Below are 54883 nucleotides of genomic sequence, written 5' to 3'. Positions count from 1 at the left end.
CCAAAGTAACATTATGAGGCCCCTGCGATATCTTCGTCCGCTGTCAGACGGCTTAGGCGGTCACCCTGCCCTCCGAGCGTAATGATTTGACGGATCATCAATTCGAGGTTCACGAGGATCAACAGGTTCACCCCGACCCAAAGCGATGCGTATTGGAACCGGTTCTGGAACTTCTCACCACATTTGCCGACTTCAATCCCGAACGGCCACCGCAACGAAGCAGAACAGCCTTTGCCCGACAAGGTGTCGATGTGGTTGTTCAAACCACGTTCCCACGCGACCATCAGAACCCACATCGTGAGGACCATCAGGACAAGCGATAGGATGCCCGCCAAAACGCGCGGCAACGCCCGTTCGAGCATGTCAATGCCGACAAAACCGCCCATGCGATATGCGAGCGGCGCCATCAGACCCGTCATCCACAACATCCCAAAGCGCGCGGCTTCTTCGGTCCAGTTCGGGGCATCATTCAGAATGTAGCGAAAGAAAACCTGGCCAAGGATCAAGCAAACCATGATGGCAAGAGCCGCAACGGCCACGACTTTACCAATCGCAAGCACGATGGAATTGATACGCTCTAATGGCCACAAAAGGCCAAACAGGACTGCCATGCAGCGTCTCCCCCCGACTTGTGTTTGACGACCCTCCCCGGCCATCGCGAGACACGATGTGTCCCACATTTTCATGGTCAACGCAGCAGGACGCATCTGTCAACTGAATGAATGATGCAACATGCATATGACAGACTTTGAAATTGCCTGCCAGATTGACCATCCAAAATTGGTAGCACGCACCAGATTATGACACAATGGTGTATCAATTTTGATTTTCACGTCGCATTCGGCTTATTTCTATGACGCGAGATCGTCGTCAGGTTTCCGTAGCGTTCCAGTCATTTTTGCCGCATTTGGCGGTGAAATTTGGGAAATGGATGGACGAAACGCGGCGCTGACATAAGACGACATCGCGCTTTTGCCCCGCCCCTATGCTGTATCAATCGCATCTTGCTTCAGCATCGCGGATGGTAATCGCATTGAACTGCGTTGCGCACGACCGCATAATTGCCTGATAACGCGGGGCAACACCCCATTCTCGTAGGAAGCCACCGATCAATGACGAAGCAATGCGATTGGACACAGGCACGATTCTGGATGGGATTAGCACCTTGATCGGCGGGATTGATCTTGGCGGCACAAAGATTGAAGCCCGCGCTTATGACGATGCGATGACGGAAGTGTCCCGTCGCCGTATCCCGACCGACACCACGTCCTATCAGGCGCTACTCGCAAGCATCACTGATCAAGTGTCTTGGCTAAAAGATCAAGGTGTTACGTCAACGATTGGACTTGGCACACCGGGGCTGATCCATCCCGAAACGGGGCGGATGTTAAGCGCAAATCTTCCTGCGACGGGGCATGCTTTGGGCGCTGATCTTGCCGCGCTAACGGGTCACATCATTCCTGTGATCAAAGATTGCAGAGCCTTTGCGCTTGCGGAAGCCACCCATGGCGCGGGCATTGGATATCGCAATGTCATCGGTCTAATTATCGGCACGGGGGTAGCTGGCGGCCATGTGATCGATCGCACGATACCGCCCGATCACAATGGCCAAAGCGGGGAATTCGGGCACCTGCCCCTGCCCGCGCACATTGTGTCGGAGCTGGATTTGCCAGTTTTGGCTTGCGGATGCGGCCTGGTCGGATGTTTCGAAACGCTGCTGTCTGGTCCGGGATTGACGCGCCTTGCCCACCACATGACCGGACAAGATCAAACCGCGCCGGACATTTGGACGACGATCCCGGAAGTGAAATCAACGTGGCTCCGCATTGCGGCGTCTTTGGTGGGCATCATTAGTCGCACCGCCGATCCCGATGCCATCGTGCTTGGCGGTGGTTTGGGCACGGCGCATGGCCTTGCGGACGAGCTAGCCAAAGCACTTGATGGCAACCTCTTGGCCGGCACCGCACCGCCGCGCATCCTGCCTGCGCAATTTGGTGATGCAAGCGGTGCATTTGGCGCAGCGATCTATGCACAACAACACGTGTTGAAAGGCGCCACATGACGCATTGGATTTCCGCCGATCAGGTCTTTGACGGGCGCAACCTGCGTGACAATTGTGCTGTCGGCATCAAGGACGGCGTGGTCACACAGATCAAAGCGACAGACGACCTGCCCGCCGAGCACATTCACCGCCATCATCAAGGCATCATCACCCCGGGTTTCTTTGATATACAAGTCAACGGTGGCGGCGGCGTCATGCTGAATTCGGACCCCAGTGCGGCTGGGATAGCCAAGATTGCGGCCGCACATCGGACATTCGGGATCACTGCCCTTTTCCCAACGGTGATCACCGACCGACCAGAGGTGCTTGATGCCGCGGTTGCTGCGGCGATTGATGCGATCGGGATAGACGGTTTCGCTGGTCTGCATATCGAAGGCCCACACATTGACGCCGCACGGCGCGGCACCCACGCAGAACGCTATATTCGGCCATGCGACGCCCACACCATTAACCTCGTTCGAACGCTGCGGGATCATGACATACCGACACTGATCACGGTCGCGCCCGAAGCGATCAGCGTATCCCAGATCAGCACCCTGCGCGAGATGGGTGTTGTCGTGTCCATCGGGCACAGCGACGCGGATGCTGCGACGACGCAGCAAGTCATTGGCGCAGGAGCCACCTGTTTCACCCATCTTTTCAATGCGATGTCGCCCATGTTATCCCGTGCGCCCGGCGTAACCGGCACGGCAATCGCAAGCGACGCGTGGTGTTCCTTCATCGCAGACGGGCATCACGTTGATCCGACGATGCTGCTGATCGCGATGAACGCTCGACCGACGCAGCGCCGGATGATCGCTGTATCCGATGCGATGGCAACGGTCGGCGGTCCGGATCATTTTAACCTCTACGGGCACGATATCTTTTTGAAAGACGGACGGCTGGTGAATACGGAAGGCGCACTTGCAGGCGCGCACCTTACGCTTCTTGAAGCGCTTCAAAACATGGTCGGCTTCGGCGTGCCGCTTGAGACAGCACTACAGATGTGCGGACCAAATGCGTACGATCTCATGGGATTAGATACGCGCGGAATGCTGATCAACCAACCCGCGCGCGACGTCTTGGCTCTGAATAGCGATCTTGGCCTGATCGCAGTCGGCATCGCGTAAACATGTAAACTGAGGGTAAAGTGGAGGCGAGTACCGGAATCGAACCGGTGTACACGGATTTGCAATTCTTGGAATAATGTTTCCTACAGCTTCCCACAGTTTCAAAATCGTTTGTTTGCATTGACTTATGAATTTTGAGGAATCAGGGTGAAGCTGTGTCCATGAATTGAAACGCCACCAAAGCGCCACCAAAATGCAAGCAAAACTGACTGAGACCTACATTACCAACCTAAAGCACAAGTCTGAACGCTACGACGTACGGGATACGATTGAGCGCGGCTTGGTCCTTCGTGTAGGCAAAAAGTTTGGTTCCAAACAATGGCATACTTTTGTGTATCGCGGCGCTAAACGCCGTATGGTCCGTCTTGGCTTGTTTCCACAGATGACCGTCCGCGATGCACGGATGGCCGCAATCCAAGCCAAAGCCAACTCGAATGCTCCTTGGACGCCAGAACACATCAAAACAGTTGCCGATCTCTTTGCAGAATATAAGACCGCGCGAGAACCGAAGATGCGCTCATGGTGTGATGTTCAATCCGCTTGGGACGTCTGGGCGGAAGAATTTGTCGGTCACCTCAAACTGACAGATATATCCATTCACCATGGCCGCGAGTTGCGTTCTCATGTCTCAAAGAAGTCGAGTGAGCTGAGAGGCAGCGCAGTAATAAGATATATTCGTCCAATGTTTGGCTGGGCTGTCGATGAGAGCTTAATCGACAAAAACCCTTGGATGGGATTGAAAGCCACCGCAATCGCAACCCCGCGTGACCGTGTCTTGAGCCACGGAGAATGGCAAAAAGTCTGGGACGCCACGTTCCAAGATACGCTTGGAGGATACTTTAGATTTCTGATGCTGTCGGCACAGCGCAAAGACAATGTCGCGAGTATGAAGTGGGAAGAGATCGAGGGTGATGTTTGGACGATCCCAGCAGAAAAATTCAAAGCGACAAAGAAAGAACGTGCGAAGGCGCATGAGGTGCCGCTCACGGCCGCGCTTATGGAAATATTGGAAAAGCAACCCAAGCGTGGCCCATTTGTGTTCGGACCAACGGGTCTAAAGCAGTTGCGCATGGGATCTCGAGAGAAGGATCGTTTGGCAAAGACTGCGGAGGTGGACGATTGGCGGATTCATGATTTGCGCCGTACTGCTGCAACGAGATTGACAGAGAATAAGGTGCCAAGATTTATCGTTGAACGAGTGCTGGGCCATGCAGATCGAAGCGTGACGGCAGTCTATGATCGTGCAAATTACAGGGAAGAAAAGAGGCAGGCATTAGACGTCTTATCAAAAAGCTACGACTGAGGGTTGCGCCCGTACAGTATCTAGATGCTGTCAACTACTTCATCGACAACGAACTGGGTAAAGATATCCAAAGTGGTCGAGAGGACTTTGATGACGTTTTCCCACAGTTGAAAAAGAACTGTTCGACTGACGAGGCCAAAGCCCACCTCAATGATATTGTGGCGCACTATGTGGAAGTACTGAACGCAAGTGAAACTCTTCTTTACTACCTCTGTTTCGACATCGGCATTGGATTTGTCCCGTTAAAGAAAGGTTACGCGCTAGACCACCGGTGGGCAAAGGGCGTCTATAGGGCTGCAAGGGAGGATCACAAAGTTTATACGCGTTTGCTTGAAGTCGCTTCAGAGAACTTACTTTACGGGAGAGCTTTGCCCCCACAGCTCAAGATATTTGTTGGTGAAGTGATTTCTGGGAACTTTCCTGTCCCTTCAAAAAAGGGCCCTGCCATAACAAGAGATCAGTTGCGGAACCTATGTATTTCAGAATGCATGATGTTGCTCTGTGACGAACTGGGCTTTCAGATAAAATCCGAAGCGAAAAAACCAGCACTTGAGGCGAGAGTTTTGGTTTGCGAGGCCTTTTCAAATGTTGAATTCAAAGTACCTGGCATGGCCAAGCCGACTTTTAGCGCAGTCGAACGTGTTTGGCTTTCCAAGGAAAGAGAGCAAGCACGATATGACGTGAAAATGCTTAGATGGTTGGAAAACCATGGAAAAAATAACAGATGGTATAAATACGTGCGAAATATGTACTGGATAAATAAATATCTCTGAAAACTAAACGCGTGCCTCTTGGGAGTACTTCGTCAACCTGAATGCAATTCGATGCAAAGAGGGAGACGATCATGCATTCAAAAGAAACCAGAGTAGCCCAACAAGAGATATTCCGAGCGCCTGATGCGGCAGTCTATCTTAAGATTTCAGAAAGTCAGCTCTCAAAGCTGCGCATGAAGGTGAATCGTGCGCGTGGCCCGAAATTCGCCAATGTTGCCGGATGCATTCTGTATCGGCGTATAGATCTTGATGCTTGGATCAGTTCGAAAATAGTTTCGAGTTAGGGCGCCGAGATGGCTGTAAAGTACTATGCACAGATAGACTTCGATCTGTTCTCCGAGCCTGTCTTTCGAAATCTGTCATCGAATGACGTGCGGTTTATCTACTTGACTGCGCATTGTTCGAAGCTGAGCAACTACCTTGGCTTGTTCCGCTATCCCAAAGAAATTTGGAGTTATGACGCCAACGTAAAGCCAGTCGAAATTGATGTAGCAATCGCTGAGTTAGAAGACAGCGGTTTAGTCGAATACGATGCGGCCACACAAACAATCCGTTTGGTAGACTGGTTCAAAACACTGAATGCCCCAGCAAACGGCAATCAAATGAAAGGGCATATCAAGAGTTTTCGTGGGCTCAGCCAAGTCGACGAAGGAATGCTCTGTCGTTCCGTAGCTGATTTCACCGTTTCCAGCTTTATCAAAGCGGTTCAATGGGAACTGACTAGTCCCGAGCATGGTAAGATCAACGAGGCGTTTCGCCCCTTCTTGTCTTCCTTATATTTTAGATTTGGCGATCTGTTTTCGAACACACTTCAGGCCGAGATTGATGCTTCTGGTCGTGAAACTCAGAGAGCAATTGAAGCTGTGTTCCACCTCTTACCCAGTATCGGCACTGGAGAGGTGAAACCCTTTCGAAAGGGTTGCGAAAGGGTTTCCCAACAAGAAAAGAAAGAAGAAGACAGGAAAACAAAAAACCAAAGAACAAACCCTGCCGTAACGAAAGATCAACGAGAAAATTCATCGGTTTCAAAGCAGGCTAAGGAAAGCAAGTTAGCTCTGGAAGCCAGACAGATGCAGTCATGATGTTTGGTGTTAGTTTCAGTCGCCAGCATACTTTTGTGGCCACGCTGCGCGTGAGCTCCCAAAAGGCTGGCGAGGGGGGGCTGCGCCTCCCCTTCGATCCCCTCAATCGGCTTTCAGCCGATGCAGCACCTTCGGCTTCCAAATATATGAAGGTTTGGAAACCGAAGGCGCATGCAAGTGGTTCTTCAATCGCAGGTCGTGCGTTATGTGGGTAAAGCTGCGCACGACACCAGACGAACGTGCTGCGTGGTACGCAAAGGCTGCAGCAAAAGGCGTCAGCTTCTCTGAGTTTGCCCGCAGCGCCATCGACGGTGTGGCCGTCCGCCGTCGCCCACAATTGCGTTGCGTTGACCCCGATTTGTTGCGGCAGTTGGCTCGTGTCGGCAACAACCTCAATCAGCTCGCACGTTGGGCCAATCGCGATCAGCAGTATGCTGACCGCGTCGCAATCATGGTCCAGCTCATGGGGATCGAACGCGAGCTGATGCGGTTGAGACAACACCATGAGGTATCCGATGCTGATTAAGTTCTTCGGTGGCACCGGCGGTGGAGGTGGCATCGCCAGCTACCTTGTCGATCCAGATCGCCAAGGCCGCGAAGATGCGCCCCCCGAAGTGTTGCGCGGCGATATAGCCCAGACCCGCGAGTTGATCGACAGCACCGACCGCAAGTGGACCTATTCGACCGGCGTGTTGAGTTTTGCGCCTGAAGATCGCCCCACTGAGGCGCAGCAAACCGCATTGATGGACGACTTTGAACGGTTGGCCTTCGCCGGTCTCGAGCGCGATCAATATGACATCACGTGGGTCCGCCACAGTCACACGCAAGGCGGTCGCGTCGAGTTGCATTTTTTGACGCCGCGCATGGAGCTTGTAAGCGGCAAGGCGTTCAACATCGCGCCGCCCGGTTGGGAGCGGTCCTATGCGCCGCTGAGAGACACCTACAACTATGAGCATGGCTGGGCGCGGCCCGACGACCCGGCCCGCGCACGTACGCAACAACGTACATCTGAGAGGTCCACACGTGGTGAAACCCGCGACAGCGTAACGGCGTACCTCGAAGGCAAAATTCTAACGGGCGAGATCGAAAATCGCGCCGACATCGTCGCGGCCCTGCATGAGGCCGGGCTCGAGACCCCACGCCAAGGCAAAAATTACATCACAGCGATGGACCCCGACACCGGGGATCGCTGGCGGCTGAAAGGGCGCATCTATGAAAAAGACTGGACCCGCGACGCAGAACTTGACCGAGGCGCTGCAAGAGAAAGCCAAGGTTCAGAGAACGCAGTTGACGGCAAAGATGAGCGAAGAGCTGCACAGTCTCGCGACAGACTTGAGGCGGTCATCATGCGACGCGCTGAGTGGGTTCGAGAACGATTTCCAGCAACAGCTCTCGAGGATTCAGAAAGACATCTACGAGAAGAACCAGCGGATCGAGATCGAGATGCGGCAGATCAGCGACAACCCGAAAAGGGCGGTCGTGATCAGCACGATGATCGGCGCGACCACTGCAGCGCTGATGATGGCGGCCCCCGAGATTTGGACGATTTGGCAGCTTCAAAGCGTGACGGTCGAGCAGACGGAGAACGGGACGTTTCTGATTCTGCCGAAGAGCGCCGAACAGGGCTGGACCTGTGGAACGCGGCCTTGCGTAAAATTGGAGGACTAGATGTCAGAGAACCTGACTCAGATCGAAAAAGCGCTCTTGCAAGAATTCGAGAGCTTGGCAGCAGCATTCGCGACTATGGCGCGGCAGCAATCACGATTGTCAGATCGTTTTTCGACCGAGACGAAGGCGCTAACCGACCGTCAGAACCAGCTCGAGACGCATTTGCAGCAAGTGAGCGCAGCCTTGCAGAGACAGAACAGACTAACGAGCGACTTGATCGAGAAAGCGCAACGCTTGAGCAGCAGGTCGCGCTGACCGAGAAAATGGCCGCGTTAGAGCGCGGCTTTGAGCGCAGCCGTGACCGTGAGTTAATCAAATAAAATAGGGAGAAAGACATGAGCGAAGCTTCAATCGTATTTCGGACCAAAGACATGTTCAGCACGGGGAAGATCTATCTCAACGACATGGAAAAGGCAGCGATATTGGCATCGACCTATCGAAACGCGTCGTACTTTGTCGATGTGATCAATCAACAAGACGAAGTTGCCTACCGTTGGGAAAACGGTGCGCCAGATTGGAAATTGGGAGAAGTTGTACCAGCAGCGCTTCAGTCCACACCATATCGATTTGAACGAAGAGATGATCCGACTTGGGACCCCCAGAACCGATTATGGGCGTTGGTCGAAACCGTGACGTTTGCCTTTGATACAGCCGTCCGACGTGCTGGCGAGCACGATTTTGATGCCATGGTCCTGCGTACCGAGCAGCTGGGAAATGATGACACTTGGAATCTGATCGCCGAAGCAAAGCAGGTGGCGAAAGTAGCCAAGAGGTTAAAATCAGCCACCGCATGGGGGGAGTTGATTGATGATTGGATGAGTGACACCGACCATCTCTTCGCAGCATACGCGCTCGAGCAGACTGCATTGGATATGTACGTCTTCGCACAGGAACCTTTATCGATTCCGAGCGATATGCACGGCACTATCCACGCGCTAAGCGTTGAGCTTGCTGACCTAGTATCCCAAAGGGCAAAACTGCTAAATTGAAATGAATCGAGCGCGAAGGGAACTATCCATTGCGATGTCGCGGACGGCCCATTGCGGTCATTGACCACTGATCTGGGTTTCTGCGGTGCGGCCCGTTAGACCGGATATTCGCTGCACACGCAAAATTCAGGGAAGGTCGAATTCACAGTCTGCGGACAAACCTGCCGTTCAAAGTTCGTTCTCAAATGTCCGATTTTGGACTAACAGCAATAAATTCAAACCATCAACCAAAGCATCACGACGGCCATTCCCACCATCATCAGGTTTTCTGTAAGACTCACAAATCCAAGAGGCACGTTTGAATTTCCTCCAACGCAGGCGCATTTGAGCTCACGTTTATCGATGTAGACAGCTTTGAGAACGCTGATTGCTCCGATACTCGCGATGAAAAGCGCCGCGGGTGCGGACACCCAGGTCAGGATCATCCCTGTCATGAGGATACCCGCGCCTGTTTCCACGAACGGATAAATATATGCGTATGGAACCCACTTCCGCGCAAGAAGGTCGTAGTTGAGGAACATCGTTGAGAAGCCCTCGACATCGCGCAGTTTTTGCATGCCGAGAAGGATCATCGATACCGAAATGAACCAACCGAGTGTCTGCCATGTGATCGTGCCTAGGAACCCAATGGAGAGCGCGATTGCGGTCAGAGCAGCGACAGCGAAGAGATAGAGCACTGGTCGATAGGTGGTTGCCTTCGGGTCCCAGCCGGTCAGCTTTTCGCGCAGGTCCGTGTAGCCGCCAACGCGTTCGCCTTCGATCCACGCTTGGGGCGTTGTCTTTACGTCGTGCTCAGCCTTGAAAGCGTCCACTTCGGAACGGGTTCGGAAAAGCCTGTCATCGACATCATATCCCTGACGTTCCAGCAGCCAGCGCGCCTTTTGACCAGATGGGCACAGATGATCTGGTAGAGCCATCCGGTAAAGCACAGCTGTTTTGCCCACCGCCACTTCGGCCGGGTTTGTATCAGTATCTGCAACGTCGCGTGTGTCTTTGGGCATTGGCTTCTCCGACGATCTATTTGCATGGGCATTCCTCATCTCTATATACCCCCCTAGGGTATATGATCAAGAGCGCGAGCTTTGGTTCCGCACTCACTCGACTTTTTGTCTGCCACCATGCGAAAAGAGACTATGCACGAAAACCGCCAAGCCACTTTGAAACGTCTGAAACGCCTGGAGGGTCAGGTCCGAGGGATCGCCCGGATGGTGGAAGAGGACCGTTATTGTGTTGATGTTCTGACGCAGATTGCGGCGGTGCGCGCCGCTCTCAAAGGCGTCGAAAAGCTCGTGATCGATGATCATGCATCGCATTGTATCGAGGATGCTCTGGCCTCGGGTGATCGGGAGGATCAGCGGGCGAAGTTCACAGAATTGCTTGAACTGCTCGACAAGGCGCGCGGCTAAAAGGTCAAAGATTGAAGGGTGGTGTCGTCACGCTGGTGATGGTTGCAGTTGCCAGTAGGACTAGGCAAACGGCCACCATTTCGATTGAAATAGACCGCCGCAGGGCATGGGCTGCACCGGGTTTCTCAGCACGCAAATCCGGGACCAGCTTCACTTTATTGAAAGCTGCAAAGCCCAGGAGCACTACAACAATCGCGACTTTGACCAAGAGTGCTAAGCCGTAGGCCGTTCCAAATAACGCAGTCACAGAGCCTGAGAGAAGCCACGCGAGCGATGTGCCCGCAAAGATCAGGGCGGCCACACCAAAAGCGGCGACGTTTCCAAAGTGGTGCAACAGATCAGCGCTCGTGGGCGCAAGCGCCGCCCTGCGTAATGGTACAAGCGCACCAACCCAGAAAGCAGCAGCCAGAAGATGCAGCACCAGCAGGACTGCCAGGGCTACTCGGGGCTCCCCAAGAGCGTGGCCAACTTGAGCAAAGGATATCGCCACAGCAAGGCTGCCTGCCAGAGCGATCCATTGTCCAATACGGGGCACCAGAATTGCAACGATAGCAAGTTCGCCTATCCCGCGCCAAATCGCGGCGGTGCCAAGTGGACTGTCCCAAACGAAACCGAGCATCATTGGGTCGGTCGCGCCCTCAAAGCCCATCCCGGAAATCCGTGCCGCGCGGATGCCGAACCGGACGGCGAGCACGACTAAGCCGACAAGCGCAGCACCGACCGCAAGCTGCCGCGCAAGGCGCAGGACAGATGCCTCTGCGTGCTTCGCAAAGATGAAGGAAAACAGCACGCCCCCCATCGCGAGCAAAGCCGCCCCATAGCCAATCGCCTTGGCCAAGATGGCCAAAACGACAAGACCGTCGATCGGTGCGAGTCCGATCACTCAGTGACCGTGAAGGAGAAGCTGCCCTGCATCGGGTGGCCGTCCGACGCCATTCCGCGCCAGTCGAAACGATAGCTTCCAGGCGGAAGCTCTTCCGATGGCAAAGCCCGGAACTCTGTAGCGGGGTCCATACCTGTCTCTCGTTCGATTTCGACGTCCCCATTTGGAGAAGTAAGCGTGACTGAAATGATGCGCATCGGATCATCGAACCGCATTGAAAGCTCCGGCACTTCTGTCACTGTCGCACCGTCGGCGGGTGTTGTGGCCTCAGACTTCGAATGGGCAAAGGCAAAAGTAGGCGCAAGCGCTAGGGCCAAGCCGAGAAGGGTCTGTTTGATCATCTGAATTTTCCTCTATTCGGACTGGGCATTCAGTTCGTTGTGATACTGACGAAGGTCGTCGGGCCAAGTTGATTTGATGAAGGACAGTACCGCAATGATCTCGTCATCAGTGAGCACACCCTCATAGACAGGCATGCCGGATGGTGGCGCGTTCTCCATCAGACCGGCAAGCCCATATTTGGTTAGGGTAAAAAGAGTTTCATCATCATGGTGCCACGTATGGCCTGTTGCGTCATGTGGCGGTGCTGGCAGCAGTCCATCCTCTCCACGTATTCGCCAGTTTGGCTGCCCCGCTAGGCGCGCACCATGGCAAGCGGCACATTGGTCTGCGTAGATGCCTTGGCCCACGGCGATCACTTCGGCGTCGTCAGGCGTCAAAATACCAACCGTTTGGAAAGGTTGCGCCAGAACAAATGCGGCTGCGAAACCGGCGAGCGTGAGCCCACCGGTTATCAAAACGGCTTTCCGACTTACCATCAGGTGTCGAACGGCTGCGCCGTGCCCGCGCGGTAGTATACCGTGCCGGTGCCAGCCTCTCCACCAAATGCAATGACATCGTAGCGGGCGGACGGGTCGTCGCCCATGCCAGGAGAGCCCATCGGCATGTCCGGAACAGCAAGCCCAGTGATGTCTGGGCGATCCTGCAAAACGGCTTCCAATGCTTCGAACGGCACATGCCCTTCGAAGACATAACCATCCGCTTCAATAGTGTGGCAGGAGGCGAGCTCAAGCGGAATGCCGCGCTCGGACTTTTGCGCCTCGGGATCGGTCAGTTCCTCTAAGGTGACGGCGTAGCCGCGTGCGCGAGCTAGGTCGGCCCAGGCGTGACAGCAACCGCAGCCGGGCGACGCGAGAACGCGCATAGGTGTGCCAGCACGAGCAGGCAGGGCAGCCACGACAAGAGCTGTTGCAGATAGAGTAGTGAAGTGACGACGTGTGATCATGTCTGTCGGTCCTTTGAATAAAAAGTTGAATGGACTGCGGGCAAGCGCCCGTTGCCGTTCAGACTTTCGGAGGACCGGTTGGGACAGCCAGCGTCAGGTTTGCAAAGTCGAAATCAGCGCACAGAACACTAACAACCGATCTGCTCGCGGGAATGACCTGCAAAGTAGCAGAAGTGGCCGCGAGATCGCCAAAACAGGGCGTCGAACCCATTCCACTGGTGGCGTCGCAGCAGTCCGCAAGCGCCTTCTCAGCATCAGCCAAGGGATCGCTTTCTGACATTTGGGCGTGGTGGTCGGCGTGATCCGGTCCATAATTCAAGCCATGCATTACCGACGCGGTAGATGCACCGGCGAATGCAACAACAAGAATGATCGACAGCATGAAGCGAAACATAACAAATACCTACTGGGGGTATATGGTTTTGACAAGTCACGAGGATGTGTCGCCGTAATCTAGCCTAATTGCACCCGTTATGGCTACGCCACATCTCCGGGTCATGCCCGTCTGGAACAGAGGCGCATGGATCATCTGAATAGCCGCGCAAGACCGAATACTGGCTGACTTGGGCATCGGTCAGCAGGGGTAAAGTCAACAGATGGGCATTTAGATGGACGAGGCGGAGAGCTGCCCGTGCTTGGCCTGCTTCAACTACCAACCGTTCAAGTGCCTCGTCATCTGGCGCTCCTTGTTGAAAAGCTGCGTCCAGCAATTGTTCTGCCTCGACGAACCGCTCTCCGGCGGCTATGGCGTCTGCTTGCATCTGCGTCCGGATCGCTTCGATTTCGCTGCGCTGCTGTTCGGTCAGACCGATTTCATCGGCAAGCTCAAGAAGGTGAGTTGGCCCTGGAACACCATTAAGCTCGGCGGCGCGGGCGAGTCCCCACCCGCTGCCACGCGCGATTTCCTCTAAGTCTTGCTCCGAAAGAGACTTGATTAAGCGTGTTTCCTCACCCGCGTAAGCTGACGGCGATGTGCTATGGTTTTCATCGTGTGTTTGGGCAAAGACTGTGGTGGGGATGAGAACCATCAACATTGCGACGTGTTTTGTTTCCATGAGTGAAGTCCTTGATTGATCCGGGATTGGCCCGAAGTTGTTGCACAATCTGCGCCTCCAACGCATGATAGAAATCATGTTGGATCATTGGCTCAACTGTTTTGATGGCGCGCCAGAACGCACGCTGGACGAAGGCGAAACGCTTTTTCGTCGGGACGATGAAGTTGAATGGGCCTTCTTGCTCCGTGAAGGGCGACTCTTCTTACGGCGGGCGCTGCAAGATGGGGGGCTTTTGACACTGCACACGGCCAATACAGGTGATCTGGTCGCGGAAGCGTCCCTTTTTGCGGATCAATATCACTGCGATGCTATTACGGATATAGCGACAACGGTCTCCATGATCCCCAAAGCCAAGTTGGTCGAGCATTTGGAGAATACCTCGTCAGATCGTCTTTCGATTAAAGCGTTCGAGCGAACAGCAAGAGAACTACAAACCTTGCGCACCCGCATTGAAATAATGCGCAGGCGAAAAGTGGCAGATCGTCTGGATGCCTATCTCGAACTCCTTGGCCACCCTAAACAGGGTGAGTGGGTCCGCGTCGCTGATTGGATCGGGGTAACGCCACCCGCTCTCTACCGTGAACTGGCAAGGCGTCGACGGCATGGCGCGAATATAACATGAGCGCAGCCATCTGTCGTGCAGAAGGGCTCTTGTCCCAGCACGGAACAGCTGTCGAAAGCACTGTCTGAAAATCAGTGTTCGTTCCCGCAAAGTTTATGGTCGGCCAAAGACGCGAGCACGTAGCAGTCTTCCGAAACGCCTTCACCATCGCAGCCTTTCGATATTCGGCTAAGTTCCTTTTCTAACGTCTTTAGACGTTTGATTTTTGCGCGGACGTCTTCGAGTTGCGATGAAGCAATGTCAGTTGCAGTCTTGCACGACCGGTCCGGGTGCTCTTGCAGTTCGATCAATGACGAAATCGCTTCAATCGAAAACCCTAGGTCACGCGCGTGGCGGATGAAACTCAGCCGCTCCAACCCAGCCTGATCGTATCGCCGTTGGTTACCGGACGTGCGCTCGGCCTCGGGCAAAAGCCCCATTTCTTCATAGTAGCGTATGGTCGGAACTTTGACCTTTGTGCGCTTCGAAAGCTCGCCGATGGAAAACATGAAGAAACCTCTTGAACCTCTAGTCACTAGAGACATTACACTATGAGCAAACAAAGATGAAAGAGGCTTCCCATGGCTGGTTGCTGCGGACATGACGCCAAGTTTGACGGCGTTTCAGATGATTACAAAAGACGGCTGTGGATCGTCATCGCGCTCAACGCGACGATGTTCTTTGTCGAGATGACAGCAGGCCATCTGGCTAAGTCTCAAGCGTTGCAAGCGGACGCGCTCGACTTCGCAGGCGATGCGCTGACCTATGGAATTTCACTTGCGGTCATCGGAGCCTCGCTCCGCGCGCGAACGAATGCGGCGCTGTTCAAAGGCGTCAGCCTTCTTCTGATGGGCCTTTGGGTGTTCGGATCAACGGTCTATCGCGTCTTCTATGTTGGCGTCCCCACCGCTGAGATCATGGGTATCGTCGGCTTTCTTGCGCTGCTCACCAATCTGGCGAGCGTCTTGCTGCTGGTCCGCTACAAAGATGGTGATGCCAATGTCCGGTCGGTCTGGCTGTGTTCGCGCAATGACGCGATTGGGAACGTGGCAGTGATGTTTGCAGCCCTCGGCGTGTGGGGCACGGCAACGGGCTGGCCCGACCTGATCGTGGCAACCATTATGGCTGGATTGTTCTTATCATCTGCCTTCCAGATCGTGCGCCAAGCCTTGGCAGAACGGCGCGAAACGACCGACCATAAGCACGTGGAAGTATGATGCAGGCGGTCTTGATCTTCGTCGGCCTTGTGATAGCGACAGGCACCCTAGCTGCGATACTTTGGTCTATCGCATACCCTGACCGCGGCCTTTGGCCGCCAAAACGATACACCAAGGCCACTCCTGTCTTGGTTTGGGTTCCGACATTCGCGCTATTCGGCATCCTGATCGTCTTAGGAGTGATGAATTGGGGAAGCCTACCAATCCCAACTTGGTTGCGGTTCGGAGTTGGCATTCCGCTGATTGTTGCAGGCAACGTCATCGTGTGGTCAGAGGTCGCGCAGTTCGGAATTGCCCAAACTGGCGGCGCGAAGGGATCGCTTCGAACGGGCGGCATGTATCGCTATTCCCGCAATCCACAGTACGTCGCAGATATAGCAATGATCATCGGCTGGATCTTGCTTTGTGCGTCGTCTGGAGCGGCGCTAGTAGGCTTTGCAGGAATAGCCGTTCTAATTGCCGCGCCTTTCGCTGAGGAACCATGGCTCAAAGAGCAATACTGTTCCCAGTTCGAGAACTACAGGGCAACGGTCCGACGGTTCTTGTAAGCAAATGACCAATTTCAAAAGCAGACCTTCGCCATGGTGCAGCATCTTGGTAGGTCAGGGCTCTCTGCCGCCATTAGATCGGTCGCAGCATATCTGCCGGTGGCTTAAGAAAACCAGACGTGGACGGCCCAAAGCCGCCTTCCACAGGCCATCATGCATGCTGCGGTGCAGCCCACCATTGCTGCCGTTCGCGGTCACGGTCGAACTCACTCTTCTAGGTCGTCATCTTCGTCTTCAGAAATTAGTCCCTCATATTCTTCACGGAGAAAATCAACCAGATCGGTAGTCACCCATTTCCGGCCATATCTTCGTATATTGCAGAAATACCGTTCTCGAAACGCCGCCAACGCTGAAGCAAATTGAACCATAATGAGAACTGCGTCGCTCACTTGTGGCAGGTCATCATCATTAAGTTTTTCCAAGTATTTTGCATCCGGCTGCCCTTCCAGAACGGTCAATAGGTTGCCCAAGACACGGTTTACAATCGTGACTTTCGCCTTGCTCATGGTGGCATCTGGCTTCTTCTTCGAAAGCTCCTTCACCTCACGGAGCAACGATTTGAATACATCGGTGCTAGCGTCATATTCCTCTGTTTTGGCGGAATCCGTGATATCTCGGATCCTGTAATAATCCTCAAAATTCATCTTTTCTTTCCAATTTTAGTTGGAGGGCCTGACTGAATGTCACTCATGCCGCCGTTAACGATGTAGTACCAACGGACCCCTGATTTCATCATCACGTTGTCTGATCTGAACCTTTCGGCCTCTTCCATGTACTGGGCTAGTACCATAGTGATGTCACTCGTCGTCGGTGCGTCATCGGCGTCAAAACTTTCAAAGTCATCGAATGGTTTGTATTTATCGCCAAGAACAGCGTTTCCCATTTCGATAACTTTGTTGATCATTTTCAACTTAAAAGCATTGACGGAATCGTTAGGCTTTTTCGCCAGAGCGCTTATTTCAGCATACATCCCATGCAACTGACCCGTTAGTTTTTCAAGTTGCTCTACATCTTCTTTGGTTTCCATCCGAGGCTCTCCTATGGACATTCACGTCGAAAATCGACATATTTTTTGTTCAGAATATCGATTGGATCTCGTTGCTTGCTATCGAACACTTCGACCATTTGTTCCAAGTCTGAATCAGTCAAAGTTATGACCGCCTTCCGTTGCCCCGCCCACAGATTTACGGCACGAGCTGTTTCGGCTCTCTTTAACGGGTTGCGGGTCACGAATACCCCAAACTTCCCAAGGTCATCAGTGAGGTAGCGGTTTATCTGATCGAAATGGATACGACCAATTTCCGCGACATTCTTCATCTCGAACGTAATTTGGCGCGACGCATAGTCATCCATAAGTTCTTGTAGCAAGGGCGTAGAGCGAGTGTTGTAAAAGATTAGGTCGCGTATGGAAACGCCGTCATCCGTACGTGCTTGTTCTTGGGCAAAATCTAGCTTCGGGTACAGTAGTGACGGCAGCAAACGTCCTACCAAATTCTCATACTTGATGTCCGCTCCGCCCGTCTTGCCTGTTGGCAGCTTCTTAATCTGCCCGAAAACGCGCTTCGCTGAAGTCACTGGAATTTGTGAGAACAAAGGGTCATTCTCGCAATCCTCGAAACTCCGCTCTTTCGCTTGGATGTACTTCTCTACCACCCCGTAGTTGTGGCGATTGTAGCTGAGGACTTTGACCCGCGTCAGGTCTTCCGGCTTGTGCGAAATCTCGTCTTGAGGGCAGTGTTTTTCATAGTAATCGTCGTAGTTAATCCACGGTGCAAAACGCATCCATCGTTTGGGAACAAGAATGATCGGTGCGCCGTTTTCGGGATTCACAGGCAACGCAACACCGTGTTCCTGAACAAACCTGTTCGCGCGGTAGTCGTAAACATGTTCCACGGTACATGGCTGTGTAGGAACACCAAGCTTCTCACATTGATCAATAGTGAAATCTATGAGGAAAGACTTCAAGAAGTTGCAGCTTATGTCTGAAATTCTGTCTTTCGAAATGCCTTCGACAAAGAATTGAATTTCTTCAAAATGACGGAAGCCGTTCTGCTGATATTGAGGTATCGCCTTAAAGAGAGCGATAACTTCCTTGGCCTTTTCAGGTCCAATCCTTTTGCCTTTTCTAGTGAGCGATGAGCCAAGGCCTACTTCATCACATTCTGACGCAATAGTAAGCGTTGCAATAGCTTCGTCTTCTTTGCCTTGCGAAGCAAGGAGGCCCAGATGATTGAATGCGTTTACCAGGCCGGTATGCATCGCCTGATCTTGCTGCGAAGGAGATCGCCAAAGCATGAATGGATCAAGATAAAGCGGAATATCTTCGTCAAGAAATGGAATGGCGAAGTCTAGATCGACTTGAGCCGCATGTATACCGTGATAGTCGGTAAGCCTTGGTCTAATCAACAAACTAGGAATGCCCCTCTTGGGTTGTGCCGACTTACAGCGCGCAAGACAAAAGGTTTGCCTAAATAGCCGAATGATGGGATGTACTCTAACGAGTGTACCAGATGTTGAGAAAGTAGTGCAATACCGCACACCACATACGTGTGTCGTCCAGCAGACCGTTATGTCGGGGCACATGCAGATGGTGTTTTTCCATGTCTGCTATCAGTTTGTTGGCAGTACACCTCGCATCTGCAGCGAACGGCAGCTCTCCGCACCTGTTTTTAGAGAATTTCAGAACTATTGAAGGCCAGTTGCGCTATTTCATACAACAAATAAACCATTGTGATTTTTTATGATGAAGCTGGCGTCGAAAAAACGCCACCAAATTCGCCACCAAAATATCCAGATCACGGTGTGAATATCAGTTAAATCATTGATTTTATTGGAGGCGAGTACCGGAATCGAACCGGTGTACACGGATTTGCAATCCGCTGCATAACCACTCTACCAACTCGCCGTCCTTGCGCTTGATTATGGCGTGTGTGCGGGGGCGTCAAGCGGTTATCCGCCCCCACATGCAATCCGTCGTGGCGCGCAGCTTAGACCGATGCGAGCAGGCTCGCGTTACCACCCGCCGCAGTCGTATCGATGCAGATGTGGCGTTCTAGCCTACATCGTTCGTTCAAATCCTTTTCGGCAAACAACGGGATCAGCTTTCCATCCCTTGCCGCCAAGGCCGCGCGGTACGATTTCAACGTCTCCTCGTCTGCATAAGATACGACCGCATCCAAACCGGTCAAAGCCGTCAGGGCGTCAGGCGTAATGCCGTCAGGCAAGATCGCGGCGGCACAACCAGCGGCCCTTGCGATGTTTGCTTGGTCATCAGCTGCCGCCTGCCCCGGTCCGAGGCAGAGCACTTTTCCGCGGCCGTAAACCGACAGCATGTTCGATTCCCCTGTCGGCCCCGGTAACGCAGTGGCGGTTAAGGCCGTTGTGGGCATGTCGATATCATCCAACGTCTTTTGCGCGCTTTCCTGCGATGCTGCAGCCAGATCACCGTTCAACGCAACGCGTCCCGGATCGGTAAACCGTTTGACGTAATCGGGGCCACCCGCCTTGGGGCCGGTTCCGGAAAGCCCTTCACCGCCAAAGGGTTGCGATCCAACAACCGCACCGATCTGGTTGCGATTCACGTAGATATTCCCGACGTTTACCTTGTTGGTGACCTCGGTCACGCGATCATCGATCCGCGTGTGAATGCCGAATGTTAGCCCAAAACCAGTCGCATTGATGTCCGCAATCACCTGATCAAGGTCGTCGGACTTGTAGCGCACAACATGTAAGATCGGGCCAAAGACTTCTTCCTTTAGATCACGAATGCTGTCGATTTGAATGACACATGTCGGGACAAAATGACCTTCTGCAGGGAAACGCACGTGCTTCAAAACCCGCCCCGTTTGCCCGTAAGGGTTAACATGCGCCTCGATGCCTTTTTTCGCGGTTTGGTTAATCAGTGGCCCAACGTCTGTCTTCAGGTGCCATGGATCACCAATGACCAGTTCATCAATGGCCCCGAAGAGCATTTTGAGAAACGGATCTGCGATGTCTTCTTGTAAATACAGAACGCGAAGCGCCGAACACCTTTGCCCTGCGGACTGAAACGCGGAAGCCACGATATCACGCACAGCCTGTTCTGGCAGCGCAGTGCTGTCCACGATCATCGCGTTCAGCCCACCCGTTTCAGCAATCAGTGGCGCGGTTGGCGACATGTTTTGCGCCATATTACGGTTAATGGCTTGGGCAGTACGCGTTGAACCTGTGAAGCAAACGCCATCGACTTTCGCTGATCCCGTTAACCATGTTCCGACATCATGCCCTTCCCCCGTTAGCAGTTGGACCGCCGCAACCGGAACCCCTGCTTCATGCAGCAATTGGGTTGCGAAGACAGCGGTCAAGGTGGTGGATTCCGCGGGCTTCGCGAGCACGCCGTTCCCAGCCGCCAATGCCGCGCTGATCTGCCCCGTGAAGATCGCGAGCGGGAAATTCCAAGGCGAAATGCACGTGATGATCCCGCGCGGAGGCTGATCCAATTCGACCGCACGGGCCGCATAGTAGCGTAAAAAATCGACCGCTTCGCGTAGCTCCGCAATCGCGTCCATCTGGGTTTTGCCGGCTTCGCGTGCCAATAACGCAAAAAATGCGCCAAAGTTCTGCTCATACAGATCGGCTGCTTTGTTCAAAATCGCGGCCCGTTCTGTGGGCGGCGCATCCCATTTGCGGGCATCGTTGATCGCGGTTTGCACCGTTTCTTCAGAACTGAATTGTATTAATCCGACCAAGTCCGCAGGTCTTGCCGGGTTTTGAACTGCGACTGTTTCACCATTCGAACTTCCGGCTGCAACAATTGGCCCTACCCGCCATTTCGCTGTAGCAAACGCGCCGCGTGCCTTTTCGATTGCGTCCAGATCATCCTGATCATGCAAATCCCAGCCTTTGGAATTAGAACGCTCGGGTGCGTATAGATCGGCAGGCGCCAGAACCGATTGCCGCCCCTTCACAATTGCTGCGAACGGGTCCGCCGCGACTTCAGCGGGCGGCACATCTTCATCCACGATCTGGTTAACAAAAGAACTGTTCGCGCCGTTTTCCAACAATCGGCGCACGAGATAGGCGAGCAAATCTTCGTGGGCCCCAACAGGTGCATAGATGCGGCACCGCGTCTGATTCTGCTTCAGAACAACGTCGTGCAACGCTTCGCCCATACCGTGAAGCCGTTGGAATTCATAGGTTTTCGGGTCTGCCCCGACTTCAAAAATCGCCGCAACAGAATGTGCGTTGTGCGTGGCGAACTGCGGATAAATCCGGTCGGTCAGCCCCAGCAATTGCTTGGCACAGCAAATATACGACACGTCCGTCGCCGCCTTTTGGGTAAACACGGGAAAGCCGCGCAACCCTTCAACTTGGGCCCGCTTGATTTCGGTATCCCAATACGCGCCCTTTACAAGCCGGACCATGATTTTGCGATCCTGATCAGCCGCGATACCGTAAAGGAAGTCGATCACGCCCGACGCCCGTTTCCCGTATGCCTGCACGACAACACCGAAACCGTCCCAGCCCTTTAGCGCTTCATTCGACAAAACCTGTGCGATCACATCAAGAGAAAGATCAAGTCTGTCAGCCTCTTCCGCGTCGATGTTCAACCCCATGCCCGCGTCGCGCGCCATCTTGGCAAGCGCTAGTGTGCGTTCTGTCAGCTCCGTCATCACGCGGTCACGCTGGCCAACCTCATAACGTGGATGAAGCGCGGACAGCTTGATCGAAATACCGGGGTTTTCGCGGATATCTTCAGATGTGCATTCGCTTGCGAGCGCCTTGATCGCATCAGCGTAGGCGTCAAAATAATCCTGCGCGTCGGCTGCCGTCAGCGCCGCTTCGCCCAGCATGTCATACGAAAAAGTGTAGCCCTGTTTTTCGCGCGCCCTGCCCCGTTCCAGCGCTTTCTCGATGGTTTCGCCCAACACAAACTGCGCGCCAAGCTCTTTCATCGCGCGTGATACGGCCACGCGGATCACGGGTTCGCCCAGCCGTTTGACGGCGGATCGTAGAACCCCTGCCATGCCTGTGCCGTCTTGCAAAACCTTGCCTGTCAGCATCAAAGCCCACGTCGACGCGTTCACCAGCGAAGAGCTTGATTTCCCAAGATGTTCGCCCCACGCGGATGGCGCGATCTTGTCTTCGATCAACGCGTCAATCGTGTCCTCGTCAGGGACACGCAACAATGCCTCGGCCAAACACATCAGCGCGATGCCTTCGTCTGTGGAAAGGCCATATTCGGCCAGAAAGACCTCCATCAATCCCGGCTTACTGTCGTTGCGGATGGCTTCGACAAACCGCGTGCCGCGCCGTACGGCGTCAGTACGGAAAGTATCTGAAAAATCAGCACGTTCTTGCAATTCGGCCAGTACGGCATCTTCGTCACGCAGATGGTCCGCACGGATTTTCTGACGCAGGGTTGAGAGGTCATTCATGTCTAAAAACCTTGATAAGAGTAGTCAAAACATAGCATAAGGCAAAAAGTCGTTCAGCCTAGAATATCGAAATGGACGAGACAAAAAACCAAATAATGGAATAATCATGGCCGATGAAACCGAAAATAGAGATAACGGAAGTCAGCTAGACCGTTTCGATATCGCGATTATCAAGATATTGCGCAGCGACGGCCGAATCTCTGTGACCGCACTGGCGGACAAAGTTGGCTTGACGAAAACCCCGTGCCAAGTGCGGCTTAAGCGGTTGATCCACAATGGTTATATTACGGGTTTTCGGGCCGTCGTGAACCCGGCCAAGTTGGGCCGCAGCAATGTAGCCTTTATAGAGGTCAAACTGAACGACACGACCGAAAAGGCGCTGCAGGCCTTCGATGAAGCCGTTCGCGCCACCCCTGAAATTGAAATGTGCCATATGATCGCTGGTGCCTTCGACTATCTTTTGAAGGTGCGCACAGCCGATATTCACGAATACCGCCGTGTTTTAGGCGAAAAGATTTCCGCGCTGCCACATGTCGCAAATACGTCGACGCATGTGTCGATGCAGTCGGTTGTCGACGAAGCGTTTTAGCCGCGCAACCCGCCGATTTCACGCTTTGCGATGCCGTGTGCCACGACCAGCGCGATGATCCAACCTGTCGTGACCGCCGTGCCGATACCGAACCAGACACCCCAAACGTCGAAGCCCATCAAGCCGACGTAGATCCAGATAAACAACGCGATCCCAATGCCTTGGCGATAGACGCTAATCCAAAGGGTCCAGATCGGTTTCTTTAGTCCTTGCAGGAAGGAATTGATCGAAAATAGCATCATGTAGATCGGGAACAGAAAACTATCGACCCGCAGGTAGCTGACGCCGACGTCAATTACATCCAGATCATCTGTGAATAGGCCCATCGCAAATCGCCCCCCGAACCAGAGCGCAGGCGTCGCGATCAGCGTCATGGCAAATCCGATCTTCCAACACAGAAACAACGCTTCGCGCACGCGATCAGGGTTAGATGCGCCAAAGTTCTGCCCGATAATCGGCAGAAGCGCACCGGTCATGCCAAGGACCGGCAGGAGCAGGATTTGTTCGATCCGCAGCGCAACCCCGTAGGCCGCAATCGCGTGTTCGCCAAACCCTTTCAGTGCGTATTGCACAACAAAGCCCGAGACGAACATCACCATCATCGCGGTGCTTGCCGGCAAAAGTTGCGCGGTGATTTCGCGTATTTTGGTGGCGTCGGGGATGAATTCGACACGCTTGATGCCGTCCATAATTTCGAGGTCGAAAACCTGCCACATCACCCATAGCATGACGCCTGTTTGGCTGATCACAGTGGCCAACGCGATGCCGTTGAAACCCAGCCCGTCCCAGATACCGGGTACGCCAAACATCAGCAGCGGGTTCAGCCCGATGTTCACAACAAACGCGACCATCAACCCGCGTTGCAATGTGACCGTGTCACCATGGGCCTGCAGCACGCCGTTGATACCGTAGGCCAGCATGAAACCGGGAAGCGAGAATATCAGCCAACGAAAATAACCGGTTGCCGCATCGCGATAGCCCCCCGGTTCGGAAACAAGCGCAATCAGATATGGGCCGCCGATCCAGCCGATGACCATCAGTGTGGCGGTTGCAATCACGCCAAATGTGATGCCCTGCGCCGTGAACTTACCAGCTTCGCTGTTGTTCTTCCCACCCTTCGCATTGCTGACCAACGCCGACATGGCAGAGCCAAGACCAAAGCCGACCGCCATCATGATAAAGAACGCTTGGAACCCGATCGACAGACCCGCTTGTGCTTCGGTCGACAACCGCCCCGCCCAATAGACATCGACGACGTTGTACAGCGTGGAAAACAGCATCCCGAACGCCGCAGGGATCGCGAGCGTACGGAAATGCCCGACAAGACCACCCGACGTCAGATCAAGATCGCGCGCGCTACTCATGCTTCGGACGCTTGCATGCGGCGTTCCAACCAGCGCACGCCAGCCGATACGATCAGGATCAGAACGAGGTATTCGAGCACCAGCACCGTGTAGATTTCCAGCGGTCGGTATTCTGACACCGATAACTCATTCGCCTTTCGCGTCAGTTCTTGCATGCCGATGACGGACACCAGCGACGACATTTTCAACATGTAAACCAATTGGTTACCCAGTGCGGGCAGGATGCGGCGGATCGCCTGTGGCAAGATCACGTAACGCATCGTGTCGCGGTAGTTCAGCGATATGGATTGTGCCGCCTCATATTGCCCACGTGCGATGGATTGGATGCCGCCGCGGAAAATCTCGGCTTGGAACGCGCTGTCGGATAGCGCGAGCGCCAGAACACCCGCCCAAAAGACATTCAGCGTGATGCCAGACAGCGTTGGCAACCCGTAATACACCCACAAAATCAGCACCAGAATTGGCACTGCCCGCACGATTTCGACGTAGGTCCGGTTGAACCGCCGCCATCCCTTTTTCTGGGACAACCCCGGAAGTGCGACTAACAGTCCAACCACGACCGAAATCGAGATCGCCGTCACCGATAGCAAGATCGTGTAGTACATGCCGGACAGCATGAATTTTAGGTTTATCAAACCCTTAGGGGTCGACGGGTCCACCACGTACCATCCCCAATTGCCGGAACATCCAGCAAGGGCGATCAGCGCTACGAAGATCATCAAACGTTTCATCTTGCGGCCCCTAGTGGTTCAAAATTTGCTGTAGGAAAGTCGCAAAACGCTGCGATTTTGGTGCGGTGAACACGTCTTCGGGCGCGCCAACTTCGACGATTTCGCCCTTGTCCATAAACACCATCGTATCGGCAACCTTACGGGCGAACCCCATCTCGTGGGTCACGACGATCATGGTCATGCCCGATGACGCGAGTTCGGTCATCACATCCAACACTTCAGCAATCATTTCGGGGTCGAGCGCAGACGTCGGTTCATCAAACAACAAAATGCGTGGTTCCATACATAGAGACCGTGCAATCGCCACGCGTTGCTGTTGGCCACCCGACAGTTGCCGCGGGAATTTATCTGCCTGATCAGGGATTTGCACACGTTCGAGGTATTTCATCCCCCGCGCATTCGCTTCTTCTGCGGACAAGCCCAGCACACGGCGCGGGCCAAGCGTGAGGTTTTCAAGAACGGTCAGATGCGGAAACAAATTGAACTGCTGAAAGACCATTCCGACAGTCCCACGGATTTTGTCCAGACTTTCAGGCTTGTCGGTTAACACCGTCCCATCGACCGTGATCTCGCCGCTTTCATGCGCCTCCAAACGGTTGATACAGCGGATCAGCGTCGACTTTCCGGACCCTGACGGCCCGCACACGACCACCCGTTCCCCCAGCGCCACGTCAAGGTTCACGCTCTTTAATGCTTGGAAATCACCAAAGAACTTGGACACATCTTTCATCGTAATTATGGGCGGCTTCGCGTCGGTCATCGGGTCGTCCTTGATCAGATCACGCAGCCGTGACCGGGGATAGCGCAAGTAAAAAGTGTCAGCACTTTGCATTGCCGCCTGTGTCAGGCAAACTAGGTAGCAACGTTCAAACGAAAAGGGAAACCCTATGAAATTCTTCAAAATTGCGGCCGCGACTGTCGTGCTTGCTGCCAGCACCGTGTCTGCGACAGCGCAATCTGCGTTGAACGACATCCTTAGCGAAGGCGTGTTGAAGGTCGGCACAACAGGCGACTGGAACCCGATGACGATGAAAGACGTCGCCACAAATTCTTACACTGGCTACGACATCGACGTGATGACAGCGCTTGCCGCAGATCTGGGTGTCGAAGTTGAATTCGTCGCGACAGATTGGAAAACATTGGTCAGCGGCGTCACCGCAGGTCAGTACCACATCACAGGCTCTGCCTCTGTTTCGCCTTCCCGCGCAAAGGCCGCTGGATATTCCGACAGCTATTTCTCATTGGCGACTGTGCCACTGACGCTGAAAGAAAACGCTGAACGCTTCACGTCTTGGGACAGCCTGAACATGGCAGACGTTTCTGTCGCAGCAACGCTTGGCACGACCCAAGAAGCGCAGGTTAAGGACTTCTTCCCAGACGCAGAGCACCGCATTGTCGAAGCCCCTGCCCGCGACTTCCAAGAAGTGCTGGTTGGCCGCGCAGATGCCAGCATCACATCCAACGTCGAGGCCAACAAACTGGTCGCGCAATACGATGAACTGATGATCGTACCTGTAGACGCTGGCCGCGCCCCAACACCGATCGCAATGCTGTTGCCGCAGGACGATCAGGTCTGGATCAACTACGTGAACACATGGATTACCCTGAAACAAGAACAGGGCTTTTTCGATGAGCTGGGCGTAAAATGGCAGCTTTTGGCGGAATAATTTTACCTTTTCGAACAATGGGCCGACCGTATGATTGCGGTCGGCCTTTGCATTGAAGGACATCACGATGCTGACGATCTACGCCGTTCCGGTTTCCGTTTATAACGCAAAACTGCGGATTTTGCTGCGCCACAAAGGTGTGGAATTTACGGAATTGCCGCCGCCGGGTGGTTACGGATCGGCGGAATACAAGGCGTTGATTCCGTCCGGTAATCTGCCCGCAATGATCCACGGTGACCTTGTTCTTGCCGATTCAGAAGCCATTGCCGAATACATCGAAGACGCTTTTCCCGATGTCCCGATGCTGCCCGCCAATATGCAGCTGCGCGCCAAGGCCCGCGAAAAAAGCCGGATGCATGACACGCGATTGGAACCCGCTGTAAGGGCTATTTATCCGCAAGTGGCCTATGCCACCCGCAATGTTGATGCCGTAAATGCAGGTGGTGCGGCCATTTCCAAACACCTCGCGTCACTGGCGCTGCTGCTGTCCACCGACCCGCTGGATCGCGATACGTTGTGGATGTGTGACTGCGGCTTTGCAGTGACATTCGCATGGATCAAAGCGTTTGAAACCGCCATAGACCTGCCGATCACGTGGCCCGAAGCGGTACTGGCCTATGATGCGCGTCTGCGCGGATTTCCCGAAGTCGCGAAAGAACTAATCGCTTACAAACCCGCGATGGACGCGTACCTCGAAAAAGCAAAACCGTCTGTCTAAACAGGCCCGACCGCCGTTGCTTTGAAAATCGCAAAGACGTTTTGCTCTGTCTCAAGTCCAAGGCGACGCACCGATAGCGGCGTGATTTCCGCCCAGATCGGCAATTCCTTCGCCCGCAACATCACCGCCAGATTGCCGTTTGGCAGCGGCGTGACTTCGGTGATGACGGTCGCAATCGCATTCAGGGCGGATTGCCCGACCGGCGCTGTCTGCGCCAAGATCACGTCTTGCGCGGGTATCCGCAATCGCAGCCCAGCGCCGACTTTCCCCACCTGCCCCGGCAACAGGATCGGCCCCGCGCCAGAGGCCAGCACGGTGACGCCTTCGTCCAGATCGTGTCGGTCGACGACGCAGGACACCAGCGCCCCCGCGTCGCGTTTCGCAAAAAACCGCGCGGCCATCGGGTCTGCTAAAACGTCGAACACCGGCCCTTTGCGCACGACCTGTCCTTGATCAATCACAACCAATTGATCGGCCAGCTGAGTAACCTCTGCCATCGCGTGGGTCACGTAGATGACAGGTATCTTCTGGGTCGCGGCGATATCGGCGATGTAGGGCAGCACCTCTGCTTTGCGCGGCCCGTCGAGCGCCGCGAGCGGTTCGTCCATCAACACCACATCAGGCTGCGCCATCAACGCTCGCCCCAATGCGACCCGCTGCTTTTCACCGCCCGATAACCCTGCAGGTCTGCGGTCCAACAGATCGCGCAGCCCAAGGATATCAATTATCCGGTCAAAGTCATTCCTGCCGCCATACGTCAGGTTCTGCAGCACGGTCATATGCGGGAAAAGGCGCGCATCTTGAAAGACATAGCCGACCTTTCGCCTGTGCACCGCAACGCTGTTTTGTCCGTCGTAAAGGACCTTTTTGTCTAACGAAATCAGCCCCTTGTCGGGTTTGATCAGTCCTGCAATCGCATTGATGACCGACGTTTTACCTGCCCCAGATGGCCCGAACAGAACCGTCACCCCCACTGGTGCGTCAAATTGCACATCAAGAGACAGATCACCCAATTGCGCTTGAATATCGACTTGCAACGTCATGCGGCCAACCTTTTGGCCATACGCGACGACAGCCATTCTGACACGATCAAAGCCCCCATCGCCAAGATGATCGAGACGACGACCAAGGTCACAACCGCGCCTTCCTGCCCCGGCACTTGCAACAGGCCGTATATGGCAGAGGGGATCGTTTGCGTTTGTCCGGGAATGGCCGCCACAAAGGTGATCGTCGCGCCAAATTCGCCCAGCGCCTTTGCAAAGCCCAGCACAGCGCCCGCTAAAATACCGGGAGCGATCAAAGGCAATGTGACTGTCATGAATACCCGCAAGGGCGATGCGCCTAGGGTGGCTGCCGCCGCCTCTAGCCCCGTATCGACCGCATCAAATCCCAACCGGATCGCGCGAACCATCAATGGAAACGCCATAATCCCAGCCGCCAACGCGGCCCCCGTCCATGTGAAGGCCAAGGTGATGCCGAACGTATCAAACAGGAACCCGCCCACAGGCCCATTGCGCCCAAACGTGATGAGCAACAGATAACCGGTCACGACGGGTGGCAAAACTAGCGGCAAATGGACGATGCCGTTCAACAAACCATGGCCCCAAAACTGCCGCCGCGCCAGAACCCACGCCGTGATGATCGCAAAAGGCAAAGCCACCAAGATCGCGACGGATGCTACCTTCAAAGACAGCGAAACGATGGTCCAGAAGGCCGGATCAAATTGCATGCTCAGCACCACCGCGCATCAGTGCAAAACCCTGCGGCATCAAAAATCTCTTTCGCGGTCGGCCCGCGCAATGCATCCACAAAGCTTTGCGCGTCAGGATGGTCGGATGTTGTTGTCATTGCTGCATAATATGCAATGTCTGGGTGACTGCCCTGCGGAAACTGCGCCACGATTTTCAGGTCCGGCACAATCAGCGCATCGCTTTGGTACACGATGCCCAACGGCACTTCACCACGCGCGACAAGGTTCAACGCCGCGCGCACGTTGTCCATTTCAACCACCGAAGGCGCAACTGTGTGCCATAGGCCCAAGCTTTCCAGCGCCGCTTTCCCGTAAATGCCCGCAGGCACACTGCTGGTAAAGCCCATGGCCAAGCGTCCGCCATTTAGTCCATTGGCCAAACCATCAGGCGTCAGTGCAACGTCGGCCGCGTCCGGCTGGCCCACAAAAACCAAACGATTGCCAACAAAGGTGATCGGGTCCGCCACGCTTTGCGCGTCAACAAGCACATCCATCCACGCCGCATTGGCCAGTAGAACAACATCAGCGGGCGCACCTTGGTTAATTTGGCGGGCCAACGTCCCGCTTCCCGCATATGACACGACGACATTTTCAAAGGGTGCCGCGATGGCATCCAAAGGCCCTTTCAGGCTGGCTGCGGCGAAGACAACAAGGTCATCGGCCAGCGCCTTTATCGGCAGCAGACACATGAAAAGACAAAGGGACATCATACGCATAGCAACCTTATCGGCACCAAGGCCCGCGCTGACAAGTCTAGATCCACTGACGCAGCCGCGCCTGCAATGTGGCTACCCGTGTTCTGACATCATCCGGGATACCGCCCATACGCGGCGCATCGACTAACGTTGTTAACCAATGATCCGGCGGCGTCTTCACGCGCCTTTGCCCGTCCCACTGTAAACCGCGCAACACGGACTGTGCCGCCTCTGGTAACGCATCAGGGATTTCGTGGTTGTTCAGCACGGCCCAAACGCCAGTCCAGCAGCGCCCGACAGACCACGGATTGTAGCCGCCCCCGCCCAAGACAAGATAACGTGGCGCCATGCCCATTAACGCCCGCACGATGGCGCGGTGCGCATTATTCGACCACGCCAGTCGGGACTGCGGGTCTTCCAGCACGGCGTCCGCCCCGCATTGCAACACGATCGCATCTGGTCGAAACGCTTGCACCACCGACAAAATCACGGCGTCACGCACCATGGCCGCGACATCATCCCCGACACCCGCAGGCAACGGCAAGTTCCACACGTTGCCCACCCCAACGTCCGTCATCGCACCGGTGCGCGGCCAACGGTTTTCTTCATGCGTAGAGATGAGCAACGTATCGAGATCATCGGCAAAGGCATGTTCCACCCCGTCGCAGTGATGCGCGTCGATATCAATATACGCGATCTTTGCCGCCCCGTTGCGGCGCAGCGATTGGATCGCGAGGACCGGATCGTTGAAATAGCAAAACCCGTTCGCGCGATCCGGCATGCCGTGGTGCGTGCCCCCTGCTGGCGAATACACCGTCCCGCCACGCGCCAACATTTCGCCCGCCAGCAAGGATGCGCCAGCCGATGTGGCAGGTCTGCGGTACATTTCCGCGAACACGGGATTGGATGGGGTGCCAAGCCCGTGGCGGGCTTTGACGGCGGGGCCGACGAATTGGGTCGCCTCGGCCGCCTGCAACGCGGCGATGTAGTCTGGCGTGTGAAATCCGGTTAAGGCGTTGGGTTTTGCGCGCGGGCTTTGGACAAACTGGTGCCGCGGCAACCACCCCATCGCACGCGACAGGTCCATGACGGTGGATACGCGCGGCACACGCAGCGGATGATGCGCCCCGTAGCTCGATCCGCGATAAATTTCGTGGCCGATCATTTTAGGCAAGGACGTGTCAGGCGCGGGGCTTGTAAGCCGTGGCTGGGCGTGGGACGTAAACGACATTCGCCATACCTAACCCGCAATCGACAAAGCGCCATGCCTAAACCGATCAAACCGAAACAACTTCCGCTTAAGCTGCGGCGCTTTGGGAAAACCGATGTGCGGACGCAGTTCGCGGCCCTTTGCTACCGGATGCGCAAAGATCGGGTCGAGGTTTGCATCATCACATCGCGCCGGACGAAACGCTGGATTTTGCCCAAAGGCTGGCCGATGCACAAACAAACGCCAGCACAGGCCGCCGCGACCGAAGCATGGGAAGAAGCCGGGCTGACAGGCAAAGCATATGATCGCTGTTTGGGCGTCTACACTTATCCCAAACGCACCAAGACCGAAACATTTCCTGTCATTACTTTGGTGTATCCGGTCAAGGTGACAGCCGTACACAGTGACTGGCCCGAAGCCCACCAAAGACGCCGCAAATGGGTCAGCCTGTCAAAGGCCGCCAGCCGCGTGCAAGAACCAGAACTGAAACGGATCATCGCCAGCTTTACCCCCGACATGGTAAAACGGTAAAAGTCTTTGATCCTATAGGACTTGTGATCCACGCACCGATCTCTATTTTTGATGCACACCCCGTTTAGAAAGCATCCCACCTGATGATCCGCTTCGATCTGACCTGCGCCAATGATCATACGTTCGACAGCTGGTTTCGGTCAGGGGCGGACTGCGACAAGCTTTTGAAGACGGGCATGGTCACCTGCACGACCTGTGGCGACACCGACATCCGCAAAGCGTTGATGGCCCCGAAGGTCGCAACATCCGACGCGGTGACTGCACCACGCCTGCGCGATGAGGAAAACCCGATCACGAAGCTGAAAAAGCACGTGGAAAGCAATGCGACCGACGTCGGCACAGATTTCTCAACCGAAGCACGCGCCATGCACGACGGGGAAAAGCCGGAACGGGCGATCTATGGGCAAGCGTCTGCGGCTGACACAAAGAAACTGCTAGAAGACGGCGTTCCCGTCCTGCCCTTGCCCTTCGTGCCGACCAAGAAAACCAACTGATCGGGCGCCCCCCGTATTCCTGATAGTTTGATCGATTTGTCCTGAAAAATCGCCCCCCGCTTGCCCCGCCCGCGCGAGCAGTCTAAAGGGGGCGCGATATTCCGGGACGGCTCCGGTTTTGCTAAAGGAACAGCGATGCCAACGCTTGTGATGAAATTCGGCGGAACCTCCGTCGCGAACCTTGACCGTATTGCGCGGGCCTCCAAACGTGTGGCTGTTGAAGTCGCTAAAGGCTATGACGTGATCGTCATCGTATCGGCCATGTCCGGCAAGACCAATGAACTGGTCGGCTGGGTCAATGAAACGTCCCCACTTTATGACGCGCGCGAATACGACGCGATTGTATCGTCCGGCGAAAACGTGACGGCTGGCCTGATGGCCCTCCGCCTGCAAGAAATGGATATTCCGGCCCGCAGTTGGCAAGGCTGGCAAGTGCCGCTTGTCACGAACTCAGCCCATTCATCCGCACGCATCGAAGAAATCCCGACCGACAATATCAACGCCAAATTCGGCGAAGGTATGAAGGTTGCGGTCGTTGCGGGTTTCCAAGGTATCAGCCCCGAAGGCCGGATCACTACGCTGGGTCGTGGCGGGTCTGACACCACGGCTGTGGCCTTTGCCGCCGCATTTGATGCGGAACGCTGTGATATCTATACTGACGTGGACGGAGTTTACACCACCGACCCACGGATCACCGACAAGGCCCGCAAGCTCGACAAGATCGCGTTTGAGGAAATGCTGGAATTGGCGTCGCTTGGCGCAAAAGTCCTACAAACGCGGTCAGTTGAATTGGCCATGCGTTACAAAGTGCGCCTGCGGGTGCTGTCATCATTTGAAGAACCATCGGACGACGCCGGTACGCTCGTCTGCGATGAGGAGGAAATCATGGAACAGAACGCAGTTGCAGGTGTGGCGTACAGCCGCGACGAAGCCAAAATGACGCTGATTTCCGTGGCTGACCGCCCCGGTATCGCGGCCGCAATCTTCGGCCCACTTGCCGAGGCGGGCGTGAACGTCGATATGATCGTCCAGAACATTTCTGAGGAAGGCCGCACTGACATGACCTTCTCTTGCCCGACTGATCAGGTGGCGCGCGCTGAAAAAGCGATGGCTGACGCGATGGCATCCGGCGAAATCAACTACCACGAGCTGGTGACTGATAACGGTGTGGCCAAAGTGTCTGTCGTAGGTATCGGCATGCGGTCCCACGCGGGTGTCGCGGCCAAGATGTTTGCGTCCCTTCAGGCTGAAGGCATCAACATCAAGGTCATCACCACATCCGAGATCAAAATCTCGGTCCTGATTGATCGCAAGTACATGGAGCTTGCCGTTCAAGCCCTGCACGATGCATTTGAACTGGAAAAAGCAGCGTAAGCTTTACGTATACGCACTTGGAAAATGAAAGAAGGGCAGCTAGCGTCAAACGCGAGTTGTCCTTTTTTATTGTCACAGGCACCTAAATGCCAAAACAAATCCTAGTTGCCGAAGATGACGCGTTTCTCGCCATGTCGCTGGTCATGGACCTTGAAGACGCGGGTTACGCGGTTGTCGGCCCCTACACAGGCGTTGCAAAAGCGCTTGTCGGATTGGCCGCCCATACGGTTGATTTTGGGATTTTGGATCTGAACCTTGGCGCGGAAACATCCGAAGTGATAGCCACCGCCCTTACACAAAAGGGCATCCCGTTTGTCGTGGCGACTGGCTACACCGAAGATCAACTAACGGGTGGTTTCGCAGGGGCCAAGACGTTGGGAAAGCCATATTTGACCGAAGACCTCCTTGCATTGTTGCCTGCCAATTAGCGCGGATCGCGCCCTTCCCGTCGTGAATAGCACCGGCGCCCCATTGCCGCGTTTTTAGGCCCGTTGGCACAAAGCCCCAAAAAATACCACTATAAGGCGAATTGCACGGGATCACCTGCCATTAGCTCTCCCAATCCGACTTGTTTGCCCATATAGCGGTGGCAGGAACAAAGGGAACATCATGCCGCACCGGGTTGAATCCGAAAGCAGAAAACTGCTGGGCAAGTTACGTGAAACGATGGCGGCACAGACCGCCGGTCAGGAACGGCTGGACGAAATCGTCGCGTTGATCGCGATGTCGATGCAGGCCGAAGTGTGTTCGATCTATCTGTTCCGCGATTCTGAAACGCTCGAACTTTGCGCGACGCAGGGTCTGGCTGCTGCTGCGGTTCATGAAACACGAATGCGTTTGGGCGAAGGTCTTGTCGGGCGCACCGCGCGGTCCCGTCGTGTGATCAACACGGCAGATGCGCCGTCTGAACGCGGTTTCCGCTATATGCCAGAGACAGGCGAAGAACGGTTTTCGTCGTTCTGCGGTGTCCCTGTACAACGCGTCGGCGATATCCTCGGCGTGCTTGTTGTTCAGTCCAAAACCGCCCGCAAATTCACGCCTGACGAAGTCTACGCGCTTGAAGTGGTCGCGATGGTGCTGGCCGAGATGGCCGAACTTGGCGCTTTTGTCGGCGAAGGTGCGGCACTTGCTGCCCCCCACCAACGTCCAAGCCTGATCAAAGGGTCGATTGCACAAGAAGGTGCCGCCGAAGGCCGCGTTTACCTGCATGAACCGCGCGTCGTTGTCACAAACCCGATCTCGGACGACCCCGAAGTCGAATTGGCCCGTTTGCGCGAAGCGATTGAAACCCTGCGGACATCCGTCGACGACATGCTGTCCGGCAACCGTTCATTAAACGGCGAACAAAAACAGATCCTTGAAGCCTACCGCATGTTTGCCAACTCGCGCAGTTGGAAAAAGCGAATGGAAGACGACGTCAGCAACGGTCTGTCCGCCGAAGCCGCTGTCGAAAAAGAGCAATCCCTTGCGAAGGCCCGCCTCAGCCATGCAGGCGACGCTTACATGCGTGAACGGTTGAACGATCTCGACGATCTATCGAACCGTTTGCTGCGTATTCTGACAGGCCAAGGGGCAGAAACCGGTGCTGAAATGCCGGATAACCCGATCCTTGTGGCCAAGAACATCGGCCCCGGCGAACTGCTGGACTACGGTAAAAAGCTGCGCGGGATCGTGTTGGAAGAAGGGTCTGTCGGGTCTCACGCGACCATCGTTGCGCGGGCTTGGGCCATTCCGCTTGTGATCAACGCAAAAGGCGTCACGACACAGGCGCTGAACGGCGACAACATGTTGGTCGACGGCGATCAGGGTTTTGTGCACCTGCGTCCAGACGAAACAGTACAAAGCGCGTTCCGCGAAAAAATCGCGATGCAGGCGCTGGCACAAGAACGTTATGCATCGATCCGCGAACATCCGGCGAAGACCAAATGCGGGTCAGTCATCCGACTGGATATGAACGCGGGCCTGATGGCCGATCTGCCGTCGCTTGAAGGGTCCGGTGCCGAAGGCGTTGGCCTGTTCCGCACCGAATTGCAGTTTCTGGTCCGCAATAAGATGCCCCGCCGCGGTGAACTGTCCGCGCTTTATTCGCGGGTGCTGAAAGCCTCTGCTGGTAAACGGGTCGCATTCCGGACGCTTGATATCGGGTCTGACAAAGTGCTGACCTACATGAAACCGAACGACGAACCGAACCCTGCGATGGGCTGGCGCGCGATCCGCGTAGGTCTAGATAAGCCGGGCGTGTTGCGGATGCAGTTACAGGCGCTGATCCGTGCGGCGGACGGTGGTCCCCTGACGGTCATGTTCCCGTTCATCACGCTCCACGAAGAATTCATCGCAGCCAAGGCCGAAATGGACAAAGCCTTGGCGCGCGAAAAACGGTTGGGCCATCCGGTGCCATCATCACTGGAAGTCGGCGCAATGATGGAAACACCATCACTGGCCTACGCGCCTGACGCATTCTTCAAGGACGTCGATTTCATCTCGATTGGCGGGAACGACCTGAAACAGTTCTTCTTTGCGGCCGACCGTGAAAACGAACGGGTGCGCAAACGTTATGACACGTTGTCACCCAGCTTTTTGAACTTCCTGTCCATGGTGATCGCGCGCTGCGAACAGAACGGCACGCCGATTTCATTCTGCGGCGAAGATGCCGGACGCCCCGTCGAAGCCTTGTGCTTTGCCGCACTCGGCCTGCGGTCACTATCGATGCGCCCTGCCTCTGTCGGTCCGGTCAAGCATATCCTGCGACGTGTCGATCTAAGCGAAGTACGGGCCGTGATCGAACAATCCATGGCGGATGGCGACACATCGGTCAGACGCGCTGTTGCCGATTGGCTAGCTTACCAAGTCTAATCGGTCGCCCGATTAATCGGCAGATCATTGGTCACCAAAAACTTGTGAAACGCATCCAGCACAGGGTCTTCGCCGTGTTCGCGCATCAATTTGCGCAAGCCGAAATGCACGTGCGCCATGCTGATGTAGTAATTCACGAACGCATAGTTTGTGCCAGCGCCTGCAATCGCCCCCAGAACCGGCACAGATTGTGACGCCAGTTTCTGGGACATCACGGTTGCAAAACGTGGTGCAACTTTGCTGATTAACGTGTTCAAGGCTGGTCCTGTAATGCTCAATCGTGCGCCGATGAACGACGTATCAACGCCATCGTCGTCAGTGCCAGGCCCACCTGCCCCGAAAACGGCCAAGCATTCCATGCGTGTTTCGGCTGATTGCGGGTCTTCACCGTATTCTTCGGCGACCGCTTGAACCGACCGAAAGATGATCGTCGTCGCAAATGGCAGTTCTGTCAGTGCCGTCCCGATGCCCGCAACGCCGCCAATCGCGCCAGATACAGTGCCCAACACACGGTGCATCCGGTCCGTGCCAATCGCGCGCCCGATCCGGCCTGTGCGGGTGCGCGCGGCGAGGTTAAAGCTTTTTTCAAGCGCGATCCGCGCCACGTTATCGATCTGGTCACGCACGCCTTGCGGAAAAACGTTCATGCCGCTTTCCACCTGACCGCCAACATAGTTGATGGCCTTCATCAGAACGCCATTCGCCGAATTTTGACGCACGGCGAGCGCCTTGATCTGACGAAGAGCATCTTCATCCAAGGCAACACGGTTGGTCTTGTCAGGCATCACTTGGACATCGTTCTGCGATTTGTTCATGCGACCTAAATGGGTCCTCCGCCGATCAAATGCAATCTTTTGGGCGTCTAACCTGTCCCGTGATGCCGTCCCAAGCCCCATCAACCAGCGAAAGCCCCAAGACACGGTCCGGATTGGTCGGCGGGGGCATGATGACGTCTGCCACAGGATCAAAGCCGAAGCGTTTGTAATAGGGATGATCGCCCACCAACAGGACACGTGACCAGCCAGCAGATCGCGCAGCATCGATGCAGTTCATCATCAAAATCGCGGCAATTCCTTCACCTTGACGGGTTGGATGGACGGCAATGGGCCCCAACAGAACCGCAGGCGCGTCACCCACACATGTGGGCCAGCATCGCACGACGCCCGCCAGGACGCCCGATGGATCACGGGCTGTCAGGCAGAGATCGGGCAGCGGCGCTACGTCTTCGCGCAAACGATAAGACGACAACGCGGTCCGGCCCGGTGCGAATGTGAGGTCATACAGTTCTTCGACTTCCCACCAATCGCCGGGGACTTCGCGCGCCAGATGTATCTTGATCTCTTGCATGCGGGTCGCTCGGGCTTTTGTCTGGTGTCAGGGCTGTCGCCACGCTACCCAAGACGAAGACAAAGGTTAAGGGACTACCGTCATGTTTTATGAACCAAAAAATGGGCACGGACTGCCGCACAATCCGTTTAATGCGATTGTCACGCCGCGGCCGATTGGTTGGATTTCAACCCGGGGTGCGGATGGCAAGGATAACCTCGCGCCCTATTCATTCTTCAACGCCGTGGCGTACACCCCGCCGCAGGTGATGTTTTCCTCAACAAGCGCGAAACCGGACCGCGACGGGACCAAAGACAGCGTGGCAAATATCCGCGAAACGGGCGTGTTCGTGGTCAATGTCGTCAGCTATGCACTGAAAGACGCGATGAACGTGACCTCTGGTCCTTGGGACAAAGATCAAGATGAATTTGGTCTGGCTGAGTTGGAAAAGGCCGAATCTAACACCATCAATTGTCCGCGCGTTGCGGCATCCCCCGCAGCTTTGGAATGCAAATTGACGCAGATCGTGGACCTTGCGGGTGACTACAACACGATGATCATCGGAGAGGTGACAGGCGTCCACATGGACGATGCGTGCTTGAAAGACGGGATGTTTGATGTGACAGCGTTCACTCCGCTGTCGCGCTTGGGCTACAAGGACTATTCTACAGTCCGCGACCTGTTTAGCCTGACGCGCCCCGGCCAAGACTAGGGACTGTACGGGGTTTCGTTGACGTCTTTCAAATCCCCGCCGGAGGTATGGGGTCCCTTCTTCAGGGACCCCATTTTTGTTTAGTGACCGCCCAGAATGCCGGTCCGGACAGAGTAATCCACAGCGATTTCGTAATCCGGATCATCGTCACTATCGACCATAAGGTGACCCGCTTTTGACAGCAGATTATGGCAATCACGGCTGAGGTGACGCAGTTGGATTTGCTTGCCTTGCGCCTCGTATTTGCCAGCAATGCCTTCAATCGCCTGCAACGCAGATTGGTCCACGACACGGCTGTCCGCAAAGTCCACGATCACCAAGGATGGGTCATTGTGGACGTCGAACAATTCGGCAAACCCTTCGGATGACCCGAAGAACAGCGGGCCCTGCACGCCGTAAACCTTCGCACCCTCTGGTGTCTGGTGGATTTTCGCAGAGATGCGTGTCGCGTTGTTCCACGAATAGGCCAAGGCCGACACGATCACACCAACCACAACAGCCGTGGCAAGGTCGGTCCAAACGGTCACGATGGTCACAAGGATCGTCACAAACGCGTCCATTTTCGGGACCTTGCGCAGGATCGTAAGCGAGTTCCAAGCGAACGTCCCGATCACAACCATGAACATCACACCGACCAATGCGGCCAGCGGGATTTGTTCGATCAGGCCTGATGCAAACAGGATGAACGCAAGCAGAAACAATGCTGCGGCGATGCCCGCGATCCGTGTCCGGCCGCCGGATTTCACGTTGATCATCGACTGACCGATCATCGCACAACCGCCCATGCCACCGAAGAAACCGGTCACTGTGTTGGACACGCCCTGCGCGATACATTCTTGCGACGCACCGCCCCGTTTATTGGTCATTTCACCAACAAGGTTCAGCGTCAGCAGACTTTCGATCAGGCCAATGGCAGACAGGATCAGGGCGAATGGCAAGATAATCCAAAGCGTTTCCAGATTGAACGGCGCCAGCATCGTTCCGTAGATGCCCGTCCCGTCACCGAAAGGCACGTGGAACTGCGGCAAACCACCGGAAATCGACGCCAAATCACCAACGCGCGGCACGTCCAGACCAAAGCCGATCACGACCGCTGCCACGATACCAATGCCCGCCAGCGGGGCCGGAATAACTGTTGTGATCTTCGGCATCACCCAGATGATCGCCATTGTCACAACAACCAGACCCAACATCAGATACAGCGGCATACCCGACAGCCATTCACCGCTGGCCATACCGTGACCAGATGCTTCGGCAGTACCCGGCACTTGGAATTGACCCAATTGGGCCAAGAAAATAACAATCGCGAGGCCGTTCACGAAGCCCAACATCACCGGATGCGGCACAAGCCGGATGAACTTACCCCACTTCATAATGCCGACGAATATCTGGATCAGCCCCATCAAGATGACAGTCGCAAACAGATATTCCACGCCGTGCAACGACACGAGCGACACCATAACAACCGCCAAAGCACCTGTCGCACCCGAAATCATCCCCGGCCGTCCGCCGAAGATCGCCGTGATCAGACCTACGATAAACGCGGCGTAAAGGCCGACCAGCGGGTGAACGCCGGCCACAAAGGCAAAAGCAACGGCTTCAGGCACAAGCGCCAAAGCCACGGTAAGACCGGACAACACTTCAGTCCGGAGACGTCCCGCATTCAACGGGGCGTCCTTGTCAGTCAAAGCAATACTATCGGCGAAGCTCGCCAGAAGTGCGCGGGGCATATCGATATCCTGTGAGGAAGGTCAGTTGCGCCCGCCCCTACCTTAGGCCAGCCCAAATGTCACCCCCGCAGGTGTAACAGCCATGAACCGCCATCCAATACCTGCAATGTAGCTTGACAGAATGAAGACCAGCTTAACAGCGCCGCTTATTCCAGATCGGCGCGCGTAAAGACCGGATAGACTGGCAGCGTTGGCGCGTTCGCAATCGCAGGATCCCCTTCACCGCGCCAGATCGCGCAGATCACACCCAGCACGTTCGCGTCTTCCTGCTTGGCCAACCCGTAGGCATCCGCCACGGCACCACCTGTGGTGATCACGTCCTCAATAAACGTCACCTTCTTGCCAGCTACATCTTGGCCTTCAATCGCGCGACATGTCCCGTATGTCTTCGCTTCCTTGCGGATGAACGCCGCTGGCAGTCCTGTTTCAATCGAAAGCGCCGTCACCAACGGCACCCCGCCCAATTCCAACCCTGCGATGATCTCTGTACCTTCGGGCAACAGCTTTGCCATTTCTTTTGCCAACGGCTGCAACAGCTTCGGATCGCCTTCGAAACGGTATTTGTCGAAATACCGGCTCGACACTTGGCCCGAACGCAAAGTGAATGACCCCTCCAACGTCGCAATATCAGCGATTTGGCGCGCGAGTTCGGCGTGGGATATGTCTTGGGTCATAGTACTTCTCTCATTTGAAGAATTTGTGCGGGCATAAACGACCACGTTGTGACCATCAAGGCGCGCACGCCCTCTTGTCAGCATGTTAACCCTCTGCTTGTCTGGTGGCGCGGCAACAGGGGCACATCCATGGCAAAATTAGGCATCATCGGCGGGTCGGGCATCTATCAGATGGCTGGTCTGGAAAACGCGCAGTGGGAAACGGTCGAAACGCCTTGGGGGACGCCATCCGACGCGGTTTTGACAGGGCAACTGGGCGGAACCGACATGGTGTTCTTGCCTCGCCACGGACGGGGCCATACGCACACGCCAACGACCGTGCCGTATCAGGCCAACATCGACGCGCTCAAACGGCTTGGCGTGACCGATATCATTAGCGTCAGCGCCTGCGGATCGTTTCAAGACCACATGGCGCCGGGTGACTTTGTTCTTGTGGATCAATTCATTGATCGGACATTCGCGCGGGACAAATCATTCTTCGGTCCGGGGTGCGTGGGTCACGTCAGTGTTGCCCACCCGACCTGCCAACGCCTGTCCGACGCCTGTCTGCAAGCGGGCCAAGACGCAGGCATCACAATGCACCAAGGCGGAACCTATCTGGCGATGGAAGGGCCACAGTTTTCATCAATGGCCGAATCGCAGCTGTATAAATCATGGGCCTGCGATGTGATCGGGATGACCAATATGCCCGAAGCCAAACTCGCCCGTGAAGCTGAAATTTGCTACATCACAGTCGCCATGGTCACCGACTATGACAGTTGGCATCCCGATCACGGTGCGGTGGACGTTAGCGACGTCATTAAAACGCTCCAAGGTAACGGCACCAAGGCCGCTGACCTGATCACCCGCCTGCCCGCTTTGCTAACCCAACGTCCTACGACTTGCCCCCACGGGTGCGATACGGCATTGGAACACGCGATTATGACCGCACCCGATCATCGGGATGCGACCCTTGTAGCAAAACTAGATGCGGTCGCAGGCCGCGTGCTGTGAAAGAAGACACCTGATGAAAACCGTCCAAGATTACATTCGCACGATCCCCGATTTCCCGCACGAAGGGATCATGTTCCGCGACGTGACCACGCTGTTCAGCGACCCGCGCGGGTTCCGTCTGGCCATCGACCAGTTGCTGCACCCTTACGTCGGCGTGAAAATTGACCGGATCGTGGGGCTAGAGGCGCGCGGTTTCATCCTCGGCGGGGCCATTGCGCACCAATTATCGTTGGGCTTTGTGCCAATCCGCAAAAAGGGCAAGCTGCCCGGCAAGACAATCGAACAAGCCTACACGCTAGAATACGGCGAAGCCGTGATGGAAGTGCACGACGACGCGCTCCAGCCCGGCGAAAAGGTTCTGATCGTCGATGATCTGCTGGCCACCGGCGGGACGGCAGAGGCCGGCATCAAACTGGTCGAAAAAATGGGGGCAGAAGTCATCGGCTGCGCCTTCATCATCGATCTGCCCGATCTGGGCGGCCGCAAAAAGCTGGAAACGATGGGCATGGACGTCCACGCGCTGTGTGCATTCGACGGCGACTGACCGCTCATAAACAGTCGCGCGCGCAATTTGTCTGATTGCATCAGGCCTGCGGGCGCGGCATAGTTAGCGCATCCCATTTCGACGAAAAAGAGGCCCCCATGCGTCGTGCATTTGTGACACTTTCCCTTGTAGCATTGACCGCCGCCTGTAGTTCCGGCGTGAACGGAAAAGTGGGAAAAGCATGTATCGACGCGGACAGGTCCGCCGCCAGCAACCGCCTGTGTTCATGTGTGCAACGCGTGGCCGACCAATCGCTCAGCGGCTCTGACCAGTCCTTGGCGGTGAAGTTCTTCGAAGAACCGCAGCTGGCCCAAGACACAAGGCAATCCGACAATCCGCGCTCCGAAGCATTCTGGCAACGCTACCGCGCCTTCGCCAACTCTGCCCGCCGTCAATGCGGCTAAGGGCTGCGCCGCCGCCCCCCTTCTTTTGGTCCTAAATATCTCGGGGGTTTGGGGGCTGGCCCCCAAGTCTGAGATCAGCGTAAAACACCACGTCGCGTCATGGCGCGCGCGTAGACCCACAGCAGCACCAGCACCACATAGATGGCCGCCGTAAAGCCGAGTTGAGTTGGCGTCATATCCATTCCGGTGCGGTCCGCGATGCCAAAACTGTAAACGGACGACACAATCAGCCCCACCAGCGACAGGCCAAAGGCAGGCCCCGCCAAACGTGACCGTAACAGCAGCAACAAAGCCCCCAACATCGAAAACCAGACCCCAATAGCCCACGCCGTTTCGAACCAGATTGGCCCGTTATCAAGAAACGCCTTTTGCGCGTCGCTCAGCATCGCGAGATAGGCTTCGTTTTCGGTCTGCGTCATCACATAATCATACGCGCCACCCGCATTCCAAATCAGCGCTATGATCCCGACGATCCACACATGAAACGGTGTTTTCATACCCAATCCCCTTACCAATCACGCTTGAATGCTATGACGGGCTTGCCATTCGGGCAAGGATTGCTTCGCGGGTCAGGTTCGGATCAGTAGGCAGGTTCACCCCGCATCATGCGGTAATGCGCAGCAATGGACGGGATAAAGAACAGCACCCAGCCTTGGAAATAGAACACGGCAACCATGGCCGGAATCCACATGATCGACATGGCCAAACCAACTGCGCCTGTGACCTGTTGGGCCGCCTCACCGCGCATAAAACGCAGCATCAGCAGATGGAATAACTTACCGCCATCCAGCGGCTGCACAGGGATCATGTTGAACACAGCAAGGTAGAAATTGATCTGCCCGAACAGCCAAATGAAATACATGACCTCGGACGCCAGATAGCTGGGTTCGGTCCCCGCATGCGTCCAATGGTTCCACATGAAGGTGTCAAACAGCGAACAAGTCGCCCAAAGGGTCGCGTTCACAATCGGGCCCATCGCCACGATCAGTTCTTGCTGATACGCGCTCGACGTCCGCTTGCTTTCGCAAAAACCGCCCGCCCCGTGCAGCATAATCCGCCTGACGGGAACGCCTTGGATTTGGTTGCCCCAAGCATGGCCCAGCTCGTGCAAATAGATCGCCAATACAATGGCGACGCAGATCATCACGGCGTAGGCCAGATCAACGCCAATGCTGAAATAGAACAAGATCGCGAGCAGCCCAAGCAGCGTTTGCCCGACTTCCACCCGAACGCCCAGCGGGCCGACAAAGCTGAAAATTACCGTATCTTTGTTCATCATTAGGCAGGTCCCACACGCGTTATTCGATCGACATTCGCGCAACCATCGGATGAAACAGGGGCCGGATTGTGGCGCATCCATGATCAATTGGTGGATTTGACGCAGTGGACATCCCCCTAAGGCGCGATAAAAAGCGATATGACCACGCAAATGAACACCACCGCAGCCCTGACCGAAACCGCCACCAAGATCGCATCCGGTGACCGTCGCGCGCTCGCCCGCGCGATTACACTTGTCGAAAGCGCGCGGGATGATCACCGCGCAACCGCGCTTGCCTTGCTCGACACCTTAGGGACCAGCAAGCAGGCGTTGCGTATTGGCCTGTCCGGCACACCTGGTGTTGGCAAATCGACCTTCATCGAAAGCTTTGGCTTGATGTTGACGGGTCTTGGCAAAAAGGTTGCCGTGCTGGCCGTCGATCCGTCTTCTGCCCGATCCGGCGGGTCAATCCTTGGCGACAAAACCCGCATGGATTTTCTGGCCCGCGATCCTAACGCCTTTATCCGCCCGTCCCCATCGCAAACCCAATTGGGTGGCGTGGCGCGCCGCACACGCGAAGCTGTGGCACTCTGCGAAGCCGCTGGATACGACGTTGTACTGATCGAGACTGTCGGCGTTGGCCAATCCGAAACCGTTGTGGCGCAGATGTCGGACCTGTTTGTCTTGCTATTGGCCCCTGCTGGCGGGGATGAACTGCAAGGCGTCAAACGCGGCATCATGGAAATCGCCGATATGGTTTTGGTCAACAAAGCCGACGGTGAATTGAAAGCCCAAGCCACGCGCACCTGTGCCGACTATGCAGGCGCGCTGCGGCTCTTGCGTAAACGCCCCCAAGATCCCGACGGGTTCCCGATGGCCCGCACCGTATCCGCGCTTGAAAGCGAAGGCCTGACAGAGGCATGGGATCAGATGCAAACGCTGATGCAGTGGCGGCAAGATAACGGAGTTTGGGATAAAACTCGCGCGGATCAAGCCCGGCACTGGTTCCAAGAAGAAGTCCGCCTTCAGCTTATGGCGCAACTGACCGCAGATGCAGGTCTACGCGACCGCCTGACACAAATGGAAGGCCAAGTCGTTGCAGGGACAATGTCGCCCGCCGCCGCAGCCGCGCACGTCCTGCGTCAATCATAAGGCGAACCGATGATATACCTGATCCCGATCCTGATCATCGCGGGCCTCTGCTACCTCGCCTATAGGTCATGGGCGGCAGCGCAGACCCGTAAACACCTGTTGGCCAGCCCCCTCTCTGACGCAGACCGCACGATCCTTCACGGACAGGTCCCGCTGATCCGGCGATTGCCGCCAGAACTACACGCGCCGTTAGAGGGCAAGATCAACCTCTTCCTGCACCAGACAGATATGTACGGCTGCGACGGGCTAGAGATCACCGATGAAATGGTCCTATCCATCGCGGGCCAAGCCTGCCTGCTGATCGTCAATACCGACGCATGGTACAAAAACCTGCGGACCATTTTGATTTACCCAAGCGCATTTCATTCGGTTCGGAAATCCAGCGACGGTTTTGTCGTCAAAGAAGAACGTGTCATCCGGTTGGGTGAAAGTTGGGCGCGCGGCCCTGTGATCCTGTCTTGGGCGCATAGCCAACAGGGTGCGATGAACGATCAAGACGGGCACAACGTCGTGCTCCATGAATTCGCCCATCAGCTTGATGATCTATCAGGGGGTGTGAACGGCATTCCTGTGCTGCAAAAGCGGCAGTCTTTCGCACAATGGGAACGGGTCTTTGTTGACGCCTACGACAGGCATCTCAAAAAGGTGCGGCGCGGGCGAAAGACCTTGCTGGATGCTTACGGGGCCACGAACCATCAGGAATTCTTGGCCGTTTCAGTCGAAGCATTCTTCGAAAAAGCAGAACAGCTGCAAGAACATGAACCAGCGCTCTATGCGCAGCTGTCCACACTGTTGCAGCTTGATCCGGCCGCTTGGCCAGATTGACGCGGCCGATCTATTTCGCATTTTTGACGATGGCTTGGGCAATATAGAAACTGGCGGGCACGGCCAGCACAGCCCCGATGCAAGCCGCGACAATCAGTTGAAGCCATGTGTCGTATCCAGCGACCAAGGCCGCAACGATCAAACTGCCAGCCAATGTCGTGGCGATCATAGCGTAAAGCATTGTGGCGAGACGGAACATGAAAACTCTCCTTCAGGAAATCGTTCCCTATGGATAACAAATCCGTCTGCGGATGCTTTGACCCAAATCAAAAGGGGCCCAACGGGGCCCCTTTCATTGTCGTGATGTCGTTAGGTTGATTTACGCATCGTCGATTTTACTGAAATCAAGCGTATTGGCCTTGGGTGACCGCGTGATCCCCAGCACCGCATCGCGCTTGACGAAAACAACGTAGGCCAGACAGGCCAGGTAGATACCAACAACAATCGAACCGACCCACTGGATTTGCAGCCACTGGCTTTGGAACAACAAGGTCAGCGCAAACAACACAACCGCATTGCCCAGCACATAGGTCGCCGTTCCCAAACGGTTCGTCGTCAGGTTCAGGTTATCTGTGTAAAGCCGGATCAAACTGTCGAATGAATTGATCACGAAGATGATCCCGACGATGGTCATGAACCAGTTCGCCGCACCCGCAGTCGCAATGCCGTTCTCGTGGTAGAAATACAGAACAGAGAACCAGACACCCAACGGGATGGACGGGAACACCAGCAATGACGCCAGCAACTGCCACGTTTTCAGGCCGCCCACAAAACGCGCGGTGAATTGGCCAATCATGATCGACCAAGCAAACCACCAGAACAGGTAGAATTCATGGTAATCCGTCAGCGGAATGATAAATTTGTGGATGTTCGCGAAATAACCGCTGATATTGCCAGCCGTACCCGTGAAGTCCGCAAAGCCCATGCCAGCGTTCAACCACATGAATGCGATCAGGGCGAAGAACAACACGCTGGAACTGATTGATAGAATCTTCACGAACTTGATGTCTGTAGACGAAAACGCGGCCAAAAGAATCACCAAGAAACAGATCAGGTAAAAGACCGGCAAAATCGTCTCACCATCGCCCACTTCGGCGATGTAATACGGCATGTAGATCAGGAACAACGCGCCCGTGAAGGCACAGGTCGTGATGATCACGATGTTATTCAGCAATTTAACCGCCGGAATTTCGAAAAACTTCACGCGCGGTTCAACCACGCAGAAGTAAAACGCAGTCAGGAAATAGAAGGCCCAGATCAAGAACCCCCAAAACCCGAATTCAAGCGCCAAGGGGGTGGTGAACCCGTAAGCAGGCTCTGTCGCTGTGTCCGCATAGAGCGGATAATCGAAAGCCAGCGGGAACATAATCAACCCGACATCCAAGCCGGATGTGAACAAAATCGCAATAAACGTGAACAATGGGACGGGTGTGACCCCGACAATACGCAAATTCCACCACTTTATCGTGCAAAACAGCGTCAGGCCCAAGGCCAGCACCGTTCCGAATGTAATGATCGACGTAAGCACTGCGGCCATCGTCTTCCCCCTTTTCTGTCTATATGAATATTGGGCAATCAGGCCGCTGAACGACCACGTTGATGCGTCGCGCCTAACATGCGATATGCCGATAGCAACAGGCGAAGAACGACAGCTTTGTCGCAATCGGCATTTTGGGGCCAACTTCACGTCAATCTGGGTTGACGCACGACAGGAATCCTCATATCTGGCCGGAACTGATTTATGGCTATGCCCCGCATGGCCCTTTTGCTGATACCGAGGTGACCCGCCATAGGGGCGTGTGACACCTGCTAAGACAAGGAATGATCATATGTCGCGCCGTTGCGAACTTACCGGAAAAGGCCCAATGTCTGGCAACAATGTCAGCCACGCGAAAAACCGTACACGTCGTCGGTTCTTGCCAAACCTTCAGGACGTGACTTTGCAGTCCGACGTTCTGGGCCGCTCTTTCAAATTCCGTATCTCTAACGCTGCCCTGCGCACCGTTGATCACCGTGGTGGTCTGGACGCGTTCATGGCGAAAGCAAAAGACGCTGAGCTGTCCGATGGCGCGCTCAAAGTCAAAAAAGAGATCTCAAAGGCGACTGCGGCTTAAGCCAGTCCCGTTGATTTGAATTGGAAGGCCCGGTTGTTTTAGAACAGCCGGGTTTTTCGTTTTGAGGATCCCCGATGCCCCCTTTCACCATCCGCCCGCTGGAAACGGATGACATTCCGGATGTCGTGCGGATGATCCACGAACTGACCGCGTTTCATAACGACACAGGCACCGCCAGTATCGAAACGGTGACGCGCGACACCGCAGGCCCCAATCCGTGGTGGCATGTTTTTGTCGCGGTTCTGGACGGGCAGTTGATCGGCTACATGGTGCTGCTTCCGCTCTCCAAGGTCGCAGACGGGACGCGCGGGATCGACATCAACCACCTCTACCTGCGCGACGGGCAAAGGGGCGCAGGCGTCGGGCGTGCTTTCATTGAAACAGCCGCGCATTTTGCGGCGGCCAACGCCTGCAGCTACCTGCACATCGCAACAGCAGCTGAAAACACGGCAGCGCAAAACGCATACCTCGCGTGTGGTTTTGAGGCACGCCCAGACCCCGGTGGCCCCAGATTTCGCATGGTGATCTAGGCACGGATTTTCCCAGAAAATCCGCCCCCAGCTTGACCCCATGCGCACAAACACGCACCAAGCAGCATGACCAAACTTCCCGTCGATATCGTCTTACCGGACCTAATCACTGCGCTGCGCAGTCATAACCGTGCCGTTCTGCAGGCCCCGCCGGGCGCAGGTAAGACGTCGCGGGTGCCTCTCGCGATGCTGGAAGCGGACCTGACGCCCGGCAAAATCATCATGCTCGAACCCCGCCGCCTTGCCGCGCGGGCCGCGGCAGATCGTCTTGCCGAACAGCTCGGGGAAAAGACAGGCCAAACCGTCGGTTACCGCATGCGCGGCGATAGCAAATCGGGCAGCAGGATCGAGGTCGTGACCGAAGGCATCCTGACCCGCATGATCCAATCCGATCCCGAACTACCGGGCATCGGGGCCGTTATTTTCGACGAATTCCACGAACGGTCGCTCAACGCTGACCTTGGTCTCGCCTTCGTTTGGGAAATCGCCCAAGTCCTGCGCGACGACCTACAGATCGTCGTCATGTCCGCCACTTTGGATGCAGCGCCCGTCGCGGCCCTTTTGGACGACGCGCCGATCATCACCTCCGAAGGCCGGACCTTCCCCGTCACCCGCCATTATCTGCCCCGCGCCCTGCCCGCGAAAACACGGATCGCCCATGCGACGGCGGATATGATCCACGAAATCGCACCGCAATCCACAGGCGGCATCCTCGTCTTTCTCCCCGGTGAAGGCGAAATCCGCGAAACTGCGAAACGCCTGAACCTGCCCGCCGACCATCACATCCGCCCGCTTTATGGCGCGATGCCGTTCAAAGACCAACGCGCCGCCATCGCGCCCGTCACACAGGGTCGCAAAATCGTGCTGGCCACATCTATCGCCGAAACCTCGCTAACCATCGAAGATATCACGGTTGTCATCGACGCAGGCCGCGCACGCAGGTCACGGTTCGATCCGAACTCAGGCATGTCGCGCCTTGTCACCGAAAAAGTCAGTCGCGCCGAAGCGACCCAACGCGCAGGTCGGGCGGGTCGTGTCGCGGCAGGCGACGCATATGCGCTCTGGACCAAAGGCGAAGACGGGGCGCTCGCGGCCTTCCCGCCCGCAGGTATCGAAGTCGAAGACCTCGCCCCGCTGGCCATAGAACTTGACGTTTGGGGCAGCGACGACCTGTCGTTCCTGACACCACCACCACCGGGACCATTGGCCGAAGCGCGCGCGCTGCTCACCACTCTTGGCGCACGCGACGAACAGGGTAAAATCACCGCACACGGACGCAAGTTAGCCGCGTTGCCAGTCCACCCACGCTTGGGTCACATGCTGCTCACTGCGGGCAAACAGGCAGCCCCCACAGCAGCCCTCCTATCGGCACGCGATCCGCTGCGTGGCGCACCAGCGGATCTGTCGTTGCGGATCAAAGCCCTGGGTGGCAATTACGACGGCCCCGGTCAAATCAACCACGCGACCTTGCAGCAGATCAAAGCTGACATTCCACGCCTTGCCAAAGGGTTGGATGACAAACCTCATCTGGAATTGGCCGCGCAACTTGCTTTAGCCTATCCCGACCGGATCGGGCTGCGGCGCAAAGGGGACGCGCCACGCTACGTTCTGTCAGGCGGCAAAGGGGCGGTGTTTGACGCGGCCGACACCCTCGCAGGCCAACGTCTGATCGTCGCGACAGATCTGGACGGCGACACCCGCGAAGCCAAGATCAGGCAGGCCGCCGCGATCGACGAAGCCACTCTGCGCGACCTCTACGGCGACCAAATCCACTGGCACGACATTTGCACATGGTCCAAGCGCGATGGACGGGTTCTAACGCGCAAACAAGAAACCTTCGGGGCGCTTATCCTCGACGACCGCAACTGGACTGCCCCCGACCCGATGATGGTCGCTACCGCAATGTGCGACGGCATCAGGCAGCTCGGCCTGCGCTTTTCAGCAGCGGCAAACCGTTTCCGCGCCCGCGTCGCATTGGGACGCGACAGTGACCCCAGCCTGCCGGATATGACCGATGAGACGTTGATTGAGACACTCGACGACTGGCTTCTACCGCACCTAGACGGTGTAAAAACCACCGCAGATTGGAAAAACTTCGACGCATTGCAAGCGCTACGATCAATGCTCGACTGGGGGCAAATGCAACGGCTCGACACGGCCGTGCCACCGCATTTCACGACACCCATGGGGCGCAAGACACCCATCGACTACGACGGCGAAGCCCCTGAAATCACGCTGCGTTTGCAAGAACTCTTCGGTGTCACCCGCCACCCGACAGTCGGAAAAACACCGCTGCGGATCACACTGCTTTCACCGGGACAAAAGCCGGTACAAACGACGACTGATCTGCCGAATTTTTGGAAAACATCCTACGCAGACGTGCGCAAAGACATGCGGGGCCGCTACCCGCGTCACCCATGGCCCGAAGACCCAACACAAGCGGACCCCACGCTAAGGGCAAAACCCCGCGGCACATGACCCTTCTTTTGGTCACAAATATCTCGGGGAGGTCTGGAGGGGCTAGCCCCTCCAGCGGCGCGACGCCAAAGGCGGCGCAAATCCTCGCTTAGACACCCAAACAGTGACGCATGATCGCCTTTTGGGCATGCAACCGGTTTTCGGCCTCGTCAAAAATCACCGAATGTTTGCCGTCCATCACCGAACTGGTGGCTTCATCATCACGGTGTGCCGGCAGGCAGTGCATAAACAATGAATCCGGCTTTGCCTTTGCCATCAACGCATCATTCACCTGATAACCGCGCAGCTGGTTATGGCGACGTTCACGGGCAGATTGCGGATCATGCATCGACACCCACGTGTCAGTCACGACCAGATCAGCTCCTTCAACGGCTTCATTCGGATCACGCACCGTGGTGTATAGACCCGCCAAAGCTGGCTCTGGATCCAACGGTTCTGGCCCGGTGAAGACGAGATCAAATTCAAACTGCTTGGCGGCATGGGCGAAGCTTGCAAAAACGTTGTTCCCGTCACCAGACCACACAACTTTCTTGCCTTTAATCGGGCCGTTATGTTCTTCGAACGTCATGATATCCGCCATGATCTGGCAGGGATGCGTCCGGTTTGTCAGACCGTTGATCACAGGTACTGTCGCATATTCCGCCATGTCGAGCAGTGTCTGCTCTTCGAATGTCCGGATCATGATCAAATCAACGTAACGCGACAACACGCGGGCGGTGTCTGCAATCGTTTCACCGTGGCCCAATTGCATGTCAGCACCAGACAGCACCATTGTCTGACCGCCCAACTGGCGCACACCAACGTCAAAACTGACGCGGGTCCGTGTGGATGGCTTTTCAAAAATCAGCGCAACCATGTGATTGGCCAGCGGCGTATCGGCGTCAGGCGTGCCCTTGGGCAGGCCCTTGCGTGCCGTCTTCATTGATTTCGCTTGGTCGATAATCTTGTGCAGATCAGCAGGATCGGTTGTGTGAATGTCGAGAAAATGTGTCATTGTATGCTCTTATTTGCGAGGTCGCTTGGGGGTTTCACACCCCCAAACCCCCGTGGGATATTTCGGGCCAAAAGAAGTCAGCCAAGGCTTTCTGCGGCGCTGTTGAGACGCGTCACCGCTTCTGCGATGTCTTCGTCCGGAATGTTCAGTGCGGGCAACAGGCGGATCACGTTATCAGCCGCGGGCACCGTCATGACCCCCGCCGCGTAGCCCGCATTCACCACGTCGATGTTCGGCTTTTTGCATTTGATGCCCATCATCAGGCCAGACCCGCGCACCAGTTCAAACACGTCAGGATGTGCTGCAACCAAACCTTCCAATTTCTGGCGCAATAAACCTGCTTTACGGTTCACTTCTGCGAGGAAGGCGTCGCTGCCGACTTCTTCTAGGACGGCGCAACCGATCGCACAGCCCAAAGGGTTGCCGCCATAGGTGGACCCATGCGTGCCCGCCGTCATGCCGGACGCTGCATCTTCGGTCGCCAGCACACAGCCCAGTGGGAAGCCCCCACCGATGCCTTTTGCCACCATCATGATGTCAGGTGTGACCCCTGCCCATTCATGCGCAAACAGCTTACCGGTCCGGCCCACACCGCATTGCACCTCGTCAAGGATCATCAGAATTCCGTGGCTATCGCACAGGTCGCGCAGCCCTTTCAGGCAAGCGTCTGGCAGCGGGATGATCCCGCCTTCGCCCAGTACCGGTTCTACGATAATCGCCGCCGTTTTGTCGCTAATCGCCGCCTGTAACGCATCATGATCACCCAAAGGTAAATGCGTGAAGCCCGGCAAAAGCGGACCAAAGCCTTTGGTCATCTTCTCGGATCCCGCTGCTGCAATCCCTGCGGCCGACCGCCCATGGAACGATCCTTCAAACGCGATGATCTCGGTCCGATCGGTCTGGCCTTTTTCAAACCAATACTTACGCGCCATTTTCACGGCCAATTCGCAGGCTTCTGTCCCGGAATTCGTAAAGAACACGGTGTCTGCAAAGGTCTTTTCGACCAACATATCCGCCAGCTTTTGTTGCGCTGGAATGTGATACAGGTTCGATGTATGCCAAACCGCTTGCGCCTGTTCTGTCAGGGCTGCAACCAATTTAGGATGCGCGTGCCCTAATGCATTCACCGCGATTCCTGCCCCTAGATCCAGAAAACGTCGTCCGTCGGCTTCTATCAACCAAGACCCTTCGCCTTTGACGAAGGACATCGGAGCACGAGAATAGGTAGGCAAGATTGAGGGGATCATAGCGATCAGCCTTTGCGAAAAATGAAGCCCGAGTGGTGCCAAGCGGCAGGGGCTAAGTCAACGATATTTGTGAAAAAGAAGAGAGGACGTGCAGAAACGGCGGACGGGCTTAGCGTCGGCGTCGGATATTCTGTGTGGTCAGTGTCTTCATGACGGTTGACTTAGCGGACAGCGGACGACCTGTGAACCCCTTAAATCAGGTGCTTTACAGCGGCCCTGTTTGGGACAATGACCGTCGCATGACTTTGAAACGCCCGAACCCGCCACTTGCCATTGCATTTATGCTGACCGCGACCGCGTTTATCGCGGGTACCATGGTCTTGGCCAAGACCATCGGCACGGGCGTGCTGGGCGACCCCTTGCATCCGCTCCAGGTCAGCCACGCCCGGTTCGTTTTTGCATTCCTCGCGATTGGCGCTGCGACCCTTGTGATGCGGCCCCAATTTACGCGGCCTGCCCTTCCGATCCACATCGGACGCACATTGTTCGGCTGGGGCGGCGTGACATTGATGTTCGCAGCTGTGGCCTTCATCCCCCTGCCCGATGCAACCGCCATCAGCTTTCTCAATCCGGTTTTCGGGATGTTGCTTGCGATCCCGCTGCTCGGCGAACGGGTTGGTCCGTGGCGCTGGACCGCGGCAGGTCTGGCTTTGCTGGGCGCGATGATCTTATTACGCCCCGGACCTGAGACGTTTCAATGGGCGGGACTTTTGTCATTGGGGGCCGCTGCACTGCTGGGGATGGAGCTGATTTTCATCAAAAAGCTGGCAGACCGCGAACCACCTTTTCAGATATTACTGATCAACAACGCGCTTGGCCTGCTGATCGCGACAATTGCGGTGATCCCGTTCTGGACCATGCCAACGATGGGCCAATGGGCGGCACTTGCCGGGATCGGCGTTCTTATGGCGGGTGCCCAGACCTGTTTTATCAACGCAATGGCGCGGGCGGACGCCAGTTTCGTGACGCCCTTCAGCTATCTGACACTGATCTTTGCGGCGATCTACGACGCGCTGTTCTACGATCAAGTGCCCGACATCATCAGTTGGACGGGTGCCGCGATCATTATTGGGGGTGCCGCGCTACTGGCATGGCGAGAAGGCCGCGCAAAGCGATCCTAACACGCGCCGCCGCCCCCAAATATTTGCGAAAGGCGTTACGCCTTCAGCCGATACCCGCGATCCAGCCACGTCCAGCAAATCGCCATCACAACCGCACAGGCCAGCGTCACAATACCAAGCCCGACCCACGGGCTACTATCGCTCACCCCGATCATGCCAAAGCGGACACCGTCGATGATGTAGAAGAACGGATTGATGTGACACAGCGTCTGCATTAGCGCAGGCAGCGCATCGATGGAATAAAAAGTCCCCGACAAAAACGCGAGCGGCGTCACGATGAAGTTCGAAATCGCGGACAATTGGTCAAATTTGTTCGCATAGATACCGGCAATCAAACCCAAACCGCCCATAAAGATGGACCCGAGCAAAACAAATGTGATCACCCAGAACGGATTCTGCATGCCCACA

General features: G+C 55.6%; 62 protein-coding genes and 1 tRNA gene (2 of these 63 running past the window's edge). 30 read left to right on the top strand and 33 right to left on the bottom strand.

Going from position 1 to position 54883, the window contains the following annotated elements; translation table 11 throughout:
- Together MWU61_RS01695 and MWU61_RS01690 are read right to left on the bottom strand one after the other, a co-directional pair.
- A protein-coding gene (locus tag MWU61_RS01695; protein ID WP_247126245.1) for a TRAP transporter large permease crosses the window boundary here: on the bottom strand, window positions 1-12 show its 5' portion. 1527 nt of this gene lie to the left of the window's left edge; the window shows 12 of its 1539 coding nt (coding positions 1-12); its start codon is at window positions 10-12; its stop codon lies beyond the left edge, outside the window.
- Window positions 12-611, bottom strand: a complete 600-nt coding sequence (locus MWU61_RS01690) for a TRAP transporter small permease subunit (RefSeq protein WP_247126244.1) — start codon at window positions 609-611, stop codon at window positions 12-14. The genes MWU61_RS01695 and MWU61_RS01690 overlap by 1 nt, the downstream gene beginning before the upstream one ends.
- A gap of 512 nt (window positions 612-1123) precedes the next feature.
- Here MWU61_RS01690 and MWU61_RS01685 point away from each other — a divergent pair.
- The 8 genes from MWU61_RS01685 to MWU61_RS01650 all read left to right on the top strand — a co-directional run bounded on the left by MWU61_RS01685 (window position 1124) and on the right by MWU61_RS01650 (window position 8986).
- Window positions 1124-2062: an ROK family protein gene (locus tag MWU61_RS01685; protein ID WP_247126242.1), complete on the top strand. Its 939-nt coding sequence runs from the start codon at window positions 1124-1126 to the stop codon at window positions 2060-2062.
- Complete coding sequence (gene nagA / locus MWU61_RS01680) at window positions 2059-3171, top strand: N-acetylglucosamine-6-phosphate deacetylase (RefSeq protein WP_247126241.1); 1113 nt, start codon at window positions 2059-2061, stop codon at window positions 3169-3171. Before MWU61_RS01685 ends, nagA begins: the two co-directional genes overlap by 4 nt.
- A gap of 193 nt (window positions 3172-3364) precedes the next feature.
- On the top strand, window positions 3365-4474 hold the full coding sequence (locus MWU61_RS01675) for a site-specific integrase (protein WP_247126240.1): 1110 nt from the start codon (window positions 3365-3367) through the stop codon (window positions 4472-4474).
- A 170-nt stretch (window positions 4475-4644) separates the two neighbouring features.
- The gene (locus MWU61_RS01670; protein WP_247126238.1) at window positions 4645-5247 is read left to right on the top strand and encodes a hypothetical protein; all 603 of its coding nucleotides are present in this window, start codon (window positions 4645-4647) and stop codon (window positions 5245-5247) included.
- 293 nt (window positions 5248-5540) lie between these two features.
- Complete coding sequence (locus MWU61_RS01665) at window positions 5541-6329, top strand: hypothetical protein (RefSeq protein WP_247126236.1); 789 nt, start codon at window positions 5541-5543, stop codon at window positions 6327-6329.
- A 205-nt stretch (window positions 6330-6534) separates the two neighbouring features.
- The gene (locus MWU61_RS01660; protein ID WP_247126235.1) at window positions 6535-6855 is read left to right on the top strand and encodes a MobC family plasmid mobilization relaxosome protein; all 321 of its coding nucleotides are present in this window, start codon (window positions 6535-6537) and stop codon (window positions 6853-6855) included.
- Window positions 6833-8317, top strand: coding sequence for a relaxase/mobilization nuclease domain-containing protein (locus tag MWU61_RS01655; protein WP_247126233.1), 1485 nt, complete (start codon window positions 6833-6835; stop codon window positions 8315-8317). The genes MWU61_RS01660 and MWU61_RS01655 overlap by 23 nt, the downstream gene beginning before the upstream one ends.
- 15 nt (window positions 8318-8332) lie before the next feature.
- The gene (locus MWU61_RS01650; RefSeq protein ID WP_247126232.1) at window positions 8333-8986 is read left to right on the top strand and encodes a hypothetical protein; all 654 of its coding nucleotides are present in this window, start codon (window positions 8333-8335) and stop codon (window positions 8984-8986) included.
- A 215-nt stretch (window positions 8987-9201) separates the two neighbouring features.
- Here the strand turns inward: MWU61_RS01650 and MWU61_RS01645 are convergent, their stop codons facing one another.
- On the bottom strand, window positions 9202-9987 hold the full coding sequence (locus MWU61_RS01645; protein WP_247126230.1) for a MauE/DoxX family redox-associated membrane protein: 786 nt from the start codon (window positions 9985-9987) through the stop codon (window positions 9202-9204).
- Between the two features lie 132 nt (window positions 9988-10119).
- On the opposite strand from MWU61_RS01645, the gene MWU61_RS01640 reads away from it, so the two are divergent.
- Window positions 10120-10392: a metal-sensitive transcriptional regulator gene (locus MWU61_RS01640; RefSeq protein ID WP_281501878.1), complete on the top strand. Its 273-nt coding sequence runs from the start codon at window positions 10120-10122 to the stop codon at window positions 10390-10392.
- 4 nt (window positions 10393-10396) lie between these two features.
- On the opposite strand, the gene MWU61_RS01635 is transcribed toward MWU61_RS01640, so the two are convergent.
- From MWU61_RS01635 to MWU61_RS01610, 6 genes are all read right to left on the bottom strand, one after another.
- Window positions 10397-11275 (bottom strand): CopD family protein, encoded by an 879-nt coding sequence (locus tag MWU61_RS01635; RefSeq protein ID WP_247126229.1) that lies wholly within the window; start codon window positions 11273-11275, stop codon window positions 10397-10399.
- Window positions 11272-11616, bottom strand: coding sequence for a copper resistance CopC family protein (locus MWU61_RS01630; protein WP_247126227.1), 345 nt, complete (start codon window positions 11614-11616; stop codon window positions 11272-11274). The genes MWU61_RS01635 and MWU61_RS01630 overlap by 4 nt, the downstream gene beginning before the upstream one ends.
- Before the next feature lie 12 nt (window positions 11617-11628).
- Window positions 11629-12093, bottom strand: a complete 465-nt coding sequence (locus tag MWU61_RS01625; RefSeq protein ID WP_247126225.1) for a cytochrome c — start codon at window positions 12091-12093, stop codon at window positions 11629-11631.
- Window positions 12093-12560: a DUF411 domain-containing protein gene (locus tag MWU61_RS01620; RefSeq protein ID WP_247126223.1), complete on the bottom strand. Its 468-nt coding sequence runs from the start codon at window positions 12558-12560 to the stop codon at window positions 12093-12095. Before MWU61_RS01620 ends, MWU61_RS01625 begins: the two co-directional genes overlap by 1 nt.
- Before the next feature lie 58 nt (window positions 12561-12618).
- The gene (locus tag MWU61_RS01615; RefSeq protein WP_247126221.1) at window positions 12619-12954 is read right to left on the bottom strand and encodes a hypothetical protein; all 336 of its coding nucleotides are present in this window, start codon (window positions 12952-12954) and stop codon (window positions 12619-12621) included.
- 64 nt (window positions 12955-13018) lie between these two features.
- Window positions 13019-13615: a hypothetical protein gene (locus MWU61_RS01610; protein WP_247126219.1), complete on the bottom strand. Its 597-nt coding sequence runs from the start codon at window positions 13613-13615 to the stop codon at window positions 13019-13021.
- A 64-nt stretch (window positions 13616-13679) separates the two neighbouring features.
- On the opposite strand from MWU61_RS01610, the gene MWU61_RS01605 reads away from it, so the two are divergent.
- Complete coding sequence (locus tag MWU61_RS01605; protein WP_247126217.1) at window positions 13680-14237, top strand: Crp/Fnr family transcriptional regulator; 558 nt, start codon at window positions 13680-13682, stop codon at window positions 14235-14237.
- Window positions 14238-14308: 71 nt separating this feature from the next.
- On the opposite strand, the gene MWU61_RS01600 is transcribed toward MWU61_RS01605, so the two are convergent.
- The gene (locus MWU61_RS01600) at window positions 14309-14725 is read right to left on the bottom strand and encodes a helix-turn-helix domain-containing protein (RefSeq protein WP_247126215.1); all 417 of its coding nucleotides are present in this window, start codon (window positions 14723-14725) and stop codon (window positions 14309-14311) included.
- 72 nt (window positions 14726-14797) lie between these two features.
- Between MWU61_RS01600 and MWU61_RS01595 the strand changes: the two genes are divergently transcribed.
- Together MWU61_RS01595 and MWU61_RS01590 are read left to right on the top strand one after the other, a co-directional pair.
- Window positions 14798-15433 (top strand): cation diffusion facilitator family transporter, encoded by a 636-nt coding sequence (locus MWU61_RS01595; RefSeq protein WP_247126214.1) that lies wholly within the window; start codon window positions 14798-14800, stop codon window positions 15431-15433.
- Entirely contained in the window at window positions 15430-15981 is a 552-nt protein-coding gene (locus MWU61_RS01590; protein WP_247126213.1) for a PEMT/PEM2 methyltransferase family protein, read from the top strand. The genes MWU61_RS01595 and MWU61_RS01590 overlap by 4 nt, the downstream gene beginning before the upstream one ends.
- A gap of 206 nt (window positions 15982-16187) precedes the next feature.
- Here MWU61_RS01590 and MWU61_RS01585 read toward each other — a convergent pair whose 3' ends face one another.
- The 5 genes from MWU61_RS01585 to putA all read right to left on the bottom strand — a co-directional run bounded on the left by MWU61_RS01585 (window position 16188) and on the right by putA (window position 22397).
- Entirely contained in the window at window positions 16188-16625 is a 438-nt protein-coding gene (locus MWU61_RS01585) for a hypothetical protein (protein ID WP_247126211.1), read from the bottom strand.
- Entirely contained in the window at window positions 16622-17008 is a 387-nt protein-coding gene (locus tag MWU61_RS01580; RefSeq protein ID WP_247126209.1) for a hypothetical protein, read from the bottom strand. The genes MWU61_RS01585 and MWU61_RS01580 overlap by 4 nt, the downstream gene beginning before the upstream one ends.
- Window positions 17009-17019: 11 nt before the next feature.
- Window positions 17020-18390, bottom strand: coding sequence for a hypothetical protein (locus MWU61_RS01575; protein ID WP_247126207.1), 1371 nt, complete (start codon window positions 18388-18390; stop codon window positions 17020-17022).
- Window positions 18391-18812: 422 nt separating this feature from the next.
- Window positions 18813-18886: transfer RNA gene (locus MWU61_RS01570), tRNA-Cys, on the bottom strand.
- A gap of 82 nt (window positions 18887-18968) precedes the next feature.
- The gene (gene putA / locus MWU61_RS01565; protein ID WP_247126205.1) at window positions 18969-22397 is read right to left on the bottom strand and encodes a bifunctional proline dehydrogenase/L-glutamate gamma-semialdehyde dehydrogenase PutA; all 3429 of its coding nucleotides are present in this window, start codon (window positions 22395-22397) and stop codon (window positions 18969-18971) included.
- 106 nt (window positions 22398-22503) lie between these two features.
- Here putA and MWU61_RS01560 point away from each other — a divergent pair, with 106 nt between their 5' ends.
- On the top strand, window positions 22504-22986 hold the full coding sequence (locus MWU61_RS01560; RefSeq protein WP_247126203.1) for an Lrp/AsnC ligand binding domain-containing protein: 483 nt from the start codon (window positions 22504-22506) through the stop codon (window positions 22984-22986).
- Here the strand turns inward: MWU61_RS01560 and MWU61_RS01555 are convergent.
- Genes MWU61_RS01555 through MWU61_RS01545 form a run of 3 tightly spaced genes read right to left on the bottom strand, consistent with a single transcriptional unit; the run spans window position 22983 to window position 25841 of the window.
- On the bottom strand, window positions 22983-24350 hold the full coding sequence (locus tag MWU61_RS01555) for an MATE family efflux transporter (RefSeq protein ID WP_247126201.1): 1368 nt from the start codon (window positions 24348-24350) through the stop codon (window positions 22983-22985). The two genes, MWU61_RS01560 and MWU61_RS01555, sit on opposite strands and share 4 nt — an antisense overlap.
- Window positions 24347-25081: an amino acid ABC transporter permease gene (locus MWU61_RS01550; RefSeq protein WP_247126198.1), complete on the bottom strand. Its 735-nt coding sequence runs from the start codon at window positions 25079-25081 to the stop codon at window positions 24347-24349. Before MWU61_RS01550 ends, MWU61_RS01555 begins: the two co-directional genes overlap by 4 nt.
- Before the next feature lie 10 nt (window positions 25082-25091).
- Complete coding sequence (locus MWU61_RS01545; protein ID WP_281501876.1) at window positions 25092-25841, bottom strand: amino acid ABC transporter ATP-binding protein; 750 nt, start codon at window positions 25839-25841, stop codon at window positions 25092-25094.
- Between the two features lie 127 nt (window positions 25842-25968).
- Between MWU61_RS01545 and MWU61_RS01540 the strand changes: the two genes are divergently transcribed.
- Together MWU61_RS01540 and MWU61_RS01535 are read left to right on the top strand one after the other, a co-directional pair.
- On the top strand, window positions 25969-26748 hold the full coding sequence (locus MWU61_RS01540; RefSeq protein ID WP_247126196.1) for a transporter substrate-binding domain-containing protein: 780 nt from the start codon (window positions 25969-25971) through the stop codon (window positions 26746-26748).
- A gap of 67 nt (window positions 26749-26815) precedes the next feature.
- Window positions 26816-27466 (top strand): glutathione S-transferase N-terminal domain-containing protein, encoded by a 651-nt coding sequence (locus tag MWU61_RS01535; RefSeq protein ID WP_247126194.1) that lies wholly within the window; start codon window positions 26816-26818, stop codon window positions 27464-27466.
- On the opposite strand, the gene modC is transcribed toward MWU61_RS01535, so the two are convergent.
- The 4 genes from modC to MWU61_RS01515 are packed head-to-tail and all read right to left on the bottom strand — an operon-like array spanning window position 27463 to window position 31076.
- Entirely contained in the window at window positions 27463-28509 is a 1047-nt protein-coding gene (modC, locus tag MWU61_RS01530) for a molybdenum ABC transporter ATP-binding protein (RefSeq protein ID WP_247126193.1), read from the bottom strand. The two genes, MWU61_RS01535 and modC, sit on opposite strands and share 4 nt — an antisense overlap.
- Window positions 28506-29195: a molybdate ABC transporter permease subunit gene (gene modB / locus MWU61_RS01525; protein WP_247126191.1), complete on the bottom strand. Its 690-nt coding sequence runs from the start codon at window positions 29193-29195 to the stop codon at window positions 28506-28508. Before modB ends, modC begins: the two co-directional genes overlap by 4 nt.
- A gap of 2 nt (window positions 29196-29197) precedes the next feature.
- A complete protein-coding gene (modA, locus tag MWU61_RS01520) occupies window positions 29198-29932 on the bottom strand; it encodes a molybdate ABC transporter substrate-binding protein (RefSeq protein WP_247126189.1) in 735 nt (244 codons plus the stop codon).
- 37 nt (window positions 29933-29969) lie between these two features.
- Window positions 29970-31076 carry an acetoin utilization protein AcuC gene (locus tag MWU61_RS01515; protein ID WP_247127193.1) on the bottom strand — a complete coding sequence of 369 codons (1107 nt, stop codon included), beginning with the start codon at window positions 31074-31076 and terminating at the stop codon, window positions 29970-29972.
- A 99-nt stretch (window positions 31077-31175) separates the two neighbouring features.
- Between MWU61_RS01515 and MWU61_RS01510 the strand changes: the two genes are divergently transcribed.
- From MWU61_RS01510 to ptsP, 5 genes are all read left to right on the top strand, one after another.
- The gene (locus MWU61_RS01510; RefSeq protein WP_247126187.1) at window positions 31176-31652 is read left to right on the top strand and encodes an NUDIX hydrolase; all 477 of its coding nucleotides are present in this window, start codon (window positions 31176-31178) and stop codon (window positions 31650-31652) included.
- Between the two features lie 83 nt (window positions 31653-31735).
- Window positions 31736-32146 carry a DUF1178 family protein gene (locus tag MWU61_RS01505; RefSeq protein WP_247126185.1) on the top strand — a complete coding sequence of 137 codons (411 nt, stop codon included), beginning with the start codon at window positions 31736-31738 and terminating at the stop codon, window positions 32144-32146.
- Window positions 32147-32281: 135 nt separating this feature from the next.
- Window positions 32282-33520 (top strand): aspartate kinase, encoded by a 1239-nt coding sequence (locus tag MWU61_RS01500; RefSeq protein WP_247126183.1) that lies wholly within the window; start codon window positions 32282-32284, stop codon window positions 33518-33520.
- 86 nt (window positions 33521-33606) lie between these two features.
- Window positions 33607-33948 (top strand): response regulator, encoded by a 342-nt coding sequence (locus MWU61_RS01495; protein WP_247126181.1) that lies wholly within the window; start codon window positions 33607-33609, stop codon window positions 33946-33948.
- A gap of 181 nt (window positions 33949-34129) precedes the next feature.
- Window positions 34130-36373: a phosphoenolpyruvate--protein phosphotransferase gene (gene ptsP / locus MWU61_RS01490; RefSeq protein ID WP_247126179.1), complete on the top strand. Its 2244-nt coding sequence runs from the start codon at window positions 34130-34132 to the stop codon at window positions 36371-36373.
- Here ptsP and MWU61_RS01485 read toward each other — a convergent pair.
- Entirely contained in the window at window positions 36370-37188 is an 819-nt protein-coding gene (locus MWU61_RS01485) for an EcsC family protein (protein ID WP_247126177.1), read from the bottom strand. The two genes, ptsP and MWU61_RS01485, sit on opposite strands and share 4 nt — an antisense overlap.
- A gap of 25 nt (window positions 37189-37213) precedes the next feature.
- Complete coding sequence (locus MWU61_RS01480; protein ID WP_247126176.1) at window positions 37214-37720, bottom strand: N-acetyltransferase; 507 nt, start codon at window positions 37718-37720, stop codon at window positions 37214-37216.
- Between the two features lie 82 nt (window positions 37721-37802).
- Here MWU61_RS01480 and MWU61_RS01475 point away from each other — a divergent pair, with 82 nt between their 5' ends.
- On the top strand, window positions 37803-38411 hold the full coding sequence (locus tag MWU61_RS01475) for a flavin reductase family protein (protein WP_247126175.1): 609 nt from the start codon (window positions 37803-37805) through the stop codon (window positions 38409-38411).
- Between the two features lie 80 nt (window positions 38412-38491).
- Here the strand turns inward: MWU61_RS01475 and MWU61_RS01470 are convergent, their stop codons facing one another.
- Window positions 38492-40141: a SulP family inorganic anion transporter gene (locus tag MWU61_RS01470; RefSeq protein WP_247126173.1), complete on the bottom strand. Its 1650-nt coding sequence runs from the start codon at window positions 40139-40141 to the stop codon at window positions 38492-38494.
- Window positions 40142-40287: 146 nt separating this feature from the next.
- Window positions 40288-40815: an orotate phosphoribosyltransferase gene (gene pyrE / locus MWU61_RS01465; RefSeq protein ID WP_247126171.1), complete on the bottom strand. Its 528-nt coding sequence runs from the start codon at window positions 40813-40815 to the stop codon at window positions 40288-40290.
- A gap of 129 nt (window positions 40816-40944) precedes the next feature.
- Between pyrE and MWU61_RS01460 the strand changes: the two genes are divergently transcribed.
- From MWU61_RS01460 to MWU61_RS01450, 3 genes are all read left to right on the top strand, one after another.
- Window positions 40945-41808: an S-methyl-5'-thioadenosine phosphorylase gene (locus MWU61_RS01460; protein WP_247126169.1), complete on the top strand. Its 864-nt coding sequence runs from the start codon at window positions 40945-40947 to the stop codon at window positions 41806-41808.
- A gap of 13 nt (window positions 41809-41821) precedes the next feature.
- On the top strand, window positions 41822-42352 hold the full coding sequence (locus MWU61_RS01455) for an adenine phosphoribosyltransferase (protein ID WP_247126167.1): 531 nt from the start codon (window positions 41822-41824) through the stop codon (window positions 42350-42352).
- 98 nt (window positions 42353-42450) lie between these two features.
- Window positions 42451-42756 (top strand): arginine transporter, encoded by a 306-nt coding sequence (locus MWU61_RS01450; protein WP_247126165.1) that lies wholly within the window; start codon window positions 42451-42453, stop codon window positions 42754-42756.
- A gap of 74 nt (window positions 42757-42830) precedes the next feature.
- On the opposite strand, the gene MWU61_RS01445 is transcribed toward MWU61_RS01450, so the two are convergent.
- Together MWU61_RS01445 and MWU61_RS01440 are read right to left on the bottom strand one after the other, a co-directional pair.
- Window positions 42831-43253 (bottom strand): hypothetical protein, encoded by a 423-nt coding sequence (locus MWU61_RS01445; protein WP_247126164.1) that lies wholly within the window; start codon window positions 43251-43253, stop codon window positions 42831-42833.
- An 83-nt stretch (window positions 43254-43336) separates the two neighbouring features.
- Window positions 43337-44035, bottom strand: coding sequence for a site-2 protease family protein (locus tag MWU61_RS01440; RefSeq protein ID WP_247126163.1), 699 nt, complete (start codon window positions 44033-44035; stop codon window positions 43337-43339).
- Window positions 44036-44185: 150 nt separating this feature from the next.
- Here MWU61_RS01440 and meaB point away from each other — a divergent pair, with 150 nt between their 5' ends.
- Together meaB and MWU61_RS01430 are read left to right on the top strand one after the other, a co-directional pair.
- Window positions 44186-45166: a methylmalonyl Co-A mutase-associated GTPase MeaB gene (meaB, locus tag MWU61_RS01435; protein ID WP_247126161.1), complete on the top strand. Its 981-nt coding sequence runs from the start codon at window positions 44186-44188 to the stop codon at window positions 45164-45166.
- Window positions 45167-45175: 9 nt separating this feature from the next.
- The gene (locus MWU61_RS01430) at window positions 45176-45991 is read left to right on the top strand and encodes a M90 family metallopeptidase (RefSeq protein WP_247126159.1); all 816 of its coding nucleotides are present in this window, start codon (window positions 45176-45178) and stop codon (window positions 45989-45991) included.
- Window positions 45992-46001: 10 nt separating this feature from the next.
- Here the strand turns inward: MWU61_RS01430 and MWU61_RS01425 are convergent, their stop codons facing one another.
- Entirely contained in the window at window positions 46002-46190 is a 189-nt protein-coding gene (locus MWU61_RS01425) for a CTP synthetase (RefSeq protein WP_247126157.1), read from the bottom strand.
- Window positions 46191-46310: 120 nt separating this feature from the next.
- Entirely contained in the window at window positions 46311-47528 is a 1218-nt protein-coding gene (locus tag MWU61_RS01420; protein ID WP_247126156.1) for a BCCT family transporter, read from the bottom strand.
- A 292-nt stretch (window positions 47529-47820) separates the two neighbouring features.
- On the opposite strand from MWU61_RS01420, the gene rpmB reads away from it, so the two are divergent.
- From rpmB to hrpB, 3 genes are all read left to right on the top strand, one after another.
- Complete coding sequence (gene rpmB / locus MWU61_RS01415; RefSeq protein WP_247126154.1) at window positions 47821-48105, top strand: 50S ribosomal protein L28; 285 nt, start codon at window positions 47821-47823, stop codon at window positions 48103-48105.
- 74 nt (window positions 48106-48179) lie between these two features.
- A complete protein-coding gene (locus MWU61_RS01410) occupies window positions 48180-48635 on the top strand; it encodes a GNAT family N-acetyltransferase (RefSeq protein WP_247126152.1) in 456 nt (151 codons plus the stop codon).
- Window positions 48636-48701: 66 nt separating this feature from the next.
- On the top strand, window positions 48702-51113 hold the full coding sequence (hrpB, locus tag MWU61_RS01405) for an ATP-dependent helicase HrpB (RefSeq protein ID WP_247126151.1): 2412 nt from the start codon (window positions 48702-48704) through the stop codon (window positions 51111-51113).
- Between the two features lie 88 nt (window positions 51114-51201).
- Here the strand turns inward: hrpB and argF are convergent, their stop codons facing one another.
- Both argF and MWU61_RS01395 read right to left on the bottom strand, forming a co-directional pair.
- On the bottom strand, window positions 51202-52107 hold the full coding sequence (gene argF, locus MWU61_RS01400; RefSeq protein WP_247126149.1) for an ornithine carbamoyltransferase: 906 nt from the start codon (window positions 52105-52107) through the stop codon (window positions 51202-51204).
- A gap of 77 nt (window positions 52108-52184) precedes the next feature.
- On the bottom strand, window positions 52185-53354 hold the full coding sequence (locus tag MWU61_RS01395) for an aspartate aminotransferase family protein (RefSeq protein ID WP_247126147.1): 1170 nt from the start codon (window positions 53352-53354) through the stop codon (window positions 52185-52187).
- A gap of 239 nt (window positions 53355-53593) precedes the next feature.
- Here MWU61_RS01395 and MWU61_RS01390 point away from each other — a divergent pair, with 239 nt between their 5' ends.
- On the top strand, window positions 53594-54475 hold the full coding sequence (locus tag MWU61_RS01390) for a DMT family transporter (RefSeq protein WP_247126145.1): 882 nt from the start codon (window positions 53594-53596) through the stop codon (window positions 54473-54475).
- Between the two features lie 35 nt (window positions 54476-54510).
- Here MWU61_RS01390 and MWU61_RS01385 read toward each other — a convergent pair whose 3' ends face one another.
- A protein-coding gene (locus MWU61_RS01385; protein ID WP_247126143.1) for an ABC transporter permease crosses the window boundary here: on the bottom strand, window positions 54511-54883 show its end. The gene runs 443 nt beyond the window's last position; only the last 373 of its 816 coding nucleotides appear in the window; the start codon falls outside the window, past its right edge; its stop codon occupies window positions 54511-54513.

This window comes from Loktanella sp. F6476L (genome assembly GCF_023015725.1).
In the GTDB taxonomy this organism is placed as follows: Bacteria; Pseudomonadota; Alphaproteobacteria; order Rhodobacterales; family Rhodobacteraceae; genus Yoonia.
Note: the sequence above shows the minus strand (reverse complement) of the source record. Positions and strands in the feature narration are given on the sequence as shown.

What these genes read in the sequence shown, in the direction of transcription:
- MWU61_RS01505 (WP_247126185.1), top strand. Translation starts at nt 31,736, where the DNA reads ATGATCCGCTTCGATCTGACCTGCGCCAATGATCATACGTTCGACAGC.
- MWU61_RS01480 (WP_247126176.1), bottom strand. Translation starts at nt 37,720, where the DNA reads ATGCAAGAGATCAAGATACATCTGGCGCGCGAAGTCCCCGGCGATTGG.
- MWU61_RS01665 (WP_247126236.1), top strand. Translation starts at nt 5,541, where the DNA reads ATGGCTGTAAAGTACTATGCACAGATAGACTTCGATCTGTTCTCCGAG.
- MWU61_RS01580 (WP_247126209.1), bottom strand. Translation starts at nt 17,008, where the DNA reads ATGGAAACCAAAGAAGATGTAGAGCAACTTGAAAAACTAACGGGTCAG.
- MWU61_RS01655 (WP_247126233.1), top strand. Translation starts at nt 6,833, where the DNA reads ATGAGGTATCCGATGCTGATTAAGTTCTTCGGTGGCACCGGCGGTGGA.
- MWU61_RS01560 (WP_247126203.1), top strand. Translation starts at nt 22,504, where the DNA reads ATGGCCGATGAAACCGAAAATAGAGATAACGGAAGTCAGCTAGACCGT.
- modA (WP_247126189.1), bottom strand. Translation starts at nt 29,932, where the DNA reads ATGCGTATGATGTCCCTTTGTCTTTTCATGTGTCTGCTGCCGATAAAG.
- MWU61_RS01585 (WP_247126211.1), bottom strand. Translation starts at nt 16,625, where the DNA reads ATGAATTTTGAGGATTATTACAGGATCCGAGATATCACGGATTCCGCC.
- MWU61_RS01600 (WP_247126215.1), bottom strand. Translation starts at nt 14,725, where the DNA reads ATGTTTTCCATCGGCGAGCTTTCGAAGCGCACAAAGGTCAAAGTTCCG.
- MWU61_RS01500 (WP_247126183.1), top strand. Translation starts at nt 32,282, where the DNA reads ATGCCAACGCTTGTGATGAAATTCGGCGGAACCTCCGTCGCGAACCTT.
- pyrE (WP_247126171.1), bottom strand. Translation starts at nt 40,815, where the DNA reads ATGACCCAAGACATATCCCACGCCGAACTCGCGCGCCAAATCGCTGAT.
- MWU61_RS01645 (WP_247126230.1), bottom strand. Translation starts at nt 9,987, where the DNA reads ATGCCCAAAGACACACGCGACGTTGCAGATACTGATACAAACCCGGCC.
- rpmB (WP_247126154.1), top strand. Translation starts at nt 47,821, where the DNA reads ATGTCGCGCCGTTGCGAACTTACCGGAAAAGGCCCAATGTCTGGCAAC.
- modC (WP_247126193.1), bottom strand. Translation starts at nt 28,509, where the DNA reads ATGACGTTGCAAGTCGATATTCAAGCGCAATTGGGTGATCTGTCTCTT.
- MWU61_RS01430 (WP_247126159.1), top strand. Translation starts at nt 45,176, where the DNA reads ATGATATACCTGATCCCGATCCTGATCATCGCGGGCCTCTGCTACCTC.
- MWU61_RS01650 (WP_247126232.1), top strand. Translation starts at nt 8,333, where the DNA reads ATGAGCGAAGCTTCAATCGTATTTCGGACCAAAGACATGTTCAGCACG.
- MWU61_RS01610 (WP_247126219.1), bottom strand. Translation starts at nt 13,615, where the DNA reads ATGGAAACAAAACACGTCGCAATGTTGATGGTTCTCATCCCCACCACA.
- MWU61_RS01675 (WP_247126240.1), top strand. Translation starts at nt 3,365, where the DNA reads ATGCAAGCAAAACTGACTGAGACCTACATTACCAACCTAAAGCACAAG.
- MWU61_RS01615 (WP_247126221.1), bottom strand. Translation starts at nt 12,954, where the DNA reads ATGTTTCGCTTCATGCTGTCGATCATTCTTGTTGTTGCATTCGCCGGT.
- MWU61_RS01535 (WP_247126194.1), top strand. Translation starts at nt 26,816, where the DNA reads ATGCTGACGATCTACGCCGTTCCGGTTTCCGTTTATAACGCAAAACTG.
- MWU61_RS01555 (WP_247126201.1), bottom strand. Translation starts at nt 24,350, where the DNA reads ATGAGTAGCGCGCGCGATCTTGATCTGACGTCGGGTGGTCTTGTCGGG.
- MWU61_RS01495 (WP_247126181.1), top strand. Translation starts at nt 33,607, where the DNA reads ATGCCAAAACAAATCCTAGTTGCCGAAGATGACGCGTTTCTCGCCATG.
- MWU61_RS01455 (WP_247126167.1), top strand. Translation starts at nt 41,822, where the DNA reads ATGAAAACCGTCCAAGATTACATTCGCACGATCCCCGATTTCCCGCAC.
- MWU61_RS01690 (WP_247126244.1), bottom strand. Translation starts at nt 611, where the DNA reads ATGGCAGTCCTGTTTGGCCTTTTGTGGCCATTAGAGCGTATCAATTCC.
- MWU61_RS01685 (WP_247126242.1), top strand. Translation starts at nt 1,124, where the DNA reads ATGCGATTGGACACAGGCACGATTCTGGATGGGATTAGCACCTTGATC.
- MWU61_RS01545 (WP_281501876.1), bottom strand. Translation starts at nt 25,841, where the DNA reads ATGACCGACGCGAAGCCGCCCATAATTACGATGAAAGATGTGTCCAAG.
- MWU61_RS01390 (WP_247126145.1), top strand. Translation starts at nt 53,594, where the DNA reads ATGACTTTGAAACGCCCGAACCCGCCACTTGCCATTGCATTTATGCTG.
- MWU61_RS01470 (WP_247126173.1), bottom strand. Translation starts at nt 40,141, where the DNA reads ATGCCCCGCGCACTTCTGGCGAGCTTCGCCGATAGTATTGCTTTGACT.
- nagA (WP_247126241.1), top strand. Translation starts at nt 2,059, where the DNA reads ATGACGCATTGGATTTCCGCCGATCAGGTCTTTGACGGGCGCAACCTG.
- MWU61_RS01440 (WP_247126163.1), bottom strand. Translation starts at nt 44,035, where the DNA reads ATGATGAACAAAGATACGGTAATTTTCAGCTTTGTCGGCCCGCTGGGC.
- MWU61_RS01550 (WP_247126198.1), bottom strand. Translation starts at nt 25,081, where the DNA reads ATGAAACGTTTGATGATCTTCGTAGCGCTGATCGCCCTTGCTGGATGT.
- MWU61_RS01475 (WP_247126175.1), top strand. Translation starts at nt 37,803, where the DNA reads ATGTTTTATGAACCAAAAAATGGGCACGGACTGCCGCACAATCCGTTT.
- MWU61_RS01510 (WP_247126187.1), top strand. Translation starts at nt 31,176, where the DNA reads ATGCCTAAACCGATCAAACCGAAACAACTTCCGCTTAAGCTGCGGCGC.
- hrpB (WP_247126151.1), top strand. Translation starts at nt 48,702, where the DNA reads ATGACCAAACTTCCCGTCGATATCGTCTTACCGGACCTAATCACTGCG.
- MWU61_RS01590 (WP_247126213.1), top strand. Translation starts at nt 15,430, where the DNA reads ATGATGCAGGCGGTCTTGATCTTCGTCGGCCTTGTGATAGCGACAGGC.
- MWU61_RS01605 (WP_247126217.1), top strand. Translation starts at nt 13,680, where the DNA reads ATGATAGAAATCATGTTGGATCATTGGCTCAACTGTTTTGATGGCGCG.
- MWU61_RS01630 (WP_247126227.1), bottom strand. Translation starts at nt 11,616, where the DNA reads ATGATCAAACAGACCCTTCTCGGCTTGGCCCTAGCGCTTGCGCCTACT.
- MWU61_RS01640 (WP_281501878.1), top strand. Translation starts at nt 10,120, where the DNA reads ATGCACGAAAACCGCCAAGCCACTTTGAAACGTCTGAAACGCCTGGAG.
- MWU61_RS01515 (WP_247127193.1), bottom strand. Translation starts at nt 31,076, where the DNA reads ATGATCGGCCACGAAATTTATCGCGGATCGAGCTACGGGGCGCATCAT.
- MWU61_RS01625 (WP_247126225.1), bottom strand. Translation starts at nt 12,093, where the DNA reads ATGGTAAGTCGGAAAGCCGTTTTGATAACCGGTGGGCTCACGCTCGCC.
- ptsP (WP_247126179.1), top strand. Translation starts at nt 34,130, where the DNA reads ATGCCGCACCGGGTTGAATCCGAAAGCAGAAAACTGCTGGGCAAGTTA.
- argF (WP_247126149.1), bottom strand. Translation starts at nt 52,107, where the DNA reads ATGACACATTTTCTCGACATTCACACAACCGATCCTGCTGATCTGCAC.
- meaB (WP_247126161.1), top strand. Translation starts at nt 44,186, where the DNA reads ATGAACACCACCGCAGCCCTGACCGAAACCGCCACCAAGATCGCATCC.
- MWU61_RS01595 (WP_247126214.1), top strand. Translation starts at nt 14,798, where the DNA reads ATGGCTGGTTGCTGCGGACATGACGCCAAGTTTGACGGCGTTTCAGAT.
- MWU61_RS01485 (WP_247126177.1), bottom strand. Translation starts at nt 37,188, where the DNA reads ATGAACAAATCGCAGAACGATGTCCAAGTGATGCCTGACAAGACCAAC.
- MWU61_RS01540 (WP_247126196.1), top strand. Translation starts at nt 25,969, where the DNA reads ATGAAATTCTTCAAAATTGCGGCCGCGACTGTCGTGCTTGCTGCCAGC.
- modB (WP_247126191.1), bottom strand. Translation starts at nt 29,195, where the DNA reads ATGCAATTTGATCCGGCCTTCTGGACCATCGTTTCGCTGTCTTTGAAG.
- MWU61_RS01660 (WP_247126235.1), top strand. Translation starts at nt 6,535, where the DNA reads ATGTGGGTAAAGCTGCGCACGACACCAGACGAACGTGCTGCGTGGTAC.
- MWU61_RS01445 (WP_247126164.1), bottom strand. Translation starts at nt 43,253, where the DNA reads ATGAAAACACCGTTTCATGTGTGGATCGTCGGGATCATAGCGCTGATT.
- MWU61_RS01420 (WP_247126156.1), bottom strand. Translation starts at nt 47,528, where the DNA reads ATGGCCGCAGTGCTTACGTCGATCATTACATTCGGAACGGTGCTGGCC.
- MWU61_RS01410 (WP_247126152.1), top strand. Translation starts at nt 48,180, where the DNA reads ATGCCCCCTTTCACCATCCGCCCGCTGGAAACGGATGACATTCCGGAT.
- MWU61_RS01395 (WP_247126147.1), bottom strand. Translation starts at nt 53,354, where the DNA reads ATGATCCCCTCAATCTTGCCTACCTATTCTCGTGCTCCGATGTCCTTC.
- MWU61_RS01620 (WP_247126223.1), bottom strand. Translation starts at nt 12,560, where the DNA reads ATGATCACACGTCGTCACTTCACTACTCTATCTGCAACAGCTCTTGTC.
- putA (WP_247126205.1), bottom strand. Translation starts at nt 22,397, where the DNA reads ATGAATGACCTCTCAACCCTGCGTCAGAAAATCCGTGCGGACCATCTG.
- MWU61_RS01460 (WP_247126169.1), top strand. Translation starts at nt 40,945, where the DNA reads ATGGCAAAATTAGGCATCATCGGCGGGTCGGGCATCTATCAGATGGCT.
- MWU61_RS01425 (WP_247126157.1), bottom strand. Translation starts at nt 46,190, where the DNA reads ATGTTCCGTCTCGCCACAATGCTTTACGCTATGATCGCCACGACATTG.
- MWU61_RS01450 (WP_247126165.1), top strand. Translation starts at nt 42,451, where the DNA reads ATGCGTCGTGCATTTGTGACACTTTCCCTTGTAGCATTGACCGCCGCC.